Source organism: Arthrobacter sp. CG_A4 (assembly GCF_035985125.1).
Classification (GTDB): Bacteria; Actinomycetota; Actinomycetes; order Actinomycetales; family Micrococcaceae; genus Arthrobacter.
On sequence record NZ_JAXCID010000011.1, the window covers coordinates 1 to 57,059 of the forward strand.

Consider the following 57,059-nt stretch of genomic DNA (forward strand, 5'->3'; position numbering starts at 1 on the left):
GCCAAGGAACGCGATATCGACCGCCGCACGTACCCGGCGACACTCAGCACGAGGATCTTGACACCCGCCCCCAGCCCTTAACCGAACGGCATTGGGGTTAGGTGGCCTTGCCCAGGAAGTCCTGCAGGCGGGCGACGCCGATGGCCAGGTCCTCGTCGCCGAGGGCGTAGGACAGGCGGAGATAGCCGGAGGGGCCGAACGCCTCGCCCGGAACCACGGCCACCTCGATCTCGTCCAGAATCAGGGTGGCCAGCTCGGCCGACGTCGAGGGCCGGACCGGGCCGTTTGCGGACGGTAATTCCTTGCCCAGCAGGGCGCGGACGTCGGCGTAGACGTAGAAGGCGCCCTTCGGCGTCGGGCATTCAAGGCCTTCAATGGCGTTAAGGCCGGCCACAATCGCCTTGCGGCGGCGGTCGAAGGCGATTTTCATCTCGGCGACGGCGGTCAGCGGGCCGGACACGGCGGCAAGGGCGGCCATCTGCGGAATGTTGGAGACGTTGGAGGTGGCATGGGACTGCAGGTTCGTGGCGGCCTTGATGACGTCGGCCGGGCCGATCATCCAGCCCACGCGCCAGCCGGTCATGGCATAGGTCTTGGCGACACCGTTGAGGATAACCACCTTGTCGCCCAGCTCGGGGACGGCGGTGGCGATTGAGGTGAAGGGCACGCCGTCGTAGGTCAGGTGCTCGTAGATCTCATCGGTGACCACCCACAGGCCCTTGGCGGCGGCCCACCGGCCGATCTCCTTGACTTGTTCCGGCGGGTAGACGGCACCGGTGGGGTTGGACGGGGAGACGAAGAGCAGGATCTTGGTGCGGTCCGTCAGGGCGGCGTCGAGCTGCTTGACGGTGACCAGGTAGTCCTGCTCCGGTCCGGCGAACACCTCCACCGGTACGCCGCCGGCGAGCCGGATGGCCTCCGGGTAAGTGGTCCAGAACGGTGTGGGGACGATGACCTCGTCGCCCGGATCGAGCAGCGTGGCGAAGGTGTTGTACACGGCCTGCTTGCCGCCGTTGGTGACGAGAACCTGCGATGCCCCGGCTTTGTAGCCGGAATCCCGGAAGGTCTTGTCCGCGATGGCCTGCTTCAGCTCCGGCAGTCCGCCGGCAGGGGAGTAGCGGTGGTATTTGGGCTGGCCGGCGGCCTCGATGGCGGCCTGCACGATGTACCCGGGGGTTGGAAAGTCAGGTTCGCCGGCGCCGAAACCGATGACCGGGCGGCCGGCCGCCTTCAGCGCCTTCGCCTTGGCATCAACAGCCAAGGTGGCGGATTCGGCTATGGCGGAAATGCGCTGTGAAATGCGGGCGGCAGGCATAACAGGTCCATTCTTCGCTTACAGCCGGACGGCTGGTGGTGGGATTCGACGAAATCTACTCTATGCCGTTCAGCGGATCGTCCGGGGTGACGGCGTGGAAATGAGACTGCAGGCAGGCAGCGGCTTTCCGCGGCGTGCCAGGGGGCAGGGTGAGGCCGGTTCGACGTGGGCGCAGTTGTTGCGTAGACTATATTTCCGGTGTTGAAAACACGATGATGGCCTGCGCCTCAGAGAATTCTGGGGATCACGCGGCCGGAACGGTTTTTCGATCCTTAGGGTAGTGGCGCAATTGGTAGCGCAGCGGTCTCCAAAACCGCAGGTTGCAGGTTCGAGTCCTGTCTGCCCTGCGCAAGCTGTTCCGGGCACTCCGGAGCAAGCGCAGCAACCATGGTTCAGTTCAGAGCCGGGAATCCGACATTGCGAGGATGAGTGAGGGACCAGGTGACCGAAACAGCTGCCAGCAGCTCCAAAGGCCGCCCCACCAAGAATGCCGCCAAAAAGGCAGGCTTCTTCGCTCGAATTGCGCTCTTCGTCCGCCAGGTCATAGGCGAACTGAAGAAGGTCGTCGCACCGACGCGTAAAGAATTGATCAACTACACGCTGGTGGTGCTGGTATTCGTGGTCATCATGATGATCATCGTCACCCTGCTGGACCTGGCCTTCGGGTCCGGAGTGAGCTGGGTCTTCGGCGGCACTGGCCCGACGGACCGCTAAGGCGGCCGGTCCGCAGACTGCGTGGATTTCCCCGGAATACCGGAGGCTCTGCGGGGTGTGCGGAATTGAGTCATTTAAATAGGCATGTTAGGCAATGAGGAAGCAGGAGACTAAGTGTCTGAGCAGGAGCTCGAGGTAACTGAGACTGAGCTGGATAAGAGCCAGGACGCCGCGGTGGACGCCGGGGATGAGTCCCAGGCTGTGTCTGCTGCGCCCGAATCCGACGTCGCTGACGAGGCTGTAGCCGGTGAAGCCGCCGGGTCAAACGAAGAGTCCGACGCCGTAGCCGAAGAGTCCACCGACGCTGAAGCTGCAGAAAATGCGGACGCTGAAGGCGAAGCCTCCGACGCCGGGTCGGGCGAAAATGCGGACGCTGAAGGCGAAGCGTCCGACGACGCGCTGGCCGCTGCGGCCGCCGCCGCCGAGGTTGATCCGGCCGATGAGTTCAAAGCCAGGCTGCGCCGCCAGGAAGGTGACTGGTTCGTCATCCACTCCTACGCCGGCTACGAAAACCGCGTCAAGGCCAACCTGGAGACCCGAATCCAGACCCTGGACATGGAAGAGTACATCTTCGAAATCCAGGTCCCGATGGAGGAAGTCGTTGAGATCAAGAACGCTCAGCGCAAGGTGATCAACCGCGTCCGCATCCCCGGCTACGTTCTGGTCCGCATGGACCTGACGGATGCCTCCTGGGGCGCCGTCCGCCACACCCCCGGTGTGACCGGCTTCGTGGGCAACGCCCACAACCCGGTTCCGCTGCGCCTCGACGAGGTCTTCTCCATGCTCGCCCCGGTCTTCGAAGAAGAGCAGGCCGAGAAGGGCAAGCCCATCAAGCACGCTGCCGCGCAGATCGACGTCGACTTCGAGGTGGGCGAGTCTGTCATCGTCAAAGAGGGCCCGTTCGAGACCCTTCCGGCCACGATCTCCGAGATCAAGGTGGATTCCCAGACCCTCGTGGTGCTGGTCTCCATCTTCGAACGCGAGACCCCCGTGACGCTGGCATTCAACCAGGTCAGCAAGATCTAGTTTTCCGCAAAGAATTCGCCCCGGGCTGCCCGCTTAGCAGCCACGGGGCGGCAGGCCGCCTCGCCATGGCGGCCATCAAGCTGAGGCACGCTCCTGTGTCCCAGGACGTATTTGAAAGAAGGACCTACATTGGCTCCCAAGAAGAAGGTCACCGGCCTCATCAAGCTGCAGATCCAGGCAGGTGCCGCTAACCCGGCCCCGCCGATCGGTCCTGCGCTTGGCCAGCACGGTGTCAACATCATGGAATTCTGCAAGGCGTACAACGCTGCGACGGAAGCCCAGCGCGGCAACGTTATTCCGGTTGAAATCACGGTTTACGAGGACCGCTCGTTCACGTTCATCACCAAGACCCCGCCGGCTGCGGAGCTCATCAAGAAGGCTGCAGGCGTTGCCAAGGGTTCACCGACCCCGCACACCGTCAAGGTCGCCAAGCTGACGCAGGCGCAGGTCAACGAGATCGCCACCACCAAGATGGAAGACCTCAACGCCACGAGCCTCGAAGGAGCCGCGAAGATCATCGCCGGCACCGCCCGTTCCATGGGTATCACCGTCGAGGGTTAATTCCCCACCGCTGAGGCGCCGGGTTTCGGGAGACCGATCACGACGCCGGTCAGCACCGCCGGGCAACCGGCACCACCCAATCATTGAAAATGTTGGAAACCCGGCACGGATAAACCGGCCGGAATCCCGACTGTGGCAGGGCCCAGCGCGGTCCGCAGACCACAACTGCACAAGGAGAATGAGCAGCATGGCAAAGCGCAGCAAAGCATATGAGGCAGCCGCAGCCAAGATCGACGCGGAGAAGTTCTACGCGCCGTTCGAGGCAGTGACGCTGGCCAAGGACAGCAACCCGTCCAAGTTCGACGCCACCGTTGAGGTCGCTTTCCGCCTGGGCGTCGACCCGCGTAAGGCCGACCAGATGGTTCGCGGCACCGTGATCCTGCCCCACGGTACCGGTAAGACCGCCCGCGTTCTCGTCTTCGCAACGGGCGTCAAGGCCGAAGCAGCAATCGCTGCCGGCGCCGACTTCGTTGGTTCCGATGACCTGATCGAAAAGATCGCAGCCGGCTGGACCGACTTCGACGCCGCCGTCGCCACCCCCGACCTTATGGGCAAGGTTGGCCGCCTCGGAAAGGTCCTGGGTCCGCGTAACCTGATGCCGAACCCGAAGACGGGCACCGTGACCGCCGACGTCGCCAAGGCCGTCAACGACATCAAGGGTGGCAAGATCGACTTCCGCGTCGACAAGCACTCGAACCTGCACTTCATCATCGGCAAGGTTTCGTTCGACGCCCTGAAGCTGGCCGAGAACTACGCAGCCGCTCTGGAAGAGGTTCTTCGCCTCAAGCCGTCCGCTTCCAAGGGCCGCTACATCCAGAAGGCCACTGTCGCCACGACGTTTGGCCCGGGCATCTCGGTTGACCCCAACGTCACCAAGGTCCTGACCGAGGTCTAATCCTCACCAGGTCATACAGCAGGCCACAGAAAAGACCGCCCCGCATCCGCGGGGCGGTCTTTTCCGCATTCCGGGGCCGGTTAGGCTGTGCCGGTGACTACAGCGCCGTACCGCATAGAACCTCTCATCCTCCCGGCCGGCCTCGATTCCTCCGATGCCGGCGATTTCCTGGAAATCGGAAAGCTGTGCGACGCCCTGACGCTCGAAACCTGGGGCAGCCTTGACCGGGCCAGCCCGGCCGTGGCCCGGCTGCAATTCTGGCGGGACGATGCCTACAGGCGGATGAGGATCTTCTTAGTACGCCAGAATGGGCGGATGGTGGCCCGGTCCTGGGTGCGCTGCGAACTCCAGGAAAACCTCGGCAGCGCCCTGATCCATGTCCAGGTCCTGGCGGAGTTCAGCGGGCGTGGGATCGGCCTGGCCCTGCTCCGGCATGCAGAAGGGCTGGCCGCCGCGGATGGCCGCACTATCCTGCAGAGCTTCACCGAACATCCCGCCGATTTCGACGTCGACGGGCCCGGGCTGGTCCGGCCGGCCACCGGAACCGGGGTCTGCCCGCTGCAGCGCGGGGCGTCCGCTTCGCACTGGAGGCGGGCTACCGCCTAGAGCAGGTGGAGCGCTTCAGTGCACGGGATTTGCGCGAACACGACGCCGCGTGGGATCCGCTGGAGGGCGAGGCCCTGGCCACAGCGGGGGCGGAGTACGAACTGCTGGCCTGGACGGGCAGCTGCCCGGAGGAGACGGCTGGCCAGCTCGCGGTCCTGATGTCGCGGATGAGCATCGACACGCCCACCGGAGAGCTGAGCTATGACCCGGAACAGTGGGATGTGGCGCGGCTCCGGAACGTCGAGGACACCCGGCAGCGGGCCGGCCTGACCGCACTCGTGGCGGCCGCCCGGCACCGCGGCAGCGGCGAACTGGCTGCCTACTCGGTACTGCAGCTGACTCCGTCGAATCCGTGGCTGGCCGACCAGGACGACACCCTGGTGGCCGCCGGCCACCGGGGCCACCGCCTCGGCATGCTGGTCAAGCTCCGCAACCTCCGCCGGATCCGCGCCGAGTTTCCCGCGGTGGAACGGGTGTTCACCTACGACGCCGCGGAAAACGACCATATGCTGGCCATCAACGTCGCGCTCGGCTTCCGTCCCGCGGGGTACGACGGCGAATGGCAGCGGGCGCTTACGGCGTAATCCCGGACGGGCCGACCGATGGGACGGGCCAACCGATGGAACGGCGGCGCAAACAGGCATATGCTGTCGCTTGAAAGCCCGGCCGAAGCCGGGTTTCCGTTACCCGTAGTGGATGGCAGAACGGCGGGGATGATGCCCTCTATGGCAAGCGATGTGCGGATTGAACAGCTGTGGATTCCCGATTCCCTGGACGGGCCGGACGCCGCGGACTTCGTTGCCGCCGTCGAAGTCGGACGCAAGGTGCGGATGCAGACCTGGGGGAGCGACGACCTCGCATATGCTCCGGGGGAAAAGCTCCTCGAGATGGCGGACCCGTACGAACGCCAGGTGATCCTGGTGGCCAGGATCGGCGGTGAGATTGTCGGGACCGTCGACATCGCGCTGCCCCTCGCGGACAACCTCGACCTCGCGGAATTCACCCTCGATATCCTGCCCGAGTTCCAGCGCCGGGGCGTCGGCCGGCAACTGCTCGAGGCCGCCGAGCACTTCGCCCGCGACGAAGGCCGGCACACGATCCTCATTGACACGAACCATCCGGGGGCGTCTCTCAGCGACAGCGGGTCCGGCCAGCTGGTGCCCGGGAGCGGCCCCGGCTTCGTCCCGCTGGGCAGCCGCGAGGTGGAGTTCGCCCGGCACACCGGCTACACGCTGCAGCACATCGAACAGTTCAGTGCCTGCCGGCTTCCCCTGGACAGCAGGCTCGTCGTCGAGCTGGCGGCCGAGGCCGAGGAGGCCAACGGCGGCCGTTACCGCCTGCACCACTGGACGGACCGCTGCCCGGACCAGTGGCTTGAGGCCGTCGCGACGCTGGAAAACAGCGCCGGCGAGGACGGCGTGCCGGGGGTCGATGACCCGGAGATGGTGCTCGACGGCGGCATCCTGCGCCAGGCCGAAGAGGTCGCCATCGCGCAGGGCCGCCGGACGGTGGTGACCGCCGTCGAGGACCTCAACAGCGTTTTGCTCGTCGGCCTGACCACCATCAGCGTCCTCGCGCTGCGCCCCGACGTCGTATTCCAGGATGACACAGTGATGCTCCAGGCGCATCGCGGCAACAAGTTGGGCCTGCTGATGAAGGTCGCCAACATGGAGCGGCTCACCGAGCAGTTCCCGAACGCCCGGGTGCTTTACACCTGGAACGCCCCGGAGAACCGCTACCTGCTCAAGGTCAACCAGCAGCTCGGGTTCACGACGGCGGGCGTGACCGGCATCTGGCAGAAGGAACTGCCGGACTTCGGGCCCAGAGTCAGCTGACCCTGACCCTGGGCCGGATCCCTGGCCTGGCCGATTTGGAGCAGGCGCACGGTGTCCCGTAGGCTAAGGGGACCAAAGACCGTCGGTTGTTGGAAATCCACTCTCCCAAGCAAGACTCACTTCTGCAGTCGCGCCGGGGAGAGCCAGTGGATCTCCGGACGAAGGACCCTGAACATAGGGCGGCCGGCGCAGGTGAACGAAGCGAAGCTCCGCGGTCATGGACCGCGTCGAGACAAGCCCCGTGCATCTGCGCGGGGCGTTTTTTTGTTTTAGCTCTGTTGAGCGGGGACCCGGAAATACCGGCACTATCCCCGGAAGGAGGGTTATGGCAACGCCTAGCAAGGTTTCAGCAGTAGCTGAGATCACTAACGATTTCAAGGAATCGAACGCCGCTGTCCTGACCGAATACCGCGGGCTCACCGTTGCACAGCTCAAGCAGCTGCGTGTCTCTCTCGGCCAGGACACCAAGTTCTCGGTCGTCAAGAACACCCTGACCGCCATTGCAGCCAAGGAAGCCGGTGTCGAAGCATTCGACGGCCAGCTCGCCGGCCCCACTGCAATTGCGTTCATCAAGGGTGACGCAGTTGCCGCTGCCAAGAGCCTGACGGATTTTGCCAAGACCAACAAGCAGCTGGTTATCAAAACCGGTTACTTCGAGGGCAAGGCACTGAACGCCAGCGAAGTAGCTGCCCTGGCAGCACTCGAGTCCCGCGAGCTGCAGCTCGCCAAGGTTGCAGGCATCCTCAAGGCTCCTGCTGCCGCCGCTGTACGCATCATCGACGCACTGCGCCTCAAGCTTGAAGAAGAGAACGGTGCGCCGGCTGGAGCCGAAACACCCGCCGCTGAAGAAGCCCCGGCCGACGCTGAAGCTCCGGCTGAGGCACCCGCAGCAGATGCAGCAGCAGAGGCTGTCGCTCCCGCTGCTGCCGCAGCCCCCGAAGAGAACTAACTCTCTAAACCAGACTCCGGTGTGAAGGCATGGCCCCAGGCCGCCGAACACCACTATAGGAAGGACGCCACACCATGGCGAAGCTCACCAACGAAGAGCTCATTGAAGCTTTCAAGGAACTGACCATCATCGAGCTCTCTGAGTTCGTCAAGCTCTTCGAAGAGACCTTCGAAGTTACGGCCGCTGCTGTTGCAGTTGCTGGCCCCGCTGCCGGTGGCCCCGCCGAAGAAGAAGAGCAGACCGCATTCGACGTCATCCTGGAGCACCCGGGCGACAAGAAGATTGCAGTCATCAAGGAAGTTCGTGCAATTACTTCCCTGGGCCTCAAGGAAGCCAAGGACGTTGTTGACAGCGCTCCGAAGGCCATCCTCGAAGGCGTCACCAAGGAAGCTGCCGAGAAGGCTGTTGCCCAGCTCGAAGAAGCCGGCGCACGCGTTACCCTCAAGTAACTCGCTGTTCCGGCAGCTCGGGAACGTTCAGTTTCTGCGCTGCTCCGGGAACCCCGTCCGCTCCGGTGGGCGGGGTTTTCTGCGTCCCGGGCGGTCTCCGGGCAGAAACCAACGGCCTATGAAGTTTGCAAAAAAGATTGCGAACTCTCTATTCCACGGTCTGCGGTCCCCCTAGACTTTGGCTTTGTGCCAACAGGCCGCCAACGTTGAGGAGTTCACACAATGACAGACCCCAACCCTTCGCTCTCCCGCCGCGCCATGCTCAGCGCGGCCCTTGTGGGCGGCAGCGCCGCCGCCGCGACGCTGGCCGGGGCCCCCGCCGCCCAGGCTGCACCCGGCGCGCGGGCGAACGGCGAGAAGCAGTTCACCCTGACGGTTCTCGGCACCACGGATCTGCACAACAACGTCTTCAACTGGGACTACTTCAAGAACGCGCCCTATGCGGACAACGCAGGGAACAAGATCGGCATCGCCCAGGCCTCCACCCTGATCAAGGCCATGCGGGCCGAGCGTGGTGCTGCCAACACCCTCACCATCGACGCCGGAGACACCATCCAGGGCACGCCCCTGGCCTACTACTTCGCCAAAATCTCGCCCATCTCAGCAACTGTCAAGCACCCCATGGCGCTGGCCATGAATGCGGTGGGCTACGACGCCGTGGGTCTCGGCAACCACGAATTCAACTACGGCATCCCGCTCCTGCGCAGCTGGGAAAAGCAGCTCGACTTCCCGCTGCTCGGTGCCAACGTCCACGACGCCGTGACCGGCCGGCGCGCCTTCACCCCCTACGTCCTCAAGCGGGTGAAGACGGACAACGGCTGGCTGACCGTGGGCCTGGTGGGCTTTGTGACCCCCGGCTGTGCGCTCTGGGACCGTGACAATGTCCAGGGCAAGCTGGACTTCAACGGCATCGTCGAGGAGGCCAGGACTGTCATCCCGCAAATGAAGGCTGACGGCGCCGACGTCGTGATCATTTCCAGCCATTCAGGCGCGACGCCGGGCTCGTCCTACGGTGACGCGCTGCCGTTCCCGGAGAACGCTTCCACACAGCTCGCCGAAGAGGTCCCCGGTATCGACGCCATCCTGGTGGGCCACGCCCACCAGGAGATACCGGAACGCTTCGTGGCCAACAAGGCCACCGGCAAGCAGGTGCTCCTGACGGAACCGCTCAAGTGGGGCATGCGGGTCTCCGTCATGGACCTCGAACTGGCCAAGGTGAAGGGATCCTGGACAGTCACCGCCGCGCACTCGCACCTGCTGGACGCCCGGACGGCCGACGCCGATCCCGCCGTCGTCCGCGCCGTGCAGGCCGGGCACGAGGCCACGGTGAAGTACGTGAACGAGGTGATCGGCACGTCCACAGGTGCGCTCAGCACCGCCACCGCCTGCTGGGAGGACTCTGCCGCGATCGACGCCATCAACTATGTCCAGGCCAGCACTGTAAAGGCGGAGCTGGCCAGCGGGCCGGCCGCGGGCCTGCCCGTGCTGTCCATCGCGGCGGCCTTCTCGCGTGCGGTGGATGTCAAGGCCGGGCCGCTGACCATCCGCGACGTGGCCGGGCTCTACATCTTCGACAACACCCTGCTGTCCGTCAAGGTCACCGGGGACCAGGTCAAGGCCTATCTGGAGTGGTCCGCCCGGTACTTCAAGCCGGTGTCCACCGCCACGGCCCGCGCCGCGGACGTCACCAACGCCGTCACGGCAATGGCGCCGGGCGGAACGCCGGACTACAACTACGACGTCGTCTACGGCCTGGACGCGCCGCTGAACTACGAGATCGACCTTGCCAGGCCGGTGGGGGAGCGGATTGCCAATCTCACGTACGGCGGCGCAGCCCTGCGGCCGGACCAGGAGTTTGCGCTGGCCATCAACAACTACCGCCAGAGCGGCGGCGGCAACTTTCCCGGCGTGAAGACGGCGCCGGTGCTCTCCAACAGCCAGCAGGAGATCCGGCAACGCATCATCGACTACGTCGTGGACCACGGCACCCTGGACGTGGCGGTGTTCAGCCAGAACAACTGGCGTCTCACCGTGGACGGCCGGGCGCTGGCAGTAACCCCATAGGCCCACCCCCAACAGCAACGCGGGGTCACTTACGGCCCATCCCACCCGGTGGGATGGGCCGTAAGTGACCCCGCGTTGTTAGTTGGCCGTGCGGGTCAGTCGCGGAACAGCAGCAGGGCTTCGCCCTGGCCGCCGCCGCCGCATAGGGACACGGCCGCCTTGCCCGTGCCGCGCCGCTTCAGCTCGTGCGCGGCGTGCAGGGCCAGGCGGGCACCGGACGCGCCGATCGGGTGGCCCAGGGCGATCGCGCCGCCGTGGATGTTGCATTTCTCCAGCGGGTAGTCGAGGTCCTTGAGGGACTGCACGGCGACGGAGCCGAACGCCTCGTTGATTTCGATGAAGTCCAGGTCGGCGGCGGACCAGCCCGCCTTGCCCAGCGCGCTCGTGATCGCGTTCGAAGGCTGGGAGTGCAGTGAGTTGTCCGGCCCGGCGACCTGCCCGGGCTTGCCGACGACCGCCAGGTATTCCAGGCCGTTGTCTTCGGCGAACTTCCGCGAGGACAGCACGAGGGCGGAGGCGCCGTCGGACAACGGGGAGGAGTTGCCGGCGGTGATGGTGCCGTCCGTGACGAACGCGGCCCGCAGGCCGGCGAGGGACTCCACCGTGGTGTCGGGCCGGAGGCCCTCGTCCTTGGCCACAACCACCGGCTCCCCCCTGCGCTGCTTGACGCTGATGGGGGCGATCTCGCCGTCGAAGATCCCGTCCTTGGCGGCCCGGGCGGCGCGCTGGTGTGACATGGCCGCCACCTCGTCCTGCGAGGTGCGGTCGATGCCGAGAGTGAAGTTCTTGGTCTCCGTGGACAGGCCCATAGACTGCCCGTCGAAGGCGTCGGTCAGACCGTCGTGGGCGGCGACGTCGAGCGCCTGGATGGCACCGTAGGTCCAGCCCTGCCGGGATCCCGGCAGGATGTGCGGGGCACGGGTCATCGACTCCTGGCCGCCGGCGACGACGACGGTGGCGTCACCGCTGCGGATCATCCTGGCCGCGTCGATCACGGCGGTGAGACCGGACAGGCAGACCTTGTTGATGGTCACGGCGGGGACATTCCAGCCGATGCCGGCGCCGATGGCGCCCTGCCGGGCAGGGTTCTGCCCGGCGCCGGCCTGCAGGACCTGGCCCATGATGACCGCGTCCACCCGCTCCGCCGGCACTCCACTGGCGGCAAGGGCCGACCGGATGGCATGGGCTCCGAGTTCCACGGCCGTGAAGCTGGCCAGCTGCCCGTTGAGGCGGCCCTGGGGGGTGCGGGCGGCGGCGAGGATCACAACATCATTGTTGTCTGCGGGGCTGGTCATGGTGGGTCTCTTCCGATCTGTAGCGAGGTAGGACAAGGCTATCGTGAGCCCTGTCACCTGGCCATTTCGGCCGTCGTCGGGCGGTCCGTCAGCGGTCCGTCAGCGAAAGACGGGGGCCGCGCCGGGTGCTTGCAATCGCGCCGGAAGTGGGGTAGACAAGTAGGTTGCTTTACCGTATTGTAGATATTTGCGTCTTCCCTGTTTACCTTCAGCCTTCATATAGCGGTGGGCTTAGCCTGGCAGCTGCGCCATTGATGTGCCGTCTATACGCGCACCACCATGGCCAGTGCCGGGTTTCGGGTCATATAGCGGAACCGGACTGGTAGCACTGCGGAGTCACTCCGCAGGGTACATAGCGGGGAAGATCTGACAACGCCTGAAGGTCTGTGGAAGGATCCCTCTTGGTCGCCTCGAGCACCTCTAATGTAAACAACGCTACCGCTATCAATGCCGACAGCACCGACGGTGCAACCCGCCGGCTCTCATTCGCAAAGATTCACGAACCTCTTGATGTCCCGAATCTGCTTGCCCTGCAAACGGACAGCTTTGACTGGCTGGTCGGAAACGAACGCTGGCAGGCACGCGTGGCGAAGGCCACCGAAGAAGGCGACCTCAGCGTCGCCACCTCCTCGGGTCTGTCTGACATCTTCGAAGAGATCTCCCCGATCGAGGATTTCCAGGGCACCATGTCCCTGAGCTTCTCCGAGCCGGAGTTCGCTGATCCGAAGTACACCATGGCCGAGTGCAAGGACCGGGACGCCACGTACTCGGCTCCGCTGTACGTCAAGGCTGAGTTCATGAACAACAACACGGGCGAAATCAAGCAGCAGACCGTGTTCATGGGTGACTTCCCGCTGATGACCGAAAAGGGTACCTTCGTCGTCAACGGCACCGAGCGTGTTGTTGTCTCCCAGCTGGTCCGTTCCCCGGGCGCCTACTTTGAGCGCACCGCGGACAAGACCAGCGACAAGGACATCTTCACCGCGAAGATCATCCCGTCCCGCGGCGCCTGGTTCGAACTCGAAATCGACAAGCGCGACCAGGTCGGCGTTCGCCTCGACCGCAAGCGCAAGCAGTCCGTCACGGTACTGCTGAAGGCCCTCGGCTGGACCGAAGGCCAGATCCTCGAAGAGTTCGGCCAGTACGACTCCATGCGCGCGACGCTGGAGAAAGACGCCACCGAGACCCGCGAAGACGCGTTGCTCGACATCTACCGGAAGCTGCGACCGGGCGAGCCGCCCACGGTCGAGGCTGCCCAGTCACTGCTGGACAACCTGTACTTCAACTCAAAGCGCTACGACCTGGCGAAGGTTGGCCGTTACAAGATCAACCGCAAGCTCGGCATTGACCGGTCCCTTGGTGACAAGGAAGCGTCCGTCCTGCACGTTGAGGACATCGTTGCCATGATCAAGTTCCTCGTTGCGCTGCACGCCGGCGAGAAGACCCTCACGGGCAAGCGCGACGGCCAGGACCACGAGCTGCGCGTTGAGATCGATGACATCGACCACTTCGGCAACCGCCGCATCCGCGCCGTCGGCGAGCTCATCGAGAACCAGGTCCGCACCGGCCTGTCCCGAATGGAGCGCGTCGTCCGCGAGCGGATGACCACCCAGGACGTCGAGGCCATCACGCCGCAGACGCTGATCAACATCCGCCCCGTCGTGGCAGCCATCAAGGAGTTCTTCGGAACGTCCCAGCTGTCCCAGTTCATGGACCAGAACAACCCGCTCTCGGGTCTGACCCACAAGCGCCGCCTGTCGGCTCTTGGCCCGGGTGGTCTGTCCCGCGACCGTGCCGGCATGGAAGTCCGCGACGTGCACCCGTCGCACTACGGACGTATGTGCCCCATCGAAACCCCTGAAGGCCCGAACATTGGCCTGATCGGTTCGCTGGCTTCCTACGGACGCATCAACCCGTTCGGTTTCATCGAGACTCCTTACCGTCTCGTTTCCGAGGGCGTTGTGTCCGATGAGGTCGAGTACCTCACGGCCGACGACGAAGCCGAGGTCCTGATTGCCCAGGCCAACGCGCCGCTGGATGCGAACAAGAAGTTCGCCGAAGAGACCGTCCTGGTCCGCGCCCGTGGTGGTGGAGGCGAGCCTGTGCTGGTCCCCGCCGCCGAGGTCGAGTTCATGGACGTCTCCCCGCGCCAGATGGTGTCCGTGGCTACCGCCCTGATCCCGTTCCTGGAGCATGACGATGCAAACCGCGCCCTCATGGGTGCCAACATGCAGCGCCAGGCCGTGCCGCTGGTCCGTTCCGAGGCACCGTTCGTCGGTACCGGCATGGAGCGTGCCGCCGCCGTAGACGCCGGTGACGTCACCATCGCCAAGAAGGCAGGTGTGGTTACCGAGGTCTCCGCCGAGCTGGTCATCATGCTCAACGACGACGGTACGGAAACCAACTACCGCATCAACAAGTTCGCCCGCTCCAACCAGGGCAACTGTTACAACAACCGTGTCCTGGTGAACGAAGGCCAGCGCCTGGAGGTCGGCGGCATCATCGCCGACGGCCCGGCAACGGACCAGGGCGAACTGGCCCTCGGAAAGAACCTGCTCGTGGCATTCATGTCATGGGAAGGCCACAACTTCGAGGATGCCATTATCCTGTCCCAGCGCATCGTGGCCGAGGACGTTCTGTCCTCCATCCACATCGAGGAGCACGAGATCGATGCCCGCGACACCAAGCTTGGTGCCGAGGAAATCACCCGTGACATCCCCAACGTGTCCGAGGAAGTCCTGGCGGGCCTGGACGAGCGCGGCATCATCCACATCGGTGCCGAGGTTGAAGCCGGCGACATCCTGGTCGGAAAGGTCACGCCCAAGGGCGAGACCGAGCTGACCCCGGAAGAGCGCCTGCTGCGCGCCATCTTCGGTGAGAAGTCCCGCGAAGTGCGCGACACCTCCCTGAAGGTTCCGCACGGCGAGTCCGGCACCGTGATCGGTGTCCGCGTCTTCGACCGCGACAACGACGACGAGCTGCCCCCGGGCGTCAACCAGCTGGTCCGCGTCTACGTGGCTGCCAAGCGTAAGATCACCGACGGCGACAAGCTCGCCGGCCGGCACGGCAACAAGGGCGTTATCTCCAAGATCCTTCCGATCGAGGACATGCCCTTCCTTGCCGACGGTACCCCCGTTGATATCGTCCTGAACCCGCTGGGTGTTCCGGGCCGGATGAACGTCGGCCAGGTGCTGGAAACGCACCTCGGCTGGGTTGCCAAGACCGGCTGGAAGATCGAAGGCGAGCCCGAGTGGGTCAAGCAGCTGCCGAACCTGCCGCGCGAGAGTGGCTCCACCACTGTTGCAACGCCGGTCTTCGACGGCGCGCGTGAAGAGGAAATCACTGGTCTCCTCGACTCCACCAACGTCACCCGCGACGGCGTCCGCCTGATCAACTCTTCAGGCAAGACCCGGCTCTTCGACGGCCGCTCCGGCGAGCCGTTCCCGGATCCGATCTCGGTCGGCTACATGTACATCCTGAAGCTCCACCACCTGGTGGACGACAAGATCCACGCGCGCTCCACCGGCCCGTACTCCATGATCACGCAGCAGCCGCTGGGTGGTAAGGCACAGTTCGGTGGCCAGCGCTTCGGTGAAATGGAAGTGTGGGCGCTCGAAGCCTATGGCGCCGCCTACACGCTCCAGGAACTCCTCACGATCAAGTCCGATGATATCCACGGTCGTGTGAAGGTCTACGAAGCCATCGTCAAGGGCGAGAACATCCCGGAGCCGGGCGTTCCTGAGTCCTTCAAGGTCTTGATCAAGGAAATGCAGTCGCTGTGCCTGAACGTGGAAGTGCTTTCCACGGACGGAACCACAATTGAAATGCGTGACTCTGATGACGCAGTCTTCACGGCTGCGGAAGAACTGGGCATCGATCTGTCTCGTGCAGAGCCCAGTTCCGTAGAAGAGGTCTAGCAGGTGGGGTTCGACGGCGGGTCACCACCCGCCGTCGAACATCACCTCCCTCTTCCCGTAACCCAAGACCTCAGAATTTAGCGAACAAGAGAGAACAGGGACCATATGTCCAGCGAATCCTCCTTCGGCCTCATGCAGATCGGCCTCGCCACCGCGGAAGACATCCGTGGCTGGTCTTACGGCGAGGTTAAGAAGCCGGAAACCATCAATTACCGCACGCTCAAGCCTGAGAAGGACGGCCTCTTCTGCGAGAAGATCTTCGGCCCGTCCCGCGACTGGGAGTGCTACTGCGGTAAGTACAAGCGCGTGCGCTTCAAGGGCATCATCTGCGAGCGGTGTGGCGTTGAGGTCACCCGTGCGAAGGTGCGCCGTGAGCGCATGGGCCACATCGAGCTGGCCGCCCCGGTCACGCACATCTGGTACTTCAAGGGTGTCCCGTCCCGCCTGGGCTACCTCCTTGACCTGGCGCCGAAGGACCTCGAAAAGGTCATTTACTTCGCTGCCTACATGATCACGAGCGTCGACGCTGACAGCCGCCACGAGGAACTGCCCAACCTGCAGGTTGAGCACGACATCGAGAAGAAGCAGCTGATCGACAACCGCGACTCGGACATCGCCACGATCGCCCGCGACCTCGAGAACGAGATTGCCCGTCTCGAAGGCGAAGGCGCCAAGGCTGCCGACAAGAAGAAGGCCCGCGACTCCGCTGACCGCCAGATGGCCAACGTCCGCAAGCGCGCGGATGCTGAAATCGAGCGCCTCGAGCAGGTCTGGGACCGCTTCAAGAACCTGAAGGTCGCTGACCTCGAAGGCGACGAAGGCCTGTACCGCGAACTGCGCGACCGCTACGGCATGTACTTCGAAGGCTCCATGGGTGCCGAGGCCATCAAGAAGCGTCTTGAGAACTTTGACATGCAGGCCGAGTCGGACATGCTCCGCGACATCATCGCCAACGGCAAGGGCCAGCGCAAGACCCGTGCCCTGAAGCGGCTCAAGGTTGTCAATGCCTTCCTGACCACCAACAACAGCCCGCTCGGCATGGTGCTGGACGCCGTCCCGGTGATCCCGCCGGAACTGCGCCCGATGGTCCAGCTGGACGGTGGCCGCTTCGCGACCTCCGACCTCAACGACCTCTACCGTCGTGTGATCAACCGCAACAACCGCCTCAAGCGCCTGCTTGATCTCGGTGCCCCGGAGATCATCGTCAACAACGAGAAGCGCATGCTTCAGGAAGCCGTTGACAGCCTCTTCGACAACGGCCGCCGCGGCCGTCCGGTCACCGGACCGGGCAACCGTCCGCTGAAGTCCCTGAGCGACATGCTCAAGGGCAAGCAGGGCCGTTTCCGCCAGAACCTCCTGGGTAAGCGCGTTGACTACTCCGGCCGTTCCGTCATCGTCGTGGGCCCGCAGTTGAAGCTGCACCAGTGCGGTCTGCCGAAGCAGATGGCCCTGGAGCTCTTCAAGCCGTTCGTGATGAAGCGCCTGGTTGACCTCAACCACGCCCAGAACATCAAGTCGGCGAAGCGGATGGTGGAGCGCTACCGCCCGCAGGTCTGGGATGTCCTCGAAGAGATCATCACCGAGCACCCCGTGCTGCTGAACCGTGCACCCACCCTGCACCGTCTCGGCATCCAGGCGTTCGAACCGCAGCTTGTTGAAGGTAAGGCAATCCAGCTTCACCCGCTGGTTTGTGGCGCTTTCAACGCAGACTTCGACGGCGACCAGATGGCAGTGCACCTGCCGCTGAGCCCCGAAGCCCAGGCTGAAGCCCGCATCCTGATGCTGTCCTCGAACAACATCCTGAAGCCCTCCGACGGCCGCCCGGTGACGCTGCCTTCGCAGGATATGATCATCGGCCTCTACCACCTGACCACCAAGCGTGTCGGTTCAGCTGGCGAGGGCCGGATCTTCTCCTCCGTGTCGGAAGCCATCATGGCGTTCGACCTGCACGAACTGCACCTGAACTCCCAGGTCAAGATCCGGCTTGAGGGCTTTGTCCCCTACGCCGGCTGGGAAGCTCCGGAAGGCTATGAACCGGGTCAGACCGTCCTGGTCCAGACCTCGCTGGGACAGGTCCTCTTCAACGAGACCCTGCCCGCCGATTACCCGTGGGTGGAGAACGTTGCGGACAAGGGCGAACTGTCCACGATCGTCAACGACCTCGCCGAGCGCTACCCGAAGGTGGTCACGGCGGCAACGCTGGACAACCTGAAGGATGCCGGTTTCTACTGGGCCACCCGGTCCGGCGTCACCGTCGCCATCTCCGACATCGAGGTGCCCAAGGACAAGCCGCGGATCCTCGCCGGTTACGAGACTATGGCCGCCAAGATCCAGGGCCAGTACGACAAAGGCCTGATCGACGACGACGAGCGTCGCCAGGAACTGATCGAGATCTGGAACAAGGCAACGAACGAAATCGCCCAGGCGATGCGTGACAACCTGTCGCCGATGAACACCATCAACCGCATGGTGTCCTCCGGTGCCCGTGGTAACTGGATGCAGGTCCGTCAGATCGCGGGTATCCGTGGCCTGGTGGCCAACCCCAAGGGTGAGATCATCCCGCGTCCCATCAAGTCCTCCTACCGCGAGGGCCTGTCGGTGCTGGAATACTTCATCGCCACGCACGGTGCCCGTAAGGGTCTGGCTGACACCGCGCTGCGTACCGCCAACTCGGGTTACCTGACCCGTCGTCTGGTGGACGTCTCGCAGGACGTCATCGTCCGTGAGGAGGACTGCGGCACCGAGCGCGGCCTCATGACGGCCATTGCGGTGGCGGACGCCAACGGTGAGCTGGTCCTCGACGAGAACGTCGAGAACAGCGCCTACGCCCGGACCCTGGCCGTGGACGTCGTTGACTCCAAGGGCAAGGTCCTAGCAGCAGCCGGCACCGACTGCGGCGACGTGGTCATTGCCGAACTGTTCGCAGCCGGCATCACCGAAGTCAAGGTCCGCTCCGTACTCACCTGTGAGTCCGGCGTCGGCACCTGCGCCCTGTGCTACGGCCGTTCGCTGGCCACGGGTAAGACGGTGGACATCGGTGAGGCAGTGGGCATCATCGCCGCACAGTCCATCGGTGAGCCGGGTACCCAGCTGACCATGCGTACGTTCCACACCGGTGGTGCTGTTTCCTCCAGTGGTGGCGACGACATCACCCAGGGTCTGCCCCGTATCCAGGAGCTCTTTGAAGCCCGTACTCCGAAGGGTGTCGCACCGATTGCTGAAGCAGCCGGCCGCATCACCATCGAAGAGTCCGAGCGCCAGATGCGCCTGGTCATCACACCCGATGACGGATCCGAAGAGATCGCTTACCCGGTGCTGCGCCGTTCACGTCTTCTCATCGAAGACGGCGAGCACGTCAGCGTCGGCCAGAAGCTCATCAACGGTCCGGTCGACCCCAAGCAGGTTCTGCGCATCATGGGCCCCCGTGCCGCGCAGAAGTTCCTGGTGGACGAAGTCCAGGGCGTGTACCGCAGCCAGGGCATCGGTATCCACGACAAGCATGTCGAGGTTATCGTCCGCCAGATGCTGCGCCGCGTCACGGTCATCGAGTCCGGCGAATCGGATCTGCTGCCCGGCGAGCTCGCCGAGCGCAGCCGCTTCGAGGATGCCAACCGCCGTGTTGTGTCCGAGGGAAAGACGCCGGCATCCGGGCGTCCCGAGCTCATGGGCATCACCAAGGCGTCCCTGGCGACCGAGTCCTGGCTGTCCGCAGCTTCCTTCCAGGAGACCACCCGCGTCCTGACGCAGGCGGCCATGGAAGGCAAGAGCGATCCGCTGCTCGGCCTCAAGGAAAATGTCATCATCGGTAAGCTCATCCCGGCCGGCACGGGTCTCCCGCGCTACACCGAGGTCACGGTGGAGCCCACTGAAGAAGCTAAGGCCAATCTGTTCACCGGCCCCAGCGCGTTCAGTGACTTCTCCTACGATTCCCTGGGCGGCGACGGGGCTCCCGAGTTCCACGCCATCCCGCTGGATGACTACGACCTGGGAAGCGACTTCCGCTAGCGGGTAGGTCAAAGCCTGCACCATGGGATGGTCCCGCACCGCAAGGTGGGGGGCCATCCCCTTTTAAACCCGTCGGAGTGGGCGCGGATTAAGGGCTGGGGGCCGTCCGTGTTAGTCTTAGTATTAATTGTTTTGTGGCAGTGGATGAGTGCGCTGGCTACAGCTGAGAAGCTGGGTCAGGACGACGTTTCCGGTTTGCAGGGTTCCTGTGCAACGTATGCCACATTTTCGCATGCCTAGGGGCACTCCAGGATGTAAATCCGTGAGTCCCGGCGTGCGGTCCGACTATTAAGGCTTCGCCACAGCTGCCCCGGAGAGAACTTCACGGCTCGGGCGGCGGGGCGCAGCGACAAGAGAGCGGCTGCCACCGGCCGCTCCGGATAAAACGGAGAACACGAGAGTGCCTACGATTAACCAGCTGGTCCGCAAGGGCCGCACGCCTAAGGTCAAAAAGACCAAGGCACCCGCGCTTAACGGCAGCCCGATGCGCCGCGGTGTTTGCACCCGCGTGTACACCACCACCCCGAAGAAGCCGAACTCGGCCCTCCGTAAGGTGGCACGTGTGCGCCTCAACGGCGGCGTTGAAGTCACCGCTTACATCCCCGGTGTAGGCCACAACCTCCAGGAGCACTCCATTGTGCTTGTACGTGGCGGCCGTGTTAAGGACCTTCCGGGTGTCCGCTACAAGATCGTCCGTGGCGCCCTCGATACCCAGGGTGTCAAAAACCGTAAGCAGGCTCGTAGCCGCTACGGCGCAAAGATGGAGAAGAAGTAATATGCCTCGCAAGGGTCCGGCCCCTAAGCGGCCGCTAGTTCTAGATCCCGTTTACGGCTCCCCGCTGGTCACCCAGCTCATCAACAAGGTGCTGGTTGACGGCAAGAAGTCCACCGCAGAGCGCATTGTCTACGGTGCCCTTGAGGGTGCCCGTGCCAAGTCCGGCGGCGACCCGGTTGCCTCCCTGAAGAAGGCCATGGAGAACGTCAAGCCTTCCCTCGAGGTCCGCTCCCGCCGCGTCGGTGGCGCCACCTACCAGGTTCCGGTTGAGGTCAAGCCGGGCCGCTCCACGGCCCTCGCCCTGCGCTGGCTGGTGGGCTACTCCAAGGCCCGCCGGGAGAAGACCATGACCGAGCGCCTCCAGAACGAGATTCTGGATGCGTCCAACGGTCTCGGTGCCGCTGTGAAGCGTCGCGAAGACACCCACAAGATGGCCGAGTCCAACAAGGCCTTCGCACACTACCGCTGGTAATACTTCCCGGACGCCGCCGGCTCAACCGAGCCGGCGGCGAACGTGCAGTCCATCCGAAAGGGAGACACCGTGGCACAGGACGTGCTTACCGACCTTAGCAAGGTCCGCAACATCGGCATTATGGCCCACATCGATGCCGGCAAGACCACTACTACCGAGCGCATCCTGTTCTACACAGGCGTGAACCACAAGATCGGCGAAACGCACGACGGCGCGTCGACGACTGACTGGATGGAACAGGAAAAGGAACGCGGCATCACCATCACGTCTGCCGCCGTGACCTGCTTCTGGGAAAACAACCAGATCAACATCATCGACACCCCCGGCCACGTCGACTTCACGGTTGAGGTGGAGCGCTCCCTGCGCGTCCTCGACGGTGCAGTTGCCGTATTCGACGGCAAGGAAGGCGTGGAGCCGCAGTCTGAGACTGTCTGGCGCCAGGCCGACAAGTACAACGTCCCGCGCATCTGCTTCGTCAACAAGATGGACAAGCTCGGCGCTGACTTCTACTTCACCGTTGACACCATCATCAGCCGCCTTGGTGCCAAGCCGCTCGTTATGCAGCTTCCGATCGGCGCCGAGAACGACTTCATCGGCGTTGTGGATCTGCTCTTCATGCGTGCGCTGGTCTGGCCCGGCGACTCCAAGGGCGACGTCACCATGGGTGCCAAGTACGAGATCCAGGAGATCCCGGCTGACCTCAGGGAAAAGGCTGAGGAGTACCGCGCGACGCTCATTGAGACCGTTGCGGAGTCCTCCGAAGAGCTGATGGAAAAGTACCTCGAAGGCGAAGAAATCTCCGTCGAGGAGCTCAAGGCCGGCATCCGCAAGATGACGATCAACTCCGAGCTCTACCCGGTCTTCTGCGGCTCCGCGTTCAAGAACCGCGGCGTTCAGCCGATGCTCGACGCCGTCGTGGACTACCTGCCGAACCCGCTCGACGTCCCGCCGATGATCGGTCACGATACCCGCGACGAAGAGAAGGAACTGACGCGCAAGCCGTCCTCCGAAGAGCCGTTCTCGGCCCTGGCGTTCAAGATTGCTACGCACCCGTTCTTCGGCCAGCTGACCTTCATCCGCGTGTACTCCGGTCACGTGGAAGCAGGCTCCCAGGTTGTCAACTCGACCAAGGGCAAAAAAGAGCGCATCGGCAAGCTGTTCCAGATGCACGCCAACAAGGAAATGCCGGTTGACGGCGCTACCGCCGGCCACATCTACGCAGCGATCGGGCTCAAGGACACCACCACGGGAGACACCCTGTGCGACCCGGCAAACCAGATCGTCCTTGAGTCCATGAGCTTCCCGGAGCCCGTGATCTCTGTTGCAATCGAGCCGAACACCAAGGGTGACCAGGAGAAGCTCTCCACCGCCATCCAGAAGCTCTCCGCTGAGGACCCCACCTTCCAGGTCTCCCTCAACGTGGACACCGGTCAGACCATCATCGCCGGCATGGGCGAGCTCCACCTGGACATCCTGGTGGACCGCATGCGCCGCGAATTCAAGGTCGAGGCGAACGTCGGCAAGCCGCAGGTTGCTTACCGCGAAACCATCAAGAAGGCTGTAGAGCGTCACGACTACACGCACAAGAAGCAGACCGGTGGTTCCGGCCAGTTCGCGAAGATCCAGATCGCGATCGCACCCTTGGACACGTCCGACGGCGAAATGTACGAGTTCGAGAACAAGGTCACCGGTGGCCGCATTCCGCGCGAATACATCCCGTCCGTCGATGCCGGAATCCAGGATGCGCTGAATGACGGCGTCCTGGCCGGTTACCCGGTTGTCGGTATCAAGGCCACGCTGATTGACGGCGCTTACCACGATGTTGACTCCTCGGAGATGGCGTTCAAGATCGCCGGCCGGATGGCTTTCAAGGAAGCTGCACGCAAGGCGAACCCCATCCTGCTCGAACCGCTGATGGATGTCGAGGTCCGCACCCCTGAGGAATACATGGGTGAAGTAATCGGTGACCTCAACTCCCGCCGTGGCCAGATGCAGTCCATGGAGGATGCCCAGGGCGTCAAGGTCATCCGTGCGCACGTCCCGCTGTCCGGCATGTTCGGCTACATCGGTGACCTGCGCTCGAAGACCCAGGGCCGCGCCGTGTACTCCATGACGTTCCACAGCTACGCGGAGGTCCCGAAGGCGTTTGCCGACGAGATCATCCAGAAGAACCGCGGCGAGTAGTCCCTAGGACTTTTCGCTGTAGCAAACTCGGTGGTGTTTCCGGTTCCGGAAATTCACCTGGTGCAGGTGGCCGGCTCCGGCCAACCGCTTTTCCGGTCAAGCCGGGACCGGCCATCTGCACCGACAGGCTCGAGGGACTAGTGTTAGTTCCTGAATCTGCAATTTCATCAATCCAAAGCCCCCCAAGTAGACTTACTGAAGTTTCGCCGCGACAAGCGCGGTCGAAGGGTAAGTCATTTGAAAACGTTCTAGGAGGAACCTGTGGCAAAGGCAAAGTTCGAGCGGACTAAGCCGCACGTTAACATCGGCACCATTGGTCACGTTGACCACGGTAAGACGACGTTGACGGCCGCGATTTCCAAGGTGCTGTACGACAAGTACCCGACACTCAACGAGCAGCGCGACTTCGCGTCCATTGACTCTGCTCCCGAAGAGCGTCAGCGCGGCATTACCATCAACATCTCCCACGTTGAGTACCAGACCGAGAAGCGCCACTACGCACACGTAGACGCTCCGGGTCACGCTGACTACATCAAGAACATGATCACCGGTGCTGCCCAGATGGACGGTGCAATCCTCGTGGTTGCCGCCACTGACGGCCCGATGGCTCAGACCCGCGAGCACGTTCTGCTGGCCCGCCAGGTTGGCGTTCCCTACCTGCTGGTGGCGCTGAACAAGTCGGACATGGTCGATGACGAAGAGCTCCTGGACCTCGTCGAAATGGAAGTTCGCGAGCTGCTTTCGGCTCAGGGCTTCGACGGCGATGAGGCTCCGGTTGTACGCGTTTCCGGTCTGAAGGCACTCGAAGGCGACCCGGTTTGGGTCAAGTCCGTCGAGGACCTCATGGAAGCTGTGGACAACTCCGTGCCGGACCCCGTCCGTGACCGTGACAAGCCGTTCCTGATGCCGATCGAAGATGTTTTCACGATCACCGGCCGTGGCACCGTCGTAACGGGCCGCGCCGAGCGTGGAACCCTCGCCATCAACTCCGAGGTCGAGATCGTCGGCATCCGCCCGATCCAGAAGACCACGGTCACCGGTATCGAGATGTTCCACAAGCAGCTCGACGAAGCATGGGCGGGCGAGAACTGTGGCCTCCTGCTCCGCGGTCTGAAGCGCGATGACGTAGAGCGTGGCCAGGTTGTCGTCAAGCCGGGGTCCATCACCCCGCACACCGACTTCGAGGCCAACGTCTACATCCTCTCCAAGGACGAAGGCGGGCGTCACAACCCGTTCTACTCCAACTACCGCCCGCAGTTCTACTTCCGCACCACGGACGTAACCGGCGTTATCACCCTGCCGGAAGGCACGGAAATGGTTATGCCCGGCGACAACACTGAGATGACCGTTGCGCTCATCCAGCCCATCGCCATGGAAGAGGGCCTCGGCTTCGCTATCCGCGAAGGCGGCCGCACCGTTGGTTCAGGACGCGTCACCAAGATCGTCAAGTAGTACTTGAAGATCTTTGTCTAGATCTCTGACCGGTTTGGCCGTCTGACGGCCGCCGTGACGTCTGGAACAGCCCCGCTGCACTCGCAGCGGGGCTGTTCTTTGATATGATTTCTCTATTCATTGGATTTATGGGCTGAGCGGAGCAGGACAGCCTTCGTAGAGAAGGATTTTCTTATGTCGACGGCTGTCCAAACTCTGCTGATTCTATTGCTGCTCGCGGGAGCTCTGCTGTTGGGGATCCGTTGGGGGAGGGGCAGGGAACGCCGCAGGGCCGCCGACGTCGGGAATGCAGCGTTCGCCGCCGGTTTCCGTGCGGGGCATCTCCGGGGCTGGCACGATGCGTGCGCCGCCGCGGAACAGCGGCCAATTTCTGTTGCCGCCGTGGCGCCGGCCCCCGTGGAGCCGCCGGTTGCCTCGGCGCCTCCGCAGCGGCAGCAGCCGCCGGTACCGTGGTTCCCGCCGGGGCACGCGGCGCCGCAGCGACAGCAGCCTGCCCCGCGCCCGGCGCCGCAGCGTCAGCAGCCGGCCCCGCGTCCGGCCCCGGGGCCGGTGCGGACGCCACAAGCTCCGCCACAAGCCCCGCCACAAGCTCCGCCGCCCAAGTCGGCCGGGGAGCGCGCCGCCCGGAAGGAACGGCGGGACCGTCAGAACATCAACATCACGCTCTACATTGCCAGTCTGCTGCTGGTAGCCGCAGGTGCCCTGTTTCTGGGAACGTCGCTGCCGGAAGTCCTCCGCTTCGCCGGAGTCTGCGCCATCACGGCCCTGTTCTACGGTTCAGGCCTGATGCTTCATGCCCGGGTCCCCCGGCTTAGGCCCGCGGCCGTGGCGTTCGCGGGAACGGGGCTGGCGCTTGTTCCAGTGGCCGGCCTGGCCATGTACAACTTTGTCCTCCACGACGGCCCCGCCGCCTGGCTGGTCACATCCTTTGTAGGCACAGTGGCCTACATCGCCGCGGCCGTGCGGATGGACAGCCGGATCCTCGTCTTCCTGTCCCTCACCTTCCTGGTCTCCACCACCTACTCCGGCATCGCGGTCCTGGGCGGCGCGCTGGTCTGGTACTTCGCGGGCATGATCGGCCTTGCCGCAGCCCTGACGCTGCTTGCCCAGCTGCGGCCCCGCTGGCTGCCGCCCGTCTACCTCAAGCCGCTGATGGATCTCCACCCCTTCGTGGTCCCTGCCGTCGCGCTGGCCGTGACCTTTATGCCGCAGTTACTGGGCAAGGGCGAGTACGCCCTCATCATGTTCCTCTGCGGCGTCTTCTTTGCCCTGATGACGGCTGTGCCGCAGGGCCGGTTCCGTGTCGCCCAGTACTACGGTGCGCGGCTGAGCCTGACGCTCTCGGCCGCCGTCGGCGTGTGGGCCGTGAGCGGTAGCCTGCCCGGGCCACTGCTGGCAGCGCTTATGCTGGCAGCCCTGCAGGTGGTGCTGCTTGCCTCCGGCTTGAACCTCCTTCCCGATGTACTGCTGGGATCTGCTCGCCGCCGGCGGGCGGACGCCCTCGGCACCTACGGGCTGCAACTGTTGCTGACCCTGCTCTGGTCAGCGGCGACCTTCTTCGACGCCGCCGGGAGCCCGGCCGCGGGCGTCCCCCTGTGGGGGCCGCTCCTGCTTGCGCTCCTCACCGGAATGGTCATCGCGGTACGGCTCGGCGGTGCGGCGGAGTGGGCCCCGGTTTCGGCCCTGATGCTTGCCGGGACCTTCGGTGACAGTGACAGGGCCGGGGTCTGGGCGCCGTCCGGCTTCCTCATCCTGGCCGTGCTGTTCTGGTCCCTGCGCTCCCGGTCCGCGGCAGAACCCCTGCGCCGGCACTTCGTCCTTGCCGCCCGGATCGTCGCCACGGCGGCCGTCCCCACCATCGCCGCCGTCATGGTCGGCGACGGTCCCGGCGAGGCCGCGGTGGTCGTGTTCGCCCTCTCGCTGGCACTGATGGCCCAGCAGCTCGGGACGGCAGCACTTCTTCGGGCGGGCGTGGCGACGTTTGCCCCGAACGCCAGCCTCTTCGGCTTCTCCGCAGCAGCCGTCCCGGCCCTGGCCGTCCTGGCGCTGACGGACCGCTCGGACGGGATGACGCTCACGGGAGCAGCCGTCGTATTGCAGCTTCTGGCGTCGTTTGGCACCGGTTGGGCACTGAACCGCCGTTCCGATGCCGCGGCGCCCTGGCGTCCCGCCGTCGCAGAACTGCTGCCCGTGGGAATGGCACTGGCGCTGGTGGGCATGGCGTTTACCGCCGTATCCCTGGAGTGTGGAAACCTCGCCCTGGTCCTGACCGTGCTCTATCTGGCCGCGACCGGGCTGCGACGCCGGGCGATTCAGCAACGATGGGGCTACTGGTGGCTGGGACGGGCAGCCGGCACCGTCCTGCTGCTGACAGCTTTCCACCAGCTCAGCCGGGCAAGCGGACCGCTGCTGCTCGGCGGCGAGGAAATCACTCTCACTACGGTCGCCGTGTTTGCGCTGGGGCTGCAGCTCGCCCTCCCGCTCCTGGCGGAGGTCTGCGGTAGGGCTCCCCGCGGCGTCCTCGCCGACGCCGCCGCCGTGCTGGCGCTGGAGGTTTTCGCACTGCTGGTGTTGCTGGCCGCCGGTTTCCGTGGCCCGGACGCCGGGGGATGGCAGCTCACCGCGGCGGTAGTCATCATCGCCGTCGGCGCGGCGGCCTCGGGCTTTGTGTTGCGGGCGCGTGCCGGCGCGTTGGCCTTCGCGCCCGCCGCTTTGGCCGTGCTGCTGCTGGCCCGCGCGGGAACGGCGCTCGACGTCGAGCTGGTGCTTGGCATCATGGCCGTCTTCAGCGCCGTTATGGTGGTCTCCGCCGTCGGCCGCATTGTGAAGGGCGTGTACTTTGCGGCCGCACGGGTGCTGGCCCTTGCCCTGGCACTTGTGCTCAGCTACGACGCCACAGCGTCGGTGACTGCGGTGTCGGTGACCTTTGCGCTGGTGCTTGCTGCGCAGCACGTGGTCCGCTGGCTGATGCGGCACCGCCTTGAAGAGGTCCCCTTCCAGCAGGCCGCGGTCTGGATCACCCTGGCCGGCCAGGCGGTCCTTCCCGGCAGCTACCTGACGGCCCAGGCGGACGACGGCGGCCGCTGGGTCGTCCTGCTGCAGCTTGCCCTGCTGCTGGTCTCCGCTGCGGTGGCGAGCCGGCTGTTCGCAGCCCGCGGGGCGGCCTACCTGACCGTCCCCGCGGCGGTATTCGGCGTCGTGGTACTGGGGCCGGTGCCGGACTTCGAGGGCACCTCGTCGGCGGAAGCGTTCCTCGCCGGGCCGCTGCTGAGCCATAACGGCGTAGTCCTGGGCCTGCTGGCGCTTTCCATCGCCGCGGTGGCGGCCGGACTCCTGAGCAGGGGCAGGGCCCGGACTGGCGGGGAGCGCTGGCTCTGGCTGGCAGCGGCGGGTGGCTTCGTCATGTCGGCCCTGGCTCTGGCGCCGTTTGCTTCCGGCTGGCTGACGGGGGCTTCGTTGTTGGTGCTGGCAGCCGTCTGCTTCACGGCCTCGCACCTGGAACGGTGGCCCATGCTCTACCTTCCGGCCGCAGCGGCGGTGCTTGCCGGGGCAACGCTGGTAGTGTCCGGCCTGCCGGACGCCGTGCCGGGTCCTTGGGGCGGCTTCCTGCCGTGGCTGGCGGGCTGTGTTCCTGCCGCCGCGGGCCTTTACTCGGCCCGGTTGCTGCGCCGCGACCCGCTGTCCACGGACCGCTTCCGTTGCTGGTCGCTGGCGGGGGCGGCCAGTCTCGGCCTGGCCCTGGCCGCGGCCGCCGGACTGCGGCTCGACGCAACTTCCTGGACAGGGGCCGTTCTGGTGGCAGCCACCGCCGCGGTGGTCAGCGTCGAGGTGCCCGCGAAGGACCGGAGGCTGAGTGCCGAACTGGGGCTTTTTGCGACGACGGCGGCGTTCCAGCGCGCCGTGCTGTTCACCGGTTCCGGCGGGCCCGATCCCTTCTGGGCGCTGCAGTGGTATGTGATCCTCGCCGCGGCGCTCGGGGTGCTGCGGATGTTTTCCGGGGACCGGACGGCGGGCCGTATTCTGATCTCCGTTGCCGCCGGGCTGCACTCATTGGGCGGACTGGGGATTATTTTCGGTGGCGACGCCGGGCAACAGCTCTGGACGCTGGCGCTTCTCGCGGGGCTCCTGGTCGCCGGGCTTGCCTACGGTGAAAGGCTGTTGGTCTGGTGGGGCGCCGCGGGCGTGGCACTGTGCATCATGTGGGCCATGCGCCAGTACACCTTTGCGCTGCTGGCACTCATCGCCGCGGCCCTGATCGCCGTCGCGGTCTGGCGGCTCAACCGCGACAAGCCGGCGGCCGCCGAGGCAGCCGTGGACCGGCAGCCGGCCGACCATTTTTAGCGGGCAGCGGGCAGCGGGCAGCCGGCACTGATATCGTTGCTCCCGACGAAGGGAGCTCACCGTGGGCTGGATCATTTTCCTGTTGGTGGCCGTTGCCGTTGTCGCGGCCGTCTTTTGGGCCAAGAAGCATTTCCGCCACGAGATTGACCGCGCCAAGCGCATCAACCGGGCCAATAAGGAGCAGTAGCACCCGGCGAGCGGGAGGGCCCGGCCCGCTCAGCCTTTCCTGGCCCGGCTGAGTGCCTGGTACCAGTAGTAGGAATCCTTAGGGGTGCGCTCCTGGGTGTCGAAGTCCACATGGACCAGTCCGAAGCGCTGCGAATATCCCGCCGCCCACTCGAAGTTGTCCATCAGGGTCCAGACGTAGTAGCCCAGCAGCTCCACGTCCTCGGCGATGCCGCCGGGGCCGGTGGCGTCAAGTGCATGGTTGAGGTGGGCCGCAATGTAGCTGATCCGGTCCGCATCCGCGATCGGTCCGTCGACGTGATCGGGTTCGGGGAAGCTGGCGCCGCTTTCGGTGATGTACAGCGGGGGGAGCTGCCCGCCATAGCGGTCCTTCAGTTCGCGGAGCAACGGTCCCAGGTGATCCGGTGCCACCGGCCAGCCGAAACCCGTAGTCGCGTATTCCGGGAAGGCCGCGAGATGGAACGGCATCTTGAGCATGGCGTCCGCAGCGCCGGCCGGACTCTCGCCGGGGCCGCGTCCGGTGGCAACCTTGACCGGGTAGTAGTAGTTCAGCCCGTAGAAATCCAGCGGCTGGTGGATGGTCCGCAGATCCGCATCGGAGATCTTGCCCATCGACCGGAACCACGGCCTGGCAATCAGCGGCACCTTCGGGTACCGGCCCAGGAGGATCGGGTCCGCGTAGACCCGGTTCAGGACCAGATCGAAGATGTTCGCGAGGAAGCGGTCCGTCACCGAGCGGGACGCTGGCCGGACCGGGGAGTGCAGATTGGTGACGCCCACGGCGCCGGTGACTCCCTCAGCACGCAGCGCCTGCACAGCCAGTCCGTGGCCGAGGAGCTGATGGTGGACCGAAGGCAAGGCGTCGAAGAGCAGGCCGTGTCCCGGGGCGTGGACCCCCAGGGCATAACCGTTGAGGGTCACCGACACCGGTTCGTTGAGCGTCACCCATTGGGCTACGCGGTCGCCGAAGCGCCGGCCGGCCGCCGCACTGTACTCTGCGAAGCGCTCCGCGGTGGAGCGGTTCAGCCAGCCGCCGCGGTGCTCCAGCGGCAGGGGAGTGTCCCAGTGGTACAGGGTGGCCATGGGGGAGATGCCGGCCTCGAGCAGCCGGTCGATCAGCCGGTCGTAGAAGTCGAGACCTGCACGGTTGAACGGACCGGTACCGTCAGGCTGGATCCGCGGCCAGGAGATGGAAAAACGGTAGGAGTCGATCCCCAGGGCGCGCATCAGTTCGACGTCTTCGGGGGTCCGGTTGTAGTGGTCGCAGGCGACGGCGGGGGAATGGCCATCCTGGATGCTGCCTGGTTTCTCGGCAAAGGCATCCCAGCCGGATGGCCCGCGGCCACCGGCCGAGAGGGCGCCCTCTATCTGGAAGGCAGCCGAGGCAACTCCGAGCTGGAACTCCGGGTTCAGGCGCGCGGCAAGGGCCTGAACAGCTGCAGAATCCTGCACAGTCATGTCCCCATCATCCATTCGAAGGTTGCTGGGGGCAATGAGCGGACGGCTGCCGCCGTCGTCGGGAACCTGCCGCCGCAGGCACCCCCTCCGTCTGGCGCTGATTCGCTTCTGTCCGTATATTCCGGCATACTAAATGAGTTGTTCAAGCGCTCCTTCGCGTCCCGATCCGGATAATGCCGGGTGTCAGGGTCCAGGTGGGAGACCAAACATAACCAACTCCCCATGGAACTGCGGACGAGTACGCGTGAAAAGCGCGACACGCCCGACCGCGGGGGTCGGTTACGCCGGCAGGTTGAGGAACCCGGAGTTTTCCGGATTCAGCTTGTGCGGCGGGTGGTAGTTACAACTTCAATTGCTTCGGCAGCCACATGCAACACGCAAGTAAACAGAGCAGCCCTCACCGGAGCAGCACTAACTGAAAGAGAGTCAGGCGACATGGCGGGACAAAAAATCCGCATCCGGCTGAAGTCATACGACCACGAGGTCATTGACTCTTCAGCACGGAAGATCGTTGAGACGGTCACGCGCGCAGGCGCCACGGTAGTTGGCCCTGTGCCGCTGCCGACGGAGAAGAACATCTACTGCGTCATCCGCTCTCCGCACAAGTACAAGGACAGCCGTGAGCACTTCGAAATGCGGACTCACAAGCGTCTGATCGACATCATCGACCCCACGCCCAAGGCTGTTGATTCGCTGATGCGTCTCGACCTGCCGGCCGACGTGAACATCGAAATCAAGCTGTAGGGAGGTGCTGAGAGACTATGACCGCAACCCGTAACGTTAAGGGCCTGCTGGGCACGAAGCTCGGCATGACCCAGGTCTGGGACGAGAACAACAAGCTCATCCCCGTCACTGTGGTCCAGGCTGACTCGAACGTCATCACGCAGGTGCGTAATGCAGCCACGGATGGCTATGTCGCCGTTCAGATCGGCTACGGCCAGATTGATCCCCGCAAGGTCACCAAGCCGCTGGCTGGTCACTTTGACAAGGCAGGCGTCACGCCTCGCCGCCACGTCGTCGAACTGCGCACTGCAGATGCTGACTCTTACGAGCTGGGCCAGGAGCTTTCTGTTGAGCTCTTCGAAGCCGGCCAGAAGATCGACGTCGTTGGCACCACCAAGGGTAAGGGCTTCGCCGGTGTTATGAAGCGTCACGGCTTCCACGGCGTTGGTGCTTCCCACGGTGCACACAAGAACCACCGTAAGCCCGGTTCAATCGGTGGCGCATCCACCCCGAGCCGCGTCTTCAAGGGCATGAAAATGGCCGGCCGCATGGGCGCCGTGCGTCACACCACGCTGAACCTCACGGTCCACGCGGTTGACGTCGAGAAGTCGCTGCTCCTCATCAAGGGCGCCGTTCCCGGCGCCCGCGGCCAGGTCGTCCTCGTACGCACCGCCGTGAAGGGAGCCTAGTTCAATGACTAGCACTGTCAAGGTTGACCTGCCTGCAGAGATCTTCGACGTACAGACCAACGTGCCGCTGCTGCACCAGGTCGTCGTTGCCCAGCTCGCTGCTGCTCGCCAGGGTACCCACAAAACCAAGACCCGCGCCGAGGTTTCCGGTGCAGGTCGCAAGCCGTTCAAGCAGAAGGGCACGGGCCGCGCCCGTCAGGGTTCAATCCGTGCTCCGCACATGACCGGTGGTGGCGTTGTCCACGGCCCCACGCCGCGTGACTACAGCCAGCGCACCCCCAAGAAGATGATTGCTGCTGCACTGCGCGGAGCTCTCTCTGACCGCGCCCGCAACAACCGCATCCACGTTATTGCTGAACTGGTGGCCGGCACCAAGCCGTCCTCCAGCGCTGCACTGGCGACTCTGCGGGGTGTCTCCGAGCGTAAGAACCTGCTCGTCGTTATCGAGCGCGCCAACGATGTTGCTGCACTCTCCGTGCGCAACCTCACGGATGTTCACGTTCTGTACGCAGACCAGCTGAACACCTACGACGTTCTCGTTTCCGATGACGTTGTCTTCACCAAGGCTGCCTACGAAGCATTCGTTGCTGACCGGGCAGTGGCAAAGAACGGGGAGGATGCCAAGTGAGTGCAGCCACCATCAAAGACCCGCGCGACGTGGTGCTTGCACCCGTCGTCTCGGAAAAGAGCTACGGCCTGATCGATGAGGGCAAGTACACCTTCCTGGTGGACCCCCGCTCGAACAAGACCGAGATCAAGCTGGCCGTGGAGAAAATCTTCTCCGTCAAGGTCGACTCGATCAACACCATCAACCGTGCCGGTAAGCGCAAGCGAACCAAATTCGGATGGGGTACCCGCAAAAACACCAAGCGTGCAATTGTGAGCCTCAAAGAAGGCACGATCGACATCTTCGGCGGTCCGCTCTCGTAGCGGAGACCACTTTAACGAGGAAATAAATTATGGGAATCCGTAAATATAAGCCGACTACCCCGGGCCGACGCGGCTCGAGCGTAGCGGACTTCACTGAAATCACGCGGTCGACGCCGGAAAAGTCGTTGGTACGTCCCCTCCCGAAAAAGGGTGGCCGTAACAACACCGGTAAGATCACGACCCGTCACAAGGGTGGTGGACACAAGCGCCAGTACCGTCTGATCGACTTCCGTCGCCACGACAAAGACGGCGTCAACGCCCGCGTTGCCGAGATTGAGTACGATCCGAACCGTACGGCTCGCATCGCACTCCTGCACTACATTGATGGAACCAAGCGTTACATCATTGCCCCGAACAAGCTGGCCCAGGGCGACACCGTAGAAGCAGGTGCCAACGCTGATATCAAGCCTGGCAACAACCTGCCGCTGCGCAACATCCCGGTGGGTACCGTTATCCACGCAGTCGAACTGCGTCCGGGTGGCGGCGCCAAGATGGGCCGCTCCGCCGGCGCATCGATCCAGCTCGTTGCCAAGGAAGGCCGTTTCGCCCAGCTGCGCCTGCCCTCCGGCGAAATCCGCAACGTTGACGTGCGCTGCCGCGCAACCGTCGGCGAGGTGGGCAACGCCGAGCAGTCGAACATCAACTGGGGTAAGGCCGGCCGTATGCGCTGGAAGGGCGTTCGCCCGACCGTCCGTGGTGTCGCCATGAACCCGGTTGACCACCCCCACGGTGGTGGCGAGGGTAAGACGTCCGGTGGACGTCACCCCGTCAACCCGAACGGTAAGCGCGAAGGCCGCACCCGCCGTCCCAACAAAGAGAGCGACAAGCTTATTGTTCGTCGCCGTCGTACTGGCAAGAACAAGCGATAGGAGTCTGGACACATGCCACGCAGCCTGAAAAAAGGTCCTTTCGTTGACCAGCACCTCTTTGTGAAGGTAGCAAGGGAAAACGAAAAGGGCACCAAGAACGTCATCAAGACCTGGTCCCGCCGTTCGATGATCATCCCCGACATGCTCGGGCACACGATCGCCGTGCACGACGGACGCAAGCACATCCCGGTGTTTGTCACTGAGTCGATGGTCGGGCACAAGCTCGGCGAATTCGCTCCCACGCGGACATTCCGCGGCCATGTCAAGGACGACCGTAAGGGCAAGCGCCGCTAGGCGCCTGCACTTACGTCAAAGACGAGAGAAGGAAAGCAATGGAAGCCAAGGCAATTGCGCGTCACATCCGCGTAACGCCTATGAAGGCCCGGCGCGTCGTCAACCTTGTTCGTGGTAAGCAAGCGAATGAGGCTCTGGCAATTCTGAAGTTTGCCCCGCAGGCAGCTTCGGAGCCGGTATTCAAGGTAGTTCAGTCGGCAATCTCCAACGCCCGGGTCCTCGCGGACCGCGACGGCGTGGCGTTTGACGAAGGTGACCTCATCATCAGCGAAATGTATGTTGATGAAGGCCCGACCATGAAGCGGTTCCAGCCGCGAGCCCAGGGTCGTGCATTTCAGATCAAGAAGCGCACGAGCCACATCACCGTGGTAGTCGCTACCCCGGAGAAAGAGGAGGCTCGCTAAGTGGGACAGAAAGTTAACCCGCACGGGTTCCGACTCGGCATCACCACCGATCACGTATCGCACTGGTTTGCTGACAGCACCAAGCCCGGCCAGCGGTACAAGGACTTCGTCCGCGAAGACATCCGCATCCGCCAGCTCATGTCCACGGGTATGGAGCGCGCCGGTATCGCCAAGGTTGAAATCGAGCGCACCCGCGACCGTGTCCGCGTGGATATCCACACGGCACGTCCGGGCATCGTTATCGGCCGCCGCGGCGCAGAAGCAGACCGCATCCGCGGCGAGCTCGAAAAGCTCACGGGCAAGCAGGTCCAGCTGAACATCCTCGAGGTCAAGAACCCCGAGATGGAAGCTCAGCTTGTTGCCCAGGGCGTTGCTGAGCAGCTGACTTCCCGCGTGGCTTTCCGCCGTGCGATGAAGAAGGCCATGCAGTCCGCACAGCGTGCCGGTGCCAAGGGCATCCGGATCGCTTGCTCGGGTCGACTGGGCGGCGCAGAAATGTCCCGCTCGGAGTTCTACCGCGAAGGCCGTGTGCCCCTGCACACCCTCCGCGCGAACATCGACTACGGCTTCTACGAGGCAAAGACCACCTTCGGCCGCATCGGCGTGAAGGTCTGGATCTACAAGGGTGACGTCACCGCCAAGGAACTGGCTCAGCAGGCAGCTGCTGCTCCGTCCCGCGGCCGTGGTGCCAGCGACCGCCCGGGCCGCCCGGGTGGCGCTGATCGTGGTGGCGCTGACCGTGGTGACCGCCGTCGTCGTCCCGACCGCCCGGCCGAGGCTGCACCTGTTGCTGCCGAAGCTCCGGCTGCCGAAGCCGCTACCGCAGCTGCACCGGCAGTAGAAGGAGGACAGGCTTAAATGCTTATCCCACGTCGAGTCAAGCACCGTAAGCAGCACCACCCGGGTCGTTCCGGCGCTGCTACGGGCGGCACCAAGGTCTCGTTCGGTGAGTGGGGTATCCAGGCTCTGAGCCCGGCATATGTCACGAACCGTCAGATCGAGTCTGCCCGTATCGCGATGACCCGCCACATCAAGCGTGGCGGTAAGGTCTGGATCAACATCTACCCGGACCGTCCGCTGACGAAGAAGCCGGCCGAAACCCGCATGGGTTCCGGTAAGGGTTCTCCGGAATGGTGGGTCTCAAACGTCAAGCCGGGCCGGGTTCTCTTCGAGATCTCCGGTGTCGATGAAGAAACTGCCCGCGAGGCACTTCGCCTGGCGATCCACAAGCTCCCGTTGAAGGCACGCATTCTGCGTCGCGAAGGTGGTGAATAGAAATGTCAGTAGGATCCAAGGAACTTGCATCCGCACAGCTGGACGGTTTCGACAACGAGCGACTCGTTGAAGAACTCCGCAAGGCCAAGGAAGAGCTGTTCAACCTGCGTTTCCAGTCCGCCACCGGTCAGCTGGAGAACCACGGTCGGCTGCGCGCGGTAAAGAAAGACATCGCCCGCATCTACACCGTTCTCCGTGAGCGTGAGCTGGGCATTCGTGCCGAGGTTGCCGCACCGGTTGTGGAAGCCAAGGAAGAAAAGAAGTCCAAGAAGTCCGCAGCCAAGGCTGAAAAGGCTGAAAAGCCGGCCGAGGCCAAGACTGAGGAGGACGCCAAGTGAGTGAAAAGGACGAGAACGTGACGGAAACTGTTTCCGACGCAGCTACGGCTGCCGAGCGCGGTGACCGTAAGACGAAGCGCGGCTATGTGGTCTCGGACAAGATGGAAAAGACCATCGTTGTCCAGGTCGAGGACCGTGTGAAGCACGCCCTCTATGGCAAGGTCCTTCGCCGCAACACGAAGATCAAGGCTCACGACGAAGAGAACAGCGCCGGCATCGGCGACCTCGTTCTCCTCGCCGAGACCCGCCCGCTCTCCGCTACCAAGCGGTGGCGCCTGGTGGAGATCCTCGAGAAGGCCAAGTAATACCTGCAGCCCCGCTGTAAGTAGACGCTTGAGCGAAACCCCCGTTCCCTTCTGGGAGCGGGGGTTTCTGCGTTCCGGAGATTCCCGCCGGGCGCCGCGTCACGCCGTGCAGGTTTTCATCAGGCGTACGACGCCGGCGGGCCTGGTTCCCGGGGGAGCGGGCAGCCGTGTGGTCAAAAGGCTGTCGTGCGTGACGCCGTCGTCGGTGGCATTTCCTGATTCTGCCTGGCGGGCCAAAACGTGCTAAGATCTTGAGTTTGTATGGCGCCCTCTGTGCGCCATCGTCAACCTCGTAAACTTCCGTGCCACGGCATAGTGCCCCCTCGCGCCCGACTCGTCGGGATCCGCCTGGGACGCAAATGTTTTTGGCACGGGATTTTAGGCCTGGTCTGGCAAAATCCAGGCAGGTCAAGAGACACCCCGATCAACCGTTCCGCAAGGCTCATTCCGTAGGAAGATTTTCGGTCTGAGAACCAGCGCGACGCAAGGAGTAAATAGTGATTCAGCAGGAGTCGCGACTCAAGGTCGCCGACAACACGGGTGCTAAGGAAATCCTTACCATTCGCGTTCTCGGTGGATCTGGCCGTCGCTACGCAGGCATTGGCGACGTAATCGTCGCTACCGTCAAGGACGCAATTCCGGGCGGCAACGTAAAGAAGGGCGACGTCGTCAAGGCGGTCATCGTCCGTACCAAGAAGGAACGCCGCCGTGCGGATGGTTCCTATATCAAGTTTGACGAGAACGCAGCTGTGATCCTGAAGAACGACGGTGACCCCCGCGGTACCCGTATCTTCGGACCGGTTGGTCGTGAACTTCGCGATAAGAAGTTCATGAAGATCGTTTCTCTGGCTCCGGAGGTGCTGTAGTCCATGGCTAAGATCAAAAAGGGTGACCTGGTTCAGGTCATCACTGGCGCCAAGGCTGAGCGCGGCGGCGACAAGGGCAAGCAGGGCAAGGTTCTGCGCGTATTCCCCGAGAGCAACCGCGTGTTGGTCGAAGGCATGAACCGCGTAACCAAGCACACCAAGGTCGGTCAGTCGCAGCGCGGCACCAAGACCGGTGGCATCGAGGTCGTTGAGGCTTCAATCCACATCTCCAACGTGGCTCTGGTTGACCCCTCCACCAAGAAGCCCACCCGCGTCGGTTTCCGCACCGAGACCGTTGAGCGCGATGGCGTGAAGCGCGACGTGCGTGTCCGCGTGGCCAAGAGCTCAGGGAAGGACATCTAATGACTGAGACTCTCGAGACTCCGGCAAGCAAGATGGTTCCCCGTCTGAAGACCAAGTACGCGGATTCCATCAAGAGTTCGCTCGTTGAGGAATTCAAGTACGAGAACGTCAACCAGGTTCCCCGTCTGGTCAAGGTCGTTGTGAACATGGGTGTTGGAGATGCCGCCAAGGACTCCAAGCTGATCGACGGCGCCGTCCGCGATCTGACCCTGATCACCGGCCAGAAGCCGCAGGTAACCAAGGCCCGCAAGTCGATCGCACAGTTCAAGCTGCGCGAAGGCATGCCGATCGGTGCACACGCAACTCTGCGTGGGGACCGCATGTGGGAATTCCTGGACCGTCTGGTCACGCTGGCTCTGCCGCGTATCCGTGACTTCCGGGGCCTCAGCGGCAAGCAGTTCGACGGCAACGGCAACTACACCTTCGGTCTGACCGAGCAGGTTATGTTCCACGAGATCGACCAGGATTCCATTGACCGCGTACGCGGCATGGACATCACCGTCGTGACCACTGCCAAGACCGACGACGAAGGCCGCGCGCTGCTCAAGGCACTTGGCTTCCCGTTCAAGACCGACGATTAATCTAGCTACGTAAAAGGTCCGCCCGCGCCGGTTCCCGAGCCACGTTCGGGAAAAGCCGCACGGCGGAAACCGTTATGAGGAAGGGCAAGAGCCCACCATGACAATGACAGATCCCGTCGCAGACATGCTTACTCGTCTGCGCAACGCAAACTCGGCATACCACGATTCCGTGTCTATGCCTTACAGCAAGCTCAAGGCACGCGTTGCCGACATCCTGAAGGCCGAAGGTTACATCGCCTCCTGGAAAGAAGAAGACGCTGAGGTTGGCAAGAAGCTGACCCTCGAGCTCAAGTTCGGTCCGAACCGCGAGCGTTCAATCGCTGGCGTTCGTCGTATTTCCAAGCCGGGACTGCGCGTTTACGCAAAGTCCACCAACCTGCCGCACGTGCTCGGTGGCCTGGGTGTCGCAATCCTGTCCACCTCTTCCGGCCTCTTGACTGACAAGCAGGCCGGCAAGAAGGGCGTGGGCGGCGAAGTCCTCGCTTACGTCTGGTAACGGGAAAGGAAGAGAATAATGTCACGTATTGGACGTCTCCCCATCACCGTTCCTGCCGGCGTTGAGGTCAAGGTTGACGGCTCTGTCGTCAGCGTCAAGGGTCCCAAAGGCGAGCTGAGCCACACTGTGCCCAGCCCGATCGAGGTTTCCCTGGAAGATGGCACCCTGACTGTCGCCCGCCCGAACGACGAGCGCGCCTCCCGTTCGCTGCACGGCCTGACCCGCACCCTGATCGCCAACATGATCCAGGGTGTCACCGCAGGCTACGAGAAGAAGCTTGAGATTGTCGGTACCGGTTACCGCGTCCAGGCCAAGGGAACTGATCTGGAGTTCGCTCTGGGCTACAGCCACCCGGTTAACATCACGGCACCGAACGGCATCACCTTTGCAGTAGAGACCCCGACCAAGCTCTCTGTTTCAGGTATCTCCAAGCAGCAGGTCGGCGAGGTTGCTGCCAATATTCGCAAGCAGCGGAAGCCGGACCCCTACAAGGGCAAGGGCATTCGCTATGCAGGCGAAGTCATCCGCCGCAAGGTCGGAAAGGCTGGTAAGTAACCATGGCGATCGCAATTAACAAGAAGCGTACGAACAAGAGCAAGTCTGCCCAGCGCAGCCGCCGCCAGCTTCGTATCCGCAAGCGCATCTCCGGAACGGCTGAACGTCCTCGTCTGGTCGTCAACCGCTCCGCACGCCACATTTTCGTCCAGGTTGTCGATGACACCAAGGGCCTGACTGTAGCGAGTGCATCCACACTGGAAGCCGACCTTCGTGTATTCGATGGTGACAAGACTGCCAAGGCCAAGCGCGTTGGCGAGCTCGTCGCCGAGCGTGCCAAGGCTGCCGGTATCGAAGCAGTTGTCTTCGACCGCGGTGGTAACAAGTACCACGGCCGGATCGCCGCCGTCGCTGACGGCGCACGTGAAGGTGGGTTGTCACTGTGACCGAAAATAACGAAAAGGACAAACAGGTGACTGAAGCTGTAGCCGCTCCGGCAACTGAGACCGCTGCGCCCGCTGCCGCTGATGACCGCCGTGGTGGCGCTCGTCGTGGCGAGCGTGGTGGCCAGGGCCAGGGCCAGGGCCGTGGCGACCGCGGTGGCCGTGGTGGCCGCGATGGTGGCCGCGAAGCCGAAAAGAGCCAGTTCGTAGAGCGCGTCGTCACCATCAACCGTGTTTCCAAGGTCGTCAAGGGTGGTCGTCGCTTCAGCTTCACCGCCCTCGTCGTCGTCGGTGACGGCAACGGTATGGTCGGCGTCGGCTACGGCAAGGCCAAGGAAGTTCCCGCCGCCATCGCGAAGGGCGTCGAAGAAGCCAAGAAGTCCTTCTTCCGCGTTCCCCGCATCGGCAGCACCATCCCGCACCGCGTTCAGGGTGAGGCCGCCGCAGGCGTTGTTATGCTGCGTCCGGCTTCCGCCGGTACCGGTGTTATCGCCGGCGGTCCGGTCCGTGCAGTACTGGAGTGCGTGGGCATCCACGACATCCTCTCCAAATCGCTCGGATCTTCCAACGCCATCAACATCGTTCACGCGACCGTTGACGCGCTGAAGCGCCTCGAAGAGCCGGCAGCAGTGGCAGCACGCCGCGGCCTGCCGCTCGACGAGATCGCTCCGCCGGCCATGGTGCGTGCACTGCTGAACCAGAAGGCAGGTGTCTGAGTCATGGCTAAGAACGTGCTTGTCTCCGACGCTTCGTTGGAGATCACTCAGATCAAGTCCGCCATTGGCGGCAAGCAGAACCAGCGCGACACCCTGCGGTCCCTCGGCCTGAAGCGGATCGGACACACCGTTGTCCGCACCGCCGACGCCGTCACCGTCGGAATGGTCAACACGGTTCCGCACCTGGTAAAGGTAGAGGAGGCGAAGTAATGGCAGAGAACAAGACCGCCGAGAAGGCACAGGGCGCCGCTGCTGAGAAGCAGAACGCACTGAAGGTTCACCACCTGCGTCCCGCCCCGGGTGCCAAGACCGCCAAGACCCGTGTGGGTCGCGGTGAAGGTTCCAAGGGTAAGACCGCCGGCCGTGGTACCAAGGGTACGAAGGCCCGTTACCAGATCAAGGCTGGCTTTGCCGGCGGCCAGCTGCCGCTGCACATGCGCCTGCCGAAGCTGCGCGGGTTCAAGAACCCGTTCCGGGTTGAGTACCAGGTGGTAAACCTGGACAAGCTCAACGAGCTGTTCCCGGAAGGTGGCTCAGTCACTGTGGAGAACCTGGTAGAGAAGGGTGCCGTTCGCAAGAACCAGCCCGTCAAGGTACTTGGCACCGGTGATATCACCGTCAAGGTTGATGTCACGGTCCACGCATTCTCGGCCAGCGCCGCAGAAAAGATTGCCGCAGCAGGCGGAAGCACCACCGCGCTCTAACGAGGCGGCGGGGCAGTTGCCCGTTGTTTGAAACTCCCGGTACCAGGGGCCCAGGCCTCCGGTGCCGGGAGTTTTCTTAATTCCGGCCCGGCCGATTGTCCGCAGGACGCATCTACCCGTTAGACTCGGTTGTTGGGTTTATTTGACCTGTCTCACACGACTTTACTTATTCATCAGGAGGACGCTTGCTTAGCGCATTTGGCCGGGCCTTTCGCACGCCTGATCTGCGACGCAAGTTGTTGTTCACGCTGGGAATCATCACAATCTTCCGCTTGGGTGCCTTCATTCCCTCGCCTGGTGTGAACTACCAGAATGTCCAGCAATGCTTGCAGAGCGGTTCGACCTCGGGCGGTATCTACCAGCTCGTCAACCTGTTCAGCGGCGGTGCCTTGCTGCAGGTCTCGGTCTTCGCGCTCGGGATCATGCCGTACATCACGGCCAGCATCATCGTGCAGCTGCTCCGGGTGGTCATTCCCCGGTTCCAGACGCTCTATGAGGAAGGCGCCTCCGGCCAGTCAAAGCTGACGCAGTACACGCGCTATCTGACTATTGCCCTTGGTTTGCTCAATGCCACCACCCTGGTGTCCCTGGCCCGTTCCGGCCAGCTGCTGCCGAACTGCCAGCTGCCCATCATCCCGGACACAAGCATCGTCACCACGATCCTCATCATCATCACGCTGACTGCCGGTACCGGCCTCATCATGTGGATGGGGGAGCTTGTGACCGAAAAGGGTGTCGGCAACGGAATGTCGCTCCTCATCTTCACCTCCATCGCCGCCAGCTTCCCAGGCTCGCTCGGCGCGATCTGGAGCTCGCAGGGCCCCGGAACCTTCTTTATGGTGCTTGCTATCGGCCTGCTGACGGTGGCCGCAGTGGTCTTCGTGGAGCAGTCCCAGCGCCGGATCCCGGTGCAGTATGCCAAACGCATGATCGGCCGCCGCACCGTGGGCGGCACCAGCACGTACATCCCGATTAAGGTGAACATGGCCGGCGTCGTGCCCGTCATCTTCGCCTCCTCGATGTTGTACCTGCCGGGCCTGATCTCGCAGTTCAACCAGCCGAAGCCCGGCGAACCGGTCGCGCCCTGGGTTGAGTGGATCAACAACAACCTCACCACGGGTGACCACCCGATCTACATGGCCCTCTACTTCGCCATGATTGTGTTCTTCACGTACTTCTATGTTGCGATCACTTTCAACCCTGAAGAAGTATCTGAGAACATGAAGAAGTACGGCGGCTTCATTCCGGGTATCCGTGCCGGCAAGCCGACGGCGGACTACCTGCAGTACGTCCTGTCCAGGATCACCCTGCCCGGTGCCATCTACCTGGGCTTTGTGGCACTGATTCCGCTCGTTGCCCTGGTCCTGATCAACGCCAACCAGAACTTCCCGTTTGGCGGCACCTCGATCCTGATCATGGTGGGCGTGGGTTTGGAGACCGTCAAGCAGATTGACGCGCAGCTGCAGCAGCGTCACTACGAAGGGCTTTTGCGATGACGAGAATGTTGATTATCGGACCTCCCGGGTCCGGCAAGGGAACACAGGCGGAACGCATTTCGGAGCGCCTCGGCGTCGTTGCGATCTCCACCGGAGACATTTTCCGGGCCAACGTCAAGGGTGAGACGCCGCTGGGCGTGGAAGCCAAGAAGTACATGGACGCCGGCGACTTTGTCCCGGACACCGTGACCAACAAGATGGTCCGTGACCGACTCAAGGAGGCCGACGTCGAAAACGGCTTCCTCCTGGACGGGTACCCGCGCACCACCGCGCAGGTTGACTACCTCGACGACATCCTGGCCGACGGCAACCAGAAGCTCGACGTCGTCCTGCAGCTCACGGCCGATGACGAGGAGCTGGTCACCCGCCTGCTGGGCCGCGCGAAGGAAACCGGCCGCACGGATGACAACGAAGCCGTCATCCGGCACCGCCTCGACCTCTACCGCAGCCAGACGGAAGCGGTGGTCGGCAAGTATGCCGACTGCGGCATCCTGACCCGGGTCGACGGTATCGGCGGCATGGACGAGGTCACCGACCGCGTTATGCAGGCCATCGGAGCGGCCCAGTCGGCCTGACCGCCCCACTATCTTCGAGGCCCCTCCCGGACCACCGGGAGGGGCCTCAGCCATTTGGCCGTGCAGCCCTGGAGGCAAGCGCGGCTCCACGAAAGGAAGCTGCAGATGGCCTTCGGCCAGCCCCGCATCGAATACAAGACCAACGCCCAGATGCGCACCATGCACGAGGCCGGTCTGGTCCTCAGCCGCGCCCTCGATGCCGCCGTCGCGGCAGCGGCCCCGGGGAGGACCACCCGGGACCTCGACGCCGTGTTTGCGGCCGTACTCAAGGACGCGGGCGCCACCTCCAATTTCCTGGGCTACCACGGCTTCCCGGCCACCATCTGCACCTCGGTCAATGAGGAAGTGGTCCACGGTATCCCGGGCGACCGCGTCCTCCAGGACGGGGACATCCTCTCGATCGACGGCGGGGCGATCCTGGCCGGCTGGCACTCCGACTCGGCCCGGACCGTCATCGTGGGCACCGCCGATCCCGAGGATCAGCGGCTCTCCGATGTCACCGAGACCGCAATGTGGCACGGCATCGCGGCACTGGCCGCGGGCAAGTTCGTGGGGGACATCGGCAACGCCGTGGACGACTACGTGTCCTCCGTCCAGGGCAAGCCGCTGGGCATCCTGGAAGACTATGTGGGCCACGGGATCGGCTCCGAGATGCACATGGCCCCGGACGTCCCGAACTACCGCACGGGCCACCGCGGGACCAAGATCCGGCCGGGGCTCTGCCTGGCCATCGAGCCCATGCTGGTCCGCGGCAGCATTGACACCGCCGTGCTCGCGGATGACTGGACGGTGGTGACGACGGACGGCAAGCGCTCCTGCCAGTGGGAGCACTCCGTGGCGGTCCATGAGAAGGGAATCTGGGTGCTTTCGTCGCCCGACGGCGGTGCCGCGAAGCTGGCGCCGCTCGGCGTCGTGCCCGTTCCGATTCCCTGACGGTAAGGCACCTGGCGACACACAAAGTCGCTCGCGACACGGAAAGTTCCTGGCGACGCGGGAATCTTCCTGGCGAGGCGGGAAATCCTTGGCGACGCGGGAATCCTCCGGCGATGCGGAAATCCGCTGGCGACATGGAAAATCCCTGGCGACGCGGGAAAACCAGCATCGCCAGGGATTTTCTGCGTCGCCAGCGTTTTTGTGCGTCGCTCGGGGGACACCAGCCCTTGGCCAGGGGGACGACGGTTGCTTAGGTTCCCCGGGTTGGGGCCAGCGATGCGAAAAACGCCGTGCGGGCGCCAGATCCGCCGCCAGCTGCGGTCCGGGCGCGCACAATGGAGCCATGACTGCTTTGACTGCCATGACTGCGATGACTGCGATTACGGACGTGCCGGGAATTCGGGTTGGCCACTCGACGAAAGCGGCGGAGGGCTGGCTCAGCGGGGTTACCGTGGTGCTTCCCCCTGCTGGAACTATCGGGTCCGTTGATGTGCGCGGCGGTGGCCCCGGAACGCACGAGACTGATGCCCTCGACCCCACCACGCTGACTTCCACCGTCGACGCCGTCGTCCTCACCGGGGGCAGCGCCTACGGCCTGGTGGCCGCGCACGGGGCCCAGCGATGGTGCGAGGAAAACGGCCGCGGCTTCGCCGTTGCCGGCGGCATGGTTCCGATTGTGCCGGCCGCGGCCATCTTCGACCTCGGTCGGGGCGGGGACTTTACCGCCCGCCCGGACGAGGCCATGGGCTACGCGGCCGCCGCGGCCGCCGCGTCCAGGCAGAACGGGCACGACGTCGAACGCGGCAACATAGGCGCCGGCACCGGAGCAACAATCGGCCGGGGCACATACAAAGGGGGAGTGGGCACCGCCTCCATCACTTTAGACAACGGCGTGGTTGTAGGGGCACTGGCAGTAGTGAACGCGCTGGGACTACCGTTCAGCACATCGCCGCAACGGGTGGAACCCGGCAGCGTGCGTCTAAGCTGGGGCCACGACGGCGGGGTTCCCTGGCCGAGCTTGCGAGGCGAGGGGGCCGGTGGGGACGAAGGAGCGAGCACGCCGAGGGTTTCGTCCGCTGCGGCGGAAGACGACCCGGCCGCTCCGGCGGATCGCGCAAGCGCACAGGAGCCAGCCGATGGCGGAACGGGGCCGCCCGCGCTGAACACCACGCTCGTCGTTGTCGCCACGAACGCGGTCCTGGACAAGGCGGAGTGCAAGCGGTCGGCGTCGGCGGCCCATGCCGGACTGGCCCGGGCGCTGAACCCGAGCCACACCCTCGCGGACGGGGACACGGTGTTCTGCCTGGCCACGGGAATGGTGGCACTGGACCGCAGCAGCGAGGCCGCCAGGCAGGTGAGTCTCATCACCCTGCAGAGTGCGGCAGCCGACGTCGTCCGCCTGGCCATCCTGGATGGGATCGCCCGCGCGGAGGCTGTGAGCACTCCGGCCGGTAAAATTGCGGCATACGGCGCCCGAGTGCGCTAACATGGCCGGATTTAACATTCGGCCCGCAATGGCGTAATGTTGCCTGTTGGTTGTCTGCCCTGTTGTGCCCTTTTGTGGCCGGGAGGCATCAGCCAATCAATCAAAAACGTCCGCAGTCATTTCCGGTGCAAGCCGGCAGGCTGTGGCAAACAACAGTTAGCGGAGGGTATGGCCAAGAAGGACGGGGTCATTGAGATCGAGGGCGTTGTGACTGAGGCGCTGCCCAACGCGATGTTTCGTGTTGAGCTCACCAACAAGCACGTCGTTCTGGCACACATCTCTGGAAAGATGCGCCAGCACTACATCAGGATTCTCCCTGAGGACCGGGTAGTGGTGGAGCTGAGCCCGTACGACCTGACACGTGGTCGTATCGTCTACCGCTACAAGTAAACACTGGGTGGCCAGAGCAATAGCCGAAGGCCGGTCCAGTCGACCAACTGCAACACGCAAAGGAACGCCATGAAGGTCAAGCCGAGCGTCAAGCAGATCTGCGAAAAGTGCAAAGTGATCCGCCGTAATGGCCGGGTCATGGTGATCTGCGAGAACCCGCGCCACAAGCAGCGCCAGGGCTAATTTCCCTTTCGGGAAAACCCTGGGTTGCTAACCCACGCAAGTAAATAAAGGCAGCACAAGCTGATCTGGGACATATGGGCCCGTACAGCTAACCCCCGGTCGGAGGCTGGGGCCGCACGAACCGTGCGGGTGTACTGCCTACGACCTCCGGTTTATTCAAGGAGCACTGCCTCTATGGCTCGTCTCGCTGGCGTAGACATTCCCCGCGAAAAGCGGTTGGAAATTGCGCTTACTTACATCTACGGCGTGGGCAAGACCCGTGCACACGAAACCCTGGCTGCCACCGGCATCAGCGCGGACGTTCGGGTCAAGGACCTGTCCGACGCCGAGCTGGTCCAGCTGCGTGATTACATTGAAGGCAACTACAAGGTTGAGGGTGACCTTCGCCGCGAAGTAGCAGCAGATATCCGCCGCAAGGTTGAAATCGGCAGCTACGAAGGTATTCGCCATCGCAAGGGCCTGCCAGTGCGCGGACAGCGTACGAAGACGAACGCACGTACCCGCAAGGGTCCGAAGCGCACCGTCGCAGGCAAGAAGAAGACCCGCTAAACCCCATTTTCCCCTTGAAATTGCTGGCGTAATTTCGAGGAACCCGGTGAATGAAGGAACAAGCGTTCGTCTTCCCCGATAACTTTCTGTAGGAGAAAAAATGCCCCCGAAGACTCGTGGCGCGGTTCGCAAGCCGCGTAAGAAGGACAAAAAGAATATCGCGCTGGGCCAGGCGCACATCAAGAGCACCTTTAACAACACCATCGTTTCCATCACGGATCCGAATGGTGCTGTCATCTCCTGGGCTTCGTCCGGTGAGGTTGGCTTCAAGGGCTCGCGTAAGTCCACCCCGTTCGCTGCCCAGATGGCTGCCGAAGCCGCCGCAAAGCGTGCACAGGAGCACGGTATGCGCAAGGTTGACGTATTCGTCAAGGGACCGGGTTCCGGACGCGAAACGGCAATCCGTTCACTGCAGGCTGCCGGCCTCGAGGTTGGCTCCATCCAGGACGTCACCCCCAGCGCCCACAACGGCTGCCGGCCGCCGAAGCGCCGTCGCGTCTAAGGCTTTCCAGCGCACAGGAGCTTGCCCGGACCCGCAATGGTCCGGGCAGGCCCAGCCGCGTTAAGTCCTCAGACCGATCTTTCCACCACCTGTGTTGCGTCATATAGCGGATGCTCGCCGAAAGGAAACCTAAGTGCTCATTGCACAGCGCCCCACCCTCTCCGAAGAGGTCGTCTCCGAAAACCGTTCCCGTTTCATCATTGAACCGCTGGAACCGGGTTTCGGTTACACACTCGGAAACTCCCTCCGCCGTACCCTGCTCTCCTCCATCCCCGGCGCTGCTGTCACCAGCATCCGGATCGATGGCGTGCTGCACGAGTTCACCACGGTTCCGGGTGTCAAGGAAGATGTCACTGAGATCATCCTGAACATCAAGAGCCTGTCGGTTTCCTCCGAGCACGATGAGCCGGTTGTTGCCTACCTGCGCAAGCAGGGCCCGGGAGTCGTCACCGCCGCGGACATCGCGCCGCCGGCCGGCGTCGAATTCCACAACCCGGATCTGCACATTGCCACGCTGAACTCGAAGGGTAAGTTCGAACTCGAACTGACCATCGAGCGCGGCCGCGGCTACGTTTCCGCAGCTCAGAACAAGTCCGGCGATTCCGAGATCGGCCGCATCCCGGTCGACTCGATCTACTCGCCGGTCCTGAAGGTTACCTTCCGCGTGGAAGCTACCCGTGTTGAGCAGCGCACTGACTTCGACAAGCTCATTGTCGACGTCGAGACCAAGCAGGCCATCGCCCCGCGCGATGCCGTCGCTTCGGCAGGTACCACCCTGGTGGAACTGTTCGGTCTGGCCCGCGAGCTGAACACCGCAGCCGAAGGTATCGAGATTGGGCCGTCGCCGACGGATGCTGCCCTGGCAGCTGACATGGCCCTGCCGATCGAGGATCTGGACCTCACCGTCCGTTCCTACAACTGCCTCAAGCGTGAGGGCATCCACACCGTGGGTGAACTCGTGGCCCGCTCCGAGGCTGACCTCATGGACATCCGTAACTTCGGTGCGAAGTCCATTGATGAGGTCAAGGCAAAGCTGGTTGAACTGGGCCTGTCCCTCAAGGACTCGCCTCCCGGTTTTGACCTCGCAGCCCGCGCCGCAGCAATTGAAGAGGACGACGCCGCGTTCAGCGACGACGAACTCTAACAAACAGATCTTGGCCGGCGGGCTGACTGCACCATGGTGCGTGACCAGTCCACTGGCTTCCATATGAGGAGAAACTATTATGCCTACCCCCGCTAAGGGTCCGCGCCTCGGAGGCGGAGCAGCTCACGAGCGTTTGATGCTCGCGAACCTCTCCGCCGCTCTTTTCGAGCACAAGCGAATCACCACCACGGTCACCAAGGCCAAGCGACTGAAGCCGTACGCCGAGCGCCTGGTGACGTTCGCCAAGCGTGGCGACCTGGCTTCCCGCCGTCGTGTACTCGGTCTGATCAGCAACAAGGGCATCGTCCACGAGCTGTTCACCGACATCGCACAGGCAGTGGAGAACCGCAACGGCGGCTACACCCGCATCACCAAGATCGGCAACCGCAAGGGCGACAACGCTCCCATGGCTGTGATCGAACTGGTTCTCGAGCCGGTTTCCGCCAAGCAGGCAGTGGTGGCCGAGGCTACCTCCGCCGCCCAGCGCGACGCCGACAAGAAGGACGCCGCCAAAACCGCTCCGGTTGCGGCAACTGAAGTTGTTGAGACCGAAGTTGTTGAGACCGAAGAGGCCCCCGAGGCTGAGGTCGTTGAGACCGAAGCTTCAGCTACCGAAGAGGCTCCGGCCGCTGAGGAAGCAGCCGAGAAGTCTGAGAAGGACGCGAAGTAATTCACCGAATTCTTCGCCTAGACTTAAGTCTATGAACCACCAGAAACCCGTCGCCCCCTTGAGAGGGGGCGGCGGGTTTTTGCGCATCCGGCTGGATCTCGCGTACGACGGCGGGCCGTTCAGCGGCTGGGCCGTGCAGCCGGGCCGGCGCACCGTTCAGGGCACGCTGGAAGAGGCCCTCGGGATGCTGATCCGCCGCCCGGTCCGGGTCACCGTCGCCGGCCGCACCGACGCGGGGGTGCACGCCCGCGGCCAGGTGGTCCACCTGGACCTCAGCGGGGCCGAGTGGATGGGCCTGAACCGCGGTGTGGAGCTGGATCCCGCGGTTGCCCTGCTCCGGCGCCTTCGTGGCGCCCTCAGCCATGGGCTGGGGGACCTCACCGGGGCGATCGAGGTCCACAAGGTCTCCATCGCATCTGCAGGCTTTGACGCCCGTTTTTCAGCGCTCTGGCGCCGCTACAGCTACCGGATTGCCGATGGCCCGGAGCTCTGGGACCCGCTGGGCCGGACCTCGACGCTCTGGCACGAGGAACCGCTCGACGTCGGGCTGCTCAACGAAGGCGCCTCGCAGCTGCTCGGTTTGCAGGACTTCAGGTCCTACTGCAAGCCCCGCGAGGGCGCCACGACGATCCGGGAACTGCAGCGCTTCGAGTTTGCCCGCGCATCCGACGGGGTGATCGTGGCCACCGTCCAGGCCGACGCGTTCTGCCATAACATGGTGCGCTCCCTCGTGGGTTCGGCGCTGTTTGTGGGAGCGGGGGTGGAATCCCCGGGCTGGATGCTGGACCGGCTGCTCGCCCGCCAGCGGGACGCCAAGTCCGTGTTGGCTGCCCCGCATCCGCTGGTGCTGGAGAAGGTGGACTACCCCTCCACCAGCGGCCTGCTCGCCAGGGCTGAACTCACCCGGGCGAGGCGCCGGTAGCGGCTGCCCCACCGAGGAACCGGGTCACACATTCATGAGGCGCCGCCGCCAGTTAGGCCGCCGCGGGTGTGCGGTCCGCGGGGAGCGCAACGGTGAACGTGCTGCCGTGTCCCGGCCGGCTGTTGCACGTGACCGTGCCGCCATGTTCCTCGACGATGGCCTTGGTGATGGACAAGCCCAGCCCCGCGCCCGGAATGGAATGGGCGCGGACAGCCGGGCTTCGGAAAAACCGGGTGAAGGCCTGCGAGGCGTCGGCCGCGGTCATTCCCATGCCGGTGTCCTCAACATGAAGCCGCACCCAGCCGTCCCCGGTGCTGGCATAGATCCGGACGATGCCGCCGTCCGGGGAATACTTGATGGCGTTGGAGACGAGGTTATCCAGTACCTGGCCGATTCGCAGGGGGTCTGCCTCTGCCCACAGCGGGGCGGAGACGTCGGCTGAGAGCACCACCCGCATTGAGCTGGCATGCGCCTGGGCCGAGCTCAGCGCTGCGTCCACCAACGCGGCCAGATCGCTGCGGCACGGGTTCACCGATACCGCCGGGCAGCCCGGCATCAGCAGGTCAGAGACGAGGGCCAGCAACCGTTCCGCGTTGCGTTGGGCGATCTCGATGCGGCGCACAGCAGGATCCGGAAGGCCGTCTGCGTCGCCGAGGACGAGGTCCAGGTTTCCGATAATCGAGGTCAGGGGGGTGCGCAACTCGTGCGAGAAGTTGGACACCACCTCATCCTTGGCGGCCAGCGACTCGACGAATCCCGTCACCTCGTTGAACTGCACCACGGAGCCGCCGGAACCGCCGTCGGCGTCGGTGAAGGGGCGGCCCCCGGCGGAAACCACTCTTCCGCCGGGGGTGTCGCCGAAACACACAAGGTAGTCCGCAAACGTCTCACCGGCAGCGGCCCGCTGGATGGGACGACGGCCGAGGGGGAGAGGTGTAGCCTGGCCGTGGCTCGTCAGGATCAGCTCCGCTTCCTGCACCGGAGACGACGCGGCGCAGGGCGCCGCCGAGGCCTCCAGCTGCGACTGCCAGCTGTTGGTGAGCAGCCGCCTGCCGTCGGTATCGAGGGCGACGATTCCGACGTCGACCGTGTCAAGGATCCGGCTCAGCAGGCGCTCGCGTCCGGTGCCGTCCGCGAGCAGGGACTGCACTTGGGCTTCCTTGGCCGCATTCCCCTGTTGCTCGCGCCCCAAGCGCGAATTCAGCAGCCACAAGGCCAGGGACACCCCCAGCATTACGAACGGCACCAGCACGGCGGTGGCGATCCGGCCCGGCGTGGGGCTGGACCCTGGCTCGAGCAGCCATGGCAGTCCGGCGAGCAGCGGGCCGAAGAAACTCAGCGGGAGGCTCACTGGGGCCGGGAGGCGCGAGCACGAGATCCACACCACGGGAAGGACGGCGAGCAACCCCAGATCCGGGAGGCCTTCGACGCCGCCGCCGCGGACCAGGCCGATTACTGCGAAGTCCAACACCGGGATGGCGAGCGGAGCAGTCGGCCCGAATCGCTGCCACGGCACAAGGACGCAGGCCAGGAGCAGCCCAGCCAGCAGGGCCAAGGCGGCGCGGCCCGGGGCGTTGCCGAGCAGGCCGGGCCAGAAGGCTGGCGCCGAAATAGCTACGGCGGCCATGACCAGCGTCAACGGCAGTTGATACAGCAGCACCTGAAAACGCGGCGGCACGGCCCGGAAGTAACCGTCCGGAGCCCGGACCAGTTGCTGTTCACTCAATGCGCATGTACCTCTTTCTCCTGCTCCAGTTTTACACCTTTTGTCACAAAGTTGACACAATGAATCGGCATTCTGGTGCGTGTTGCTGCGGCGGATGCAATTTTAGGCCCTCGGCGTGGGTATTCTGACAGGGCCCGCGTAGCGCAAACGGCCTGTTCACGGGGACAGCTCCGGGGCGTCCGCCATGGCAGAGGCAGTAGTACCAGATGTGAGGAGGGCCATGAGTGACCTTGGAACCGCCGTCGTTGTTGAAGACGACGAAGACGTTCGTAACCTTATCCACGCCGTGTTGAGCCAGGCCGGATTTGAAGTCCATTCGGCAGCCTGCGGAAAGGACGGGGTGGACATGGTCCGGCTCCGCGAGGCCAGCGTCGTGACCCTCGATGTGGGCTTGCCGGACATCGACGGCTTCGAAGTTCTCCGCCGGATCCGGCAGTTCAGCGACGCCTATGTGGTGATGCTGACGGCGCGGACCGATGAACTGGATACCCTGACCGCCCTTCATACCGGGGCGGACGACTTCATGACCAAGCCCTTCCGGCCGCGTGAACTGCGGGCCAGGGTGGCGGCGATGATGCGGCGGCCCCGCCAGGTCATGCCGGGCGGCCGGCCCCTCAACGCGGCCCCGCAGGCAGCGGCGGATCCGCCGCCCGTCGCCGATGCCGTATTCCGCCACAACGGGCTGGCGCTGAACCCGGACACCCGCTCGGTAACGGTCGACGGCGAGGCCACCAGCCTGACGCGCAGCGAGTTCGATCTCCTGCACGCCCTGCTGAAGGGGGCAGGCGCCGTCCGGTCCAAGACCGATCTGGTGAGGGTGGTGCGCGGCGAGTACTACAGCGCCGATGCGTACATCAGCGAATCTGATGAACGGGCCGTGGAAGTCCACATCGGCAACCTCCGGCGGAAACTGCGCGAAGACTCGCTGCGGCCGCGCTGGCTGCAGACCGTCCGCGGGGTGGGCTACCGGCTGGCGCCGGAACGGCTCTAGTCTGGCCTCGTCCCGTATGGCTTAGTCCCCTGTGGCCTGGTTGCGCGGATGCGGGGCGGTGCTGTCCCGGAGGACGTAGCCGAACTGCAGCTCGTCCACGGTTTCGCTGCCGCGCTCCGCCACGTCATCCAGCATCGAGTGTGCCTGGTCCATGTGACCGTCCCGGACGGCGTCCTCCAGCTCGCCGGCGAGCTGGGCCAGCTGGACGCCTCCCACCATCGTCGAGGACGTCTTGAGGCTCAGCACAGCGTCCAGTGCCGCAGCCTGATCACAGCGGTTGACCGCCGAAGCAATCGAGTCGTAGCGCTGGTCCCACATGTTCGCGTAGTCACGGGCGAAGCCCTTGGCCACCGCAGCGCTGTCCAGCTGGACACCCAGCTCCTGCAGGGCCGCCGGATCCACGAGCGGGGCCGGCGCGGCAGGGGTCGCATCTCCAACAACCAACCCGGCTCCGCCGGGGGAGGATTCGGGAGAAAGGTCAGTGTTCGCGTCGCCGTTGACTGGGGCACTTAGGAAGGACATGCTCCTAGGCTACTTCCTGCCGCGGACGCCGCCGTAGACTCCGGGCATTCCTGCGGAAAACTTGTGGCACCCCGGGGAACTTCCCGCTACATTCCGCTGAAAGTCGCGATGGCGTTGATGGCGGCCGGGCCGAGCAGCGCGATGAAGAGCACGGGCAGGATGCAGAGCATGAGCGGGAAAAGGACCTTGACGGGGATCTTCATGGCTTGCTCCTCGGCCCGCTGCCTGCGCTTGCGCCGCATTTCGCTGGCCTGCGTCCGGAGTACCGCGGAAATCGAAATTCCGTACCGGTCCGCCTGCAGGATGGCGTTGACGAAGCGACGGAGGTCCGGCGCGCCGGTCCGGTCCGCGAGGGCCAGGTACGCCTCGCGGCGTGACATCCCGATGTGCATATCCTGCAGGGTCCGGACCAGCTCGGCGGCCAATGGCCCTTTTCCGTTTTGGCCGGTCCGTGACATGGCGGCGTCGAAACCCAGGCCGGCTTCCACGGCGATGGTCATCTGATCCAGCGTGTCCGGCAGCTCCAGCCCGATGGCGGCCTGGCGCTCAAGCCCCCTGCTGTAGATCAGGAGATCGGGAAGGAAATAGCCAACCACGGTCACGGCGATCGAGATCCACAGTGTTTTGGCGCTGGGATCACCTCTGATCAGCAGTAACCCGACGACGACAGCGATGCCGGCCGCGGTGAATTTGGCGGCCATGAGGCGCTTGAGCGGCCACGCGGGAGGACGGCCCGCCAGGGCGAGCTGCCGGTCTAGGTTTGCCACCAGACGCCGGGGGGTGAACCGTCCAGCGAAAGACTCCAGTACCGAGTTCCTCGCTTTGACGGGCTTCTTGGCGGGAACAAGCCCTCGGGACAGGTTTGCCTCGATGGAATCCTTCCCGGCGACACGGGTGCCGACGACGGCCCACGATGCCAGGGCAATAGCCGCCATGATCAATCCGATAGCTACAACAGCCGTCGCCGACATAAAGAAACTTCTCCTCTCAGGCCTTCGCTAGAACTTGAACTGAACGACTTTGCGCAGCCACAGTCCGCCCAAACTGAAGAGGACTGCCGCGGCGCCGACCATCGCCAGGCCCAGCGGGGTGGTCACCATGGGATCCATGTACCCCGGGCTGATGACCATCAAGGCTCCCGTGATCGCCACCGGCAGCAGCATCAGGACCAGCGCCGAGATCTTCCCTTCGGCGCTGAGAGCCTTCACCTGGCCGCGGATCTGGCTCCGCTCGCGGATGGTCTGGCCCACCTGGTCCAGCACGTCAGCCAAGTTGCCGCCGACCTCCCGATGGATGGCGATGGCTTGGGCCACCCAGGAAAAATCCTCCGAGCGCATGCGCAGGGCGGCGTCGTCCAGAGCCTCGCCCAGATCCCGGCCGAGCCTCGTTTCGTTGATGATCCGGGCAAACTCAGCGGTGGTGGGGGCCTCGGCTTCCCCGGCCACCGCATCAATGGCGCGCAGCAGGCTGTGGCCGGCGCGCAGGCCACCGGCGAGCAGCTGCAGGGTCTCGTCGAGCTGTTCGGCGAATTTTGCACGGCGGCGCGAGGCCAGGAACCGCAGGATGAAGCGCGCACCGAACGGCGAAAGAAGCAGAAGGATCAACGCCGGGAGCGGACCTAGCACGGCCAGCGCTACAGCGCCGATGGTGGCCGCGCCGGCCAGTGCGAGCACCACAAATTCCGGGGCCTTCATACTGAGGCCTGCCTGTTCCAGCGATGCCGCCACCGCTGCAGTGTAGTTCCGCCGCTTCAACAGGGATTCCACGGCGGCAGTGGCACGGGCCCCCACACCCCCGGCTAAGGTGCTCCGGCCGGGACTTGCGGCGGCCCGCCGGTTGAGCAGCGTGGCCGGTCGGCGCGGCGCAACAACGAACAGGACGGCAACGCCCAGGGCCGCGTAGCTCAACAGAAATCCCAGCATCATTTCCATGACTTAGCCTTCGTCATCGGGCCCAGGCTAACACGGGAGCAGGATTGAAGATCCCGGGGGAGAGTTCTATGCCGAGTTCCGTGAAGCGGTCCGTAAACCGCGGGCGGACCCCGGTGGGCATCGGCTTGCCGAGGAAACGGCCGTTGGCATCGAGTCCCGCGCTGTAGTCGAAGACAAATGCGTCTTGAAGGGTCACAATCTCGCCTTCCATGCCCTGGACCTCGGTGACATGGGTGACGCGGCGGGTGCCGTCGCGGAGCCGGGTAAGTTGGACGATCACGTCCACGGCGGAGGCGATCTGTTCCCGGACTGCGCGCAGCGGCAGGTCCATCCCGGCCATCAGGACCAGGGTTTCGAGCCGGGCGATGGCGTCCCGGGGGGAGTTTGAGTGGACCGTGGACAGGGAACCATCGTGGCCGGTGTTCATGGCCTGCAGCATGTCCAGGGTCTCTCCGCCTCTGACCTCACCCACCACGATCCGGTCGGGCCGCATCCGGAGGGAGTTGCGGACGAGGTCGCGGATAGTGATTTCGCCTTTACCTTCAATGTTGCTGGGCCTGCTCTCCAGCCGGACCACATGGTCCTGCTGCAGTTGGAGCTCGACGGCGTCCTCGATGGTGACGATGCGTTCGCCCTCCGGAATAAAGCTGGACAGGACGTTGAGCAGCGTGGTTTTGCCCGTCCCGGTGCCGCCCGAGACGATGATGTTCAGACGGGCTTTGACGCAGGCGTCGAGGAGCTCGGCCATTTCCGGAGAGAGCGTGCCGAAGCCGATGAGGTCGTGGACCTGGAAGGGGTCGGTGGCGAATTTGCGGATTGTCAGTGACGACCCGTTGACGGCTAGCGGCGGGACAACGGCGTTGACTCTGGATCCGTCGGCCAGCCGGGCGTCCACCAAGGGCGAGGATTCATCGATGCGCCGTCCCACCCGCGCAACGATGCGCTCGATGACCTTGCGGAGGTGCGCTTCGGAGGCGAAACGGACCCTGCTGCGGGTCAGTTTCCCGTCCTGTTCGACGTAGATCATGTCCGGTCCGTTGACCATGATCTCCGTGATGCTCTCGTCGTCGAGGAGGCGCTGCAGGGGCCCGTAGCCCAGGACGTCGTCGCTGACGCCCTTGATCAGGCGTTGCCTTTCATCCTTCGTCAGCGGCACCTGCTCGGCCTCGACCACCTCGATGAGCTCTTGCTGCACCAGCGCGTGCAGTTGGTCTTCGGTCAGGGACGTATCAATCAGCCGGGTGCCCAGCCGTTCGAACAAAATGGAACCGGCCCGGTCTTTCAACTTCGCCAGGGCGTCCCTGGCCGGGACGGCCTCCGCCGGCGCGGGTTTCCGGGGACTCCCGGCGGCGTACGGGGGAGCGGGCTGGGTGGTGCCGGCCGCGCGAACGCGAGTTTGCGGTGCACGCTTGGCCGGGGCCGGGGCCGGGGCCGGGGCCGGGGCCGGGGCGGGGACAGGGGCCGGGGCAGTGGTCGGGGCCGGGGCGGGGGCCCGTGAGGGGGCCGGTGCGGGGCGGTCAGGACGTGCGGGTGCTTCGGAACGGGTCTGCTGTCCGGGAGTGTCGCGGGCAGCCTGCAGGCGCTGGGCGAGGTTCATTTGGCTCCTACCCGGTGCCGGGGCCCGAACCGCCGGGGCAGGGCTGCAGGGGCGACGAAGCGGGCCAGCAATTTTTGCAGCGCTTTGGTGGCCGGTCCGCGGACCGTCCCGTTCAGCAGGGGAGATCCCTGGTTGGTGGAAAGCGCGACTGCCCGGGAGCGCGGTATCACCACGTCCACGCTGGTTCCCAGCGCAGTCTCCACGTCGCGTAGTGAGACGCCGGCCTTGAAGTCGGCGCCGTTGAGGACCATGTGCCGCTTGAGCGGATGCATCCCCAGCTCGGCCAGCACGTCCAGTTCCCTGCGCATGCCCCGGACGCCTGGCACATCAGGACCGGTGACAAAGACGAAATCCGTGGCTTGGTCCAGAGCGGCAAGGGTGTGGTCGGACAGGCCGGGAGCGGTATCCACGACGACAAAGCGGTACTGGCTGGCCAGTTGGCCGAGCAGGTG

General features: G+C 64.2%; 59 protein-coding genes and 1 tRNA gene (1 of these 60 running past the window's edge). 51 read left to right on the top strand and 9 right to left on the bottom strand.

The features are described 5' to 3' along the window. Positions 1-97 precede the first annotated feature (97 nt). Positions 98-1,315, bottom strand: a complete 1,218-nt coding sequence (locus tag RCH07_RS06600; RefSeq protein WP_326966681.1) for a pyridoxal phosphate-dependent aminotransferase — start codon at positions 1,313-1,315, stop codon at positions 98-100. A gap of 274 nt (positions 1,316-1,589) precedes the next feature. On the opposite strand from RCH07_RS06600, the gene RCH07_RS06605 reads away from it, so the two are divergent. From RCH07_RS06605 to RCH07_RS06655, 11 genes are all read left to right on the top strand, one after another. After that, positions 1,590-1,662: transfer RNA gene (locus RCH07_RS06605), tRNA-Trp, on the top strand. Between the two features lie 94 nt (positions 1,663-1,756). After that, complete coding sequence (secE, locus tag RCH07_RS06610; protein WP_326966682.1) at positions 1,757-2,029, top strand: preprotein translocase subunit SecE; 273 nt, start codon at positions 1,757-1,759, stop codon at positions 2,027-2,029. 114 nt (positions 2,030-2,143) lie between these two features. Beyond that, positions 2,144-3,055 (top strand): transcription termination/antitermination protein NusG, encoded by a 912-nt coding sequence (gene nusG, locus RCH07_RS06615; RefSeq protein ID WP_326966683.1) that lies wholly within the window; start codon positions 2,144-2,146, stop codon positions 3,053-3,055. A 129-nt stretch (positions 3,056-3,184) separates the two neighbouring features. Next, entirely contained in the window at positions 3,185-3,616 is a 432-nt protein-coding gene (gene rplK, locus RCH07_RS06620) for a 50S ribosomal protein L11 (protein WP_024365990.1), read from the top strand. 187 nt (positions 3,617-3,803) lie between these two features. Then, a complete protein-coding gene (gene rplA, locus RCH07_RS06625; protein WP_326966684.1) occupies positions 3,804-4,511 on the top strand; it encodes a 50S ribosomal protein L1 in 708 nt (235 codons plus the stop codon). A 93-nt stretch (positions 4,512-4,604) separates the two neighbouring features. Further along, entirely contained in the window at positions 4,605-5,117 is a 513-nt protein-coding gene (locus tag RCH07_RS06630) for a GNAT family N-acetyltransferase (RefSeq protein ID WP_326966685.1), read from the top strand. A 5-nt stretch (positions 5,118-5,122) separates the two neighbouring features. Beyond that, positions 5,123-5,701 (top strand): hypothetical protein, encoded by a 579-nt coding sequence (locus RCH07_RS06635; protein WP_326966686.1) that lies wholly within the window; start codon positions 5,123-5,125, stop codon positions 5,699-5,701. 141 nt (positions 5,702-5,842) lie between these two features. Then, positions 5,843-6,952 carry a GNAT family N-acetyltransferase gene (locus RCH07_RS06640; RefSeq protein ID WP_326966687.1) on the top strand — a complete coding sequence of 370 codons (1,110 nt, stop codon included), beginning with the start codon at positions 5,843-5,845 and terminating at the stop codon, positions 6,950-6,952. A gap of 325 nt (positions 6,953-7,277) precedes the next feature. Next, positions 7,278-7,901, top strand: coding sequence for a 50S ribosomal protein L10 (rplJ, locus tag RCH07_RS06645; RefSeq protein ID WP_326966688.1), 624 nt, complete (start codon positions 7,278-7,280; stop codon positions 7,899-7,901). Between the two features lie 74 nt (positions 7,902-7,975). Continuing rightward, complete coding sequence (gene rplL / locus RCH07_RS06650; protein ID WP_301226786.1) at positions 7,976-8,350, top strand: 50S ribosomal protein L7/L12; 375 nt, start codon at positions 7,976-7,978, stop codon at positions 8,348-8,350. 222 nt (positions 8,351-8,572) lie between these two features. After that, positions 8,573-10,414 carry a bifunctional metallophosphatase/5'-nucleotidase gene (locus tag RCH07_RS06655; protein WP_326966689.1) on the top strand — a complete coding sequence of 614 codons (1,842 nt, stop codon included), beginning with the start codon at positions 8,573-8,575 and terminating at the stop codon, positions 10,412-10,414. Between the two features lie 95 nt (positions 10,415-10,509). On the opposite strand, the gene RCH07_RS06660 is transcribed toward RCH07_RS06655, so the two are convergent. Then, complete coding sequence (locus RCH07_RS06660) at positions 10,510-11,709, bottom strand: acetyl-CoA C-acetyltransferase (RefSeq protein ID WP_326966690.1); 1,200 nt, start codon at positions 11,707-11,709, stop codon at positions 10,510-10,512. A gap of 401 nt (positions 11,710-12,110) precedes the next feature. On the opposite strand from RCH07_RS06660, the gene rpoB reads away from it, so the two are divergent. From rpoB to RCH07_RS06700, 8 genes are all read left to right on the top strand, one after another. Continuing rightward, the gene (rpoB, locus tag RCH07_RS06665; RefSeq protein ID WP_326966691.1) at positions 12,111-15,626 is read left to right on the top strand and encodes a DNA-directed RNA polymerase subunit beta; all 3,516 of its coding nucleotides are present in this window, start codon (positions 12,111-12,113) and stop codon (positions 15,624-15,626) included. 105 nt (positions 15,627-15,731) lie between these two features. Continuing rightward, the gene (locus RCH07_RS06670; RefSeq protein ID WP_326966692.1) at positions 15,732-19,631 is read left to right on the top strand and encodes a DNA-directed RNA polymerase subunit beta'; all 3,900 of its coding nucleotides are present in this window, start codon (positions 15,732-15,734) and stop codon (positions 19,629-19,631) included. A gap of 400 nt (positions 19,632-20,031) precedes the next feature. After that, positions 20,032-20,406, top strand: coding sequence for a 30S ribosomal protein S12 (gene rpsL, locus RCH07_RS06675; RefSeq protein ID WP_011692814.1), 375 nt, complete (start codon positions 20,032-20,034; stop codon positions 20,404-20,406). Position 20,407: 1 nt separating this feature from the next. Further along, positions 20,408-20,878: a 30S ribosomal protein S7 gene (rpsG, locus tag RCH07_RS06680; protein WP_326966693.1), complete on the top strand. Its 471-nt coding sequence runs from the start codon at positions 20,408-20,410 to the stop codon at positions 20,876-20,878. A gap of 69 nt (positions 20,879-20,947) precedes the next feature. Beyond that, a complete protein-coding gene (gene fusA / locus RCH07_RS06685) occupies positions 20,948-23,062 on the top strand; it encodes an elongation factor G (protein ID WP_326966694.1) in 2,115 nt (704 codons plus the stop codon). A gap of 261 nt (positions 23,063-23,323) precedes the next feature. Beyond that, complete coding sequence (tuf, locus tag RCH07_RS06690; RefSeq protein ID WP_326966695.1) at positions 23,324-24,514, top strand: elongation factor Tu; 1,191 nt, start codon at positions 23,324-23,326, stop codon at positions 24,512-24,514. Positions 24,515-24,688: 174 nt separating this feature from the next. Beyond that, positions 24,689-28,855, top strand: a complete 4,167-nt coding sequence (locus RCH07_RS06695; RefSeq protein ID WP_326966696.1) for a hypothetical protein — start codon at positions 24,689-24,691, stop codon at positions 28,853-28,855. Positions 28,856-28,916: 61 nt separating this feature from the next. Further along, entirely contained in the window at positions 28,917-29,042 is a 126-nt protein-coding gene (locus tag RCH07_RS06700; RefSeq protein WP_326966697.1) for a hypothetical protein, read from the top strand. A gap of 29 nt (positions 29,043-29,071) precedes the next feature. Here the strand turns inward: RCH07_RS06700 and RCH07_RS06705 are convergent, their stop codons facing one another. Further along, positions 29,072-30,499 carry a GH1 family beta-glucosidase gene (locus RCH07_RS06705; protein WP_326966698.1) on the bottom strand — a complete coding sequence of 476 codons (1,428 nt, stop codon included), beginning with the start codon at positions 30,497-30,499 and terminating at the stop codon, positions 29,072-29,074. A gap of 435 nt (positions 30,500-30,934) precedes the next feature. Here RCH07_RS06705 and rpsJ point away from each other — a divergent pair, with 435 nt between their 5' ends. The 31 genes from rpsJ to RCH07_RS06860 all read left to right on the top strand — a co-directional run bounded on the left by rpsJ (position 30,935) and on the right by RCH07_RS06860 (position 49,840). Further along, positions 30,935-31,243 carry a 30S ribosomal protein S10 gene (gene rpsJ, locus RCH07_RS06710; protein WP_024366135.1) on the top strand — a complete coding sequence of 103 codons (309 nt, stop codon included), beginning with the start codon at positions 30,935-30,937 and terminating at the stop codon, positions 31,241-31,243. 17 nt (positions 31,244-31,260) lie between these two features. Further along, positions 31,261-31,911 carry a 50S ribosomal protein L3 gene (gene rplC, locus RCH07_RS06715; RefSeq protein ID WP_326966699.1) on the top strand — a complete coding sequence of 217 codons (651 nt, stop codon included), beginning with the start codon at positions 31,261-31,263 and terminating at the stop codon, positions 31,909-31,911. A gap of 4 nt (positions 31,912-31,915) precedes the next feature. After that, the gene (gene rplD / locus RCH07_RS06720; RefSeq protein ID WP_326966700.1) at positions 31,916-32,539 is read left to right on the top strand and encodes a 50S ribosomal protein L4; all 624 of its coding nucleotides are present in this window, start codon (positions 31,916-31,918) and stop codon (positions 32,537-32,539) included. Next, positions 32,536-32,841, top strand: coding sequence for a 50S ribosomal protein L23 (gene rplW, locus RCH07_RS06725; protein WP_024366132.1), 306 nt, complete (start codon positions 32,536-32,538; stop codon positions 32,839-32,841). The genes rplD and rplW overlap by 4 nt, the downstream gene beginning before the upstream one ends. 29 nt (positions 32,842-32,870) lie before the next feature. Next, positions 32,871-33,710, top strand: a complete 840-nt coding sequence (gene rplB / locus RCH07_RS06730) for a 50S ribosomal protein L2 (RefSeq protein ID WP_326966701.1) — start codon at positions 32,871-32,873, stop codon at positions 33,708-33,710. Positions 33,711-33,722: 12 nt separating this feature from the next. Continuing rightward, complete coding sequence (rpsS, locus tag RCH07_RS06735) at positions 33,723-34,004, top strand: 30S ribosomal protein S19 (protein ID WP_003803803.1); 282 nt, start codon at positions 33,723-33,725, stop codon at positions 34,002-34,004. Positions 34,005-34,042: 38 nt separating this feature from the next. Beyond that, complete coding sequence (gene rplV, locus RCH07_RS06740) at positions 34,043-34,408, top strand: 50S ribosomal protein L22 (RefSeq protein WP_069949298.1); 366 nt, start codon at positions 34,043-34,045, stop codon at positions 34,406-34,408. Further along, positions 34,409-35,266: a 30S ribosomal protein S3 gene (gene rpsC / locus RCH07_RS06745; RefSeq protein WP_326966702.1), complete on the top strand. Its 858-nt coding sequence runs from the start codon at positions 34,409-34,411 to the stop codon at positions 35,264-35,266. After that, positions 35,267-35,683 (top strand): 50S ribosomal protein L16, encoded by a 417-nt coding sequence (gene rplP, locus RCH07_RS06750; RefSeq protein WP_024366129.1) that lies wholly within the window; start codon positions 35,267-35,269, stop codon positions 35,681-35,683. Positions 35,684-35,685: 2 nt separating this feature from the next. Beyond that, complete coding sequence (gene rpmC / locus RCH07_RS06755; protein ID WP_326966703.1) at positions 35,686-36,021, top strand: 50S ribosomal protein L29; 336 nt, start codon at positions 35,686-35,688, stop codon at positions 36,019-36,021. Beyond that, complete coding sequence (rpsQ, locus tag RCH07_RS06760) at positions 36,018-36,326, top strand: 30S ribosomal protein S17 (protein WP_326966704.1); 309 nt, start codon at positions 36,018-36,020, stop codon at positions 36,324-36,326. The genes rpmC and rpsQ overlap by 4 nt, the downstream gene beginning before the upstream one ends. A 497-nt stretch (positions 36,327-36,823) precedes the next feature. Next, positions 36,824-37,192, top strand: coding sequence for a 50S ribosomal protein L14 (gene rplN, locus RCH07_RS06765; protein ID WP_003803789.1), 369 nt, complete (start codon positions 36,824-36,826; stop codon positions 37,190-37,192). A 3-nt stretch (positions 37,193-37,195) separates the two neighbouring features. Beyond that, positions 37,196-37,555, top strand: coding sequence for a 50S ribosomal protein L24 (gene rplX / locus RCH07_RS06770; RefSeq protein WP_326966705.1), 360 nt, complete (start codon positions 37,196-37,198; stop codon positions 37,553-37,555). Beyond that, positions 37,555-38,136 (top strand): 50S ribosomal protein L5, encoded by a 582-nt coding sequence (gene rplE / locus RCH07_RS06775; RefSeq protein ID WP_326966706.1) that lies wholly within the window; start codon positions 37,555-37,557, stop codon positions 38,134-38,136. Before rplX ends, rplE begins: the two co-directional genes overlap by 1 nt. A gap of 97 nt (positions 38,137-38,233) precedes the next feature. Next, positions 38,234-38,632: a 30S ribosomal protein S8 gene (gene rpsH / locus RCH07_RS06780; protein WP_056425243.1), complete on the top strand. Its 399-nt coding sequence runs from the start codon at positions 38,234-38,236 to the stop codon at positions 38,630-38,632. An 18-nt stretch (positions 38,633-38,650) separates the two neighbouring features. Further along, positions 38,651-39,187 carry a 50S ribosomal protein L6 gene (gene rplF / locus RCH07_RS06785; RefSeq protein ID WP_326966707.1) on the top strand — a complete coding sequence of 179 codons (537 nt, stop codon included), beginning with the start codon at positions 38,651-38,653 and terminating at the stop codon, positions 39,185-39,187. Between the two features lie 2 nt (positions 39,188-39,189). Continuing rightward, positions 39,190-39,573: a 50S ribosomal protein L18 gene (rplR, locus tag RCH07_RS06790; RefSeq protein ID WP_326966708.1), complete on the top strand. Its 384-nt coding sequence runs from the start codon at positions 39,190-39,192 to the stop codon at positions 39,571-39,573. A 26-nt stretch (positions 39,574-39,599) separates the two neighbouring features. Next, positions 39,600-40,286: a 30S ribosomal protein S5 gene (gene rpsE, locus RCH07_RS06795; RefSeq protein WP_326966709.1), complete on the top strand. Its 687-nt coding sequence runs from the start codon at positions 39,600-39,602 to the stop codon at positions 40,284-40,286. Between the two features lie 3 nt (positions 40,287-40,289). Continuing rightward, positions 40,290-40,496, top strand: coding sequence for a 50S ribosomal protein L30 (gene rpmD / locus RCH07_RS06800; RefSeq protein ID WP_326966710.1), 207 nt, complete (start codon positions 40,290-40,292; stop codon positions 40,494-40,496). Further along, a complete protein-coding gene (gene rplO, locus RCH07_RS06805) occupies positions 40,496-40,990 on the top strand; it encodes a 50S ribosomal protein L15 (protein WP_326966711.1) in 495 nt (164 codons plus the stop codon). The genes rpmD and rplO overlap by 1 nt, the downstream gene beginning before the upstream one ends. A 185-nt stretch (positions 40,991-41,175) precedes the next feature. After that, on the top strand, positions 41,176-42,486 hold the full coding sequence (secY, locus tag RCH07_RS06810) for a preprotein translocase subunit SecY (RefSeq protein WP_326966712.1): 1,311 nt from the start codon (positions 41,176-41,178) through the stop codon (positions 42,484-42,486). Positions 42,487-42,491: 5 nt separating this feature from the next. Then, complete coding sequence (locus tag RCH07_RS06815; protein WP_326966757.1) at positions 42,492-43,061, top strand: adenylate kinase; 570 nt, start codon at positions 42,492-42,494, stop codon at positions 43,059-43,061. A gap of 105 nt (positions 43,062-43,166) precedes the next feature. Then, on the top strand, positions 43,167-43,994 hold the full coding sequence (gene map, locus RCH07_RS06820) for a type I methionyl aminopeptidase (protein ID WP_326966713.1): 828 nt from the start codon (positions 43,167-43,169) through the stop codon (positions 43,992-43,994). Between the two features lie 370 nt (positions 43,995-44,364). Next, the gene (locus tag RCH07_RS06825) at positions 44,365-45,480 is read left to right on the top strand and encodes a P1 family peptidase (RefSeq protein ID WP_326966758.1); all 1,116 of its coding nucleotides are present in this window, start codon (positions 44,365-44,367) and stop codon (positions 45,478-45,480) included. A gap of 168 nt (positions 45,481-45,648) precedes the next feature. Beyond that, positions 45,649-45,870: a translation initiation factor IF-1 gene (gene infA, locus RCH07_RS06830; protein ID WP_011775571.1), complete on the top strand. Its 222-nt coding sequence runs from the start codon at positions 45,649-45,651 to the stop codon at positions 45,868-45,870. Between the two features lie 69 nt (positions 45,871-45,939). Beyond that, positions 45,940-46,053: a 50S ribosomal protein L36 gene (gene rpmJ, locus RCH07_RS06835; protein WP_009358722.1), complete on the top strand. Its 114-nt coding sequence runs from the start codon at positions 45,940-45,942 to the stop codon at positions 46,051-46,053. 174 nt (positions 46,054-46,227) lie between these two features. Next, a complete protein-coding gene (gene rpsM, locus RCH07_RS06840) occupies positions 46,228-46,602 on the top strand; it encodes a 30S ribosomal protein S13 (RefSeq protein WP_024366110.1) in 375 nt (124 codons plus the stop codon). Positions 46,603-46,702: 100 nt separating this feature from the next. Beyond that, the gene (gene rpsK, locus RCH07_RS06845; RefSeq protein ID WP_018773682.1) at positions 46,703-47,104 is read left to right on the top strand and encodes a 30S ribosomal protein S11; all 402 of its coding nucleotides are present in this window, start codon (positions 46,703-46,705) and stop codon (positions 47,102-47,104) included. A 133-nt stretch (positions 47,105-47,237) separates the two neighbouring features. After that, positions 47,238-48,248 (top strand): DNA-directed RNA polymerase subunit alpha, encoded by a 1,011-nt coding sequence (locus RCH07_RS06850; protein WP_136321891.1) that lies wholly within the window; start codon positions 47,238-47,240, stop codon positions 48,246-48,248. Between the two features lie 79 nt (positions 48,249-48,327). Beyond that, positions 48,328-48,918: a 50S ribosomal protein L17 gene (gene rplQ / locus RCH07_RS06855; protein WP_326966714.1), complete on the top strand. Its 591-nt coding sequence runs from the start codon at positions 48,328-48,330 to the stop codon at positions 48,916-48,918. Between the two features lie 31 nt (positions 48,919-48,949). After that, on the top strand, positions 48,950-49,840 hold the full coding sequence (locus tag RCH07_RS06860; protein WP_326966715.1) for a tRNA pseudouridine synthase A: 891 nt from the start codon (positions 48,950-48,952) through the stop codon (positions 49,838-49,840). A 52-nt stretch (positions 49,841-49,892) separates the two neighbouring features. On the opposite strand, the gene RCH07_RS06865 is transcribed toward RCH07_RS06860, so the two are convergent. Further along, positions 49,893-51,566, bottom strand: a complete 1,674-nt coding sequence (locus RCH07_RS06865) for a sensor histidine kinase (RefSeq protein ID WP_326966716.1) — start codon at positions 51,564-51,566, stop codon at positions 49,893-49,895. Between the two features lie 220 nt (positions 51,567-51,786). Here RCH07_RS06865 and RCH07_RS06870 point away from each other — a divergent pair, with 220 nt between their 5' ends. Further along, on the top strand, positions 51,787-52,557 hold the full coding sequence (locus tag RCH07_RS06870) for a response regulator transcription factor (protein ID WP_326966717.1): 771 nt from the start codon (positions 51,787-51,789) through the stop codon (positions 52,555-52,557). Positions 52,558-52,578: 21 nt separating this feature from the next. Here the strand turns inward: RCH07_RS06870 and RCH07_RS06875 are convergent, their stop codons facing one another. From RCH07_RS06875 to RCH07_RS06895, 5 genes are all read right to left on the bottom strand, one after another. After that, positions 52,579-53,079: an Hpt domain-containing protein gene (locus tag RCH07_RS06875; protein WP_326966718.1), complete on the bottom strand. Its 501-nt coding sequence runs from the start codon at positions 53,077-53,079 to the stop codon at positions 52,579-52,581. Positions 53,080-53,165: 86 nt separating this feature from the next. Continuing rightward, positions 53,166-54,014 carry a type II secretion system F family protein gene (locus RCH07_RS06880; RefSeq protein ID WP_326966719.1) on the bottom strand — a complete coding sequence of 283 codons (849 nt, stop codon included), beginning with the start codon at positions 54,012-54,014 and terminating at the stop codon, positions 53,166-53,168. A gap of 63 nt (positions 54,015-54,077) precedes the next feature. Next, positions 54,078-55,010 carry a type II secretion system F family protein gene (locus tag RCH07_RS06885; RefSeq protein WP_326966720.1) on the bottom strand — a complete coding sequence of 311 codons (933 nt, stop codon included), beginning with the start codon at positions 55,008-55,010 and terminating at the stop codon, positions 54,078-54,080. A 13-nt stretch (positions 55,011-55,023) separates the two neighbouring features. Then, complete coding sequence (locus tag RCH07_RS06890; RefSeq protein ID WP_326966721.1) at positions 55,024-56,607, bottom strand: CpaF family protein; 1,584 nt, start codon at positions 56,605-56,607, stop codon at positions 55,024-55,026. Continuing rightward, positions 56,604-57,059, bottom strand: partial view of an AAA family ATPase gene (locus tag RCH07_RS06895; RefSeq protein ID WP_326966722.1) — the 3' portion only. The gene runs 750 nt beyond the window's last position; the window shows 456 of its 1,206 coding nt (coding positions 751-1,206); its start codon lies beyond the right edge, outside the window; its stop codon occupies positions 56,604-56,606. The genes RCH07_RS06890 and RCH07_RS06895 overlap by 4 nt, the downstream gene beginning before the upstream one ends.

Coding starts and splice junctions, on each gene's coding strand:
- rplP (WP_024366129.1), top strand. CDS start 35,267: ATGCTTATCCCACGTCGAGTCAAGCACCGTAAGCAGCACCACCCGGGT.
- rplF (WP_326966707.1), top strand. CDS start 38,651: ATGTCACGTATTGGACGTCTCCCCATCACCGTTCCTGCCGGCGTTGAG.
- rpmD (WP_326966710.1), top strand. CDS start 40,290: ATGGCTAAGAACGTGCTTGTCTCCGACGCTTCGTTGGAGATCACTCAG.
- rpsJ (WP_024366135.1), top strand. CDS start 30,935: ATGGCGGGACAAAAAATCCGCATCCGGCTGAAGTCATACGACCACGAG.
- rpmJ (WP_009358722.1), top strand. CDS start 45,940: ATGAAGGTCAAGCCGAGCGTCAAGCAGATCTGCGAAAAGTGCAAAGTG.
- rplD (WP_326966700.1), top strand. CDS start 31,916: ATGACTAGCACTGTCAAGGTTGACCTGCCTGCAGAGATCTTCGACGTA.
- rplL (WP_301226786.1), top strand. CDS start 7,976: ATGGCGAAGCTCACCAACGAAGAGCTCATTGAAGCTTTCAAGGAACTG.
- RCH07_RS06600 (WP_326966681.1), bottom strand. CDS start 1,315: ATGCCTGCCGCCCGCATTTCACAGCGCATTTCCGCCATAGCCGAATCC.
- rplX (WP_326966705.1), top strand. CDS start 37,196: ATGGCTAAGATCAAAAAGGGTGACCTGGTTCAGGTCATCACTGGCGCC.
- rpsK (WP_018773682.1), top strand. CDS start 46,703: ATGCCCCCGAAGACTCGTGGCGCGGTTCGCAAGCCGCGTAAGAAGGAC.
- rplO (WP_326966711.1), top strand. CDS start 40,496: ATGGCAGAGAACAAGACCGCCGAGAAGGCACAGGGCGCCGCTGCTGAG.
- rplC (WP_326966699.1), top strand. CDS start 31,261: ATGACCGCAACCCGTAACGTTAAGGGCCTGCTGGGCACGAAGCTCGGC.
- rpsG (WP_326966693.1), top strand. CDS start 20,408: ATGCCTCGCAAGGGTCCGGCCCCTAAGCGGCCGCTAGTTCTAGATCCC.
- rpsH (WP_056425243.1), top strand. CDS start 38,234: ATGACAATGACAGATCCCGTCGCAGACATGCTTACTCGTCTGCGCAAC.
- rpmC (WP_326966703.1), top strand. CDS start 35,686: ATGTCAGTAGGATCCAAGGAACTTGCATCCGCACAGCTGGACGGTTTC.
- rpsM (WP_024366110.1), top strand. CDS start 46,228: ATGGCTCGTCTCGCTGGCGTAGACATTCCCCGCGAAAAGCGGTTGGAA.
- RCH07_RS06885 (WP_326966720.1), bottom strand. CDS start 55,010: ATGGAAATGATGCTGGGATTTCTGTTGAGCTACGCGGCCCTGGGCGTT.
- infA (WP_011775571.1), top strand. CDS start 45,649: ATGGCCAAGAAGGACGGGGTCATTGAGATCGAGGGCGTTGTGACTGAG.
- RCH07_RS06880 (WP_326966719.1), bottom strand. CDS start 54,014: ATGGCGGCTATTGCCCTGGCATCGTGGGCCGTCGTCGGCACCCGTGTC.
- RCH07_RS06860 (WP_326966715.1), top strand. CDS start 48,950: ATGAACCACCAGAAACCCGTCGCCCCCTTGAGAGGGGGCGGCGGGTTT.
- RCH07_RS06695 (WP_326966696.1), top strand. CDS start 24,689: ATGTCGACGGCTGTCCAAACTCTGCTGATTCTATTGCTGCTCGCGGGA.
- rplR (WP_326966708.1), top strand. CDS start 39,190: ATGGCGATCGCAATTAACAAGAAGCGTACGAACAAGAGCAAGTCTGCC.
- rplA (WP_326966684.1), top strand. CDS start 3,804: ATGGCAAAGCGCAGCAAAGCATATGAGGCAGCCGCAGCCAAGATCGAC.
- RCH07_RS06655 (WP_326966689.1), top strand. CDS start 8,573: ATGACAGACCCCAACCCTTCGCTCTCCCGCCGCGCCATGCTCAGCGCG.
- rplJ (WP_326966688.1), top strand. CDS start 7,278: ATGGCAACGCCTAGCAAGGTTTCAGCAGTAGCTGAGATCACTAACGAT.
- rplB (WP_326966701.1), top strand. CDS start 32,871: ATGGGAATCCGTAAATATAAGCCGACTACCCCGGGCCGACGCGGCTCG.
- RCH07_RS06825 (WP_326966758.1), top strand. CDS start 44,365: ATGACTGCGATTACGGACGTGCCGGGAATTCGGGTTGGCCACTCGACG.
- RCH07_RS06660 (WP_326966690.1), bottom strand. CDS start 11,709: ATGACCAGCCCCGCAGACAACAATGATGTTGTGATCCTCGCCGCCGCC.
- RCH07_RS06870 (WP_326966717.1), top strand. CDS start 51,787: ATGAGTGACCTTGGAACCGCCGTCGTTGTTGAAGACGACGAAGACGTT.
- rpsS (WP_003803803.1), top strand. CDS start 33,723: ATGCCACGCAGCCTGAAAAAAGGTCCTTTCGTTGACCAGCACCTCTTT.
- rplE (WP_326966706.1), top strand. CDS start 37,555: ATGACTGAGACTCTCGAGACTCCGGCAAGCAAGATGGTTCCCCGTCTG.
- rplV (WP_069949298.1), top strand. CDS start 34,043: ATGGAAGCCAAGGCAATTGCGCGTCACATCCGCGTAACGCCTATGAAG.
- RCH07_RS06670 (WP_326966692.1), top strand. CDS start 15,732: ATGTCCAGCGAATCCTCCTTCGGCCTCATGCAGATCGGCCTCGCCACC.
- RCH07_RS06705 (WP_326966698.1), bottom strand. CDS start 30,499: ATGACTGTGCAGGATTCTGCAGCTGTTCAGGCCCTTGCCGCGCGCCTG.
- RCH07_RS06890 (WP_326966721.1), bottom strand. CDS start 56,607: ATGAACCTCGCCCAGCGCCTGCAGGCTGCCCGCGACACTCCCGGACAG.
- RCH07_RS06815 (WP_326966757.1), top strand. CDS start 42,492: ATGTTGATTATCGGACCTCCCGGGTCCGGCAAGGGAACACAGGCGGAA.
- RCH07_RS06640 (WP_326966687.1), top strand. CDS start 5,843: ATGGCAAGCGATGTGCGGATTGAACAGCTGTGGATTCCCGATTCCCTG.
- RCH07_RS06875 (WP_326966718.1), bottom strand. CDS start 53,079: ATGTCCTTCCTAAGTGCCCCAGTCAACGGCGACGCGAACACTGACCTT.
- rplQ (WP_326966714.1), top strand. CDS start 48,328: ATGCCTACCCCCGCTAAGGGTCCGCGCCTCGGAGGCGGAGCAGCTCAC.
- map (WP_326966713.1), top strand. CDS start 43,167: ATGGCCTTCGGCCAGCCCCGCATCGAATACAAGACCAACGCCCAGATG.